The sequence below is a fragment of the Luteolibacter yonseiensis genome (assembly GCF_016595465.1).
GTDB classification, from domain to species: Bacteria; Verrucomicrobiota; Verrucomicrobiia; order Verrucomicrobiales; family Akkermansiaceae; genus Luteolibacter; species Luteolibacter yonseiensis.
The window spans coordinates 230,687-288,357 of the sequence record NZ_JAENIK010000012.1 but is presented as its reverse complement, the minus strand read 5'-3'; the positions used below and the strand labels follow the sequence as shown (position 1 = coordinate 288,357).

The 57,671-nt window shown below is 60.6% G+C and carries 30 protein-coding genes and 1 tRNA gene (2 of these 31 running past the window's edge); 18 read left to right on the top strand and 13 right to left on the bottom strand.

Going from position 1 to position 57,671, the window contains the following annotated elements; all coding sequences use genetic code 11:
* The 3 genes from JIN84_RS16940 to JIN84_RS16930 all read left to right on the top strand — a co-directional run.
* A protein-coding gene (locus JIN84_RS16940) for a choice-of-anchor D domain-containing protein (protein WP_200352254.1) crosses the window boundary here: on the top strand, positions 1–5,314 show its 3' portion. Its footprint begins 749 nt before the window's first position; 5,314 of the gene's 6,063 nt are visible here — the last part of the coding sequence; its start codon lies beyond the left edge, outside the window; it ends in the stop codon at positions 5,312–5,314.
* Positions 5,315–5,463: 149 nt separating this feature from the next.
* The gene (locus tag JIN84_RS16935) at positions 5,464–7,233 is read left to right on the top strand and encodes a vWA domain-containing protein (RefSeq protein WP_200352253.1); all 1,770 of its coding nucleotides are present in this window, start codon (positions 5,464–5,466) and stop codon (positions 7,231–7,233) included.
* Between the two features lie 64 nt (positions 7,234–7,297).
* The gene (locus JIN84_RS16930) at positions 7,298–9,985 is read left to right on the top strand and encodes a vWA domain-containing protein (protein ID WP_200352252.1); all 2,688 of its coding nucleotides are present in this window, start codon (positions 7,298–7,300) and stop codon (positions 9,983–9,985) included.
* A gap of 325 nt (positions 9,986–10,310) precedes the next feature.
* Here JIN84_RS16930 and JIN84_RS16925 read toward each other — a convergent pair whose 3' ends face one another.
* The gene (locus JIN84_RS16925; RefSeq protein ID WP_200352251.1) at positions 10,311–12,614 is read right to left on the bottom strand and encodes a peptidylprolyl isomerase; all 2,304 of its coding nucleotides are present in this window, start codon (positions 12,612–12,614) and stop codon (positions 10,311–10,313) included.
* 295 nt (positions 12,615–12,909) lie between these two features.
* On the opposite strand from JIN84_RS16925, the gene smc reads away from it, so the two are divergent.
* From smc to JIN84_RS16890, 7 genes are all read left to right on the top strand, one after another.
* Entirely contained in the window at positions 12,910–16,692 is a 3,783-nt protein-coding gene (gene smc / locus JIN84_RS16920; protein WP_200352250.1) for a chromosome segregation protein SMC, read from the top strand.
* 263 nt (positions 16,693–16,955) lie between these two features.
* Complete coding sequence (locus JIN84_RS16915) at positions 16,956–18,296, top strand: hypothetical protein (protein ID WP_200352249.1); 1,341 nt, start codon at positions 16,956–16,958, stop codon at positions 18,294–18,296.
* 180 nt (positions 18,297–18,476) lie between these two features.
* A complete protein-coding gene (locus JIN84_RS16910; protein WP_200352248.1) occupies positions 18,477–23,012 on the top strand; it encodes a lamin tail domain-containing protein in 4,536 nt (1,511 codons plus the stop codon).
* A gap of 81 nt (positions 23,013–23,093) precedes the next feature.
* Positions 23,094–23,711 (top strand): peptidylprolyl isomerase, encoded by a 618-nt coding sequence (locus tag JIN84_RS16905; protein ID WP_200352247.1) that lies wholly within the window; start codon positions 23,094–23,096, stop codon positions 23,709–23,711.
* On the top strand, positions 23,711–24,424 hold the full coding sequence (gene plsY, locus JIN84_RS16900; RefSeq protein ID WP_200352246.1) for a glycerol-3-phosphate 1-O-acyltransferase PlsY: 714 nt from the start codon (positions 23,711–23,713) through the stop codon (positions 24,422–24,424). The genes JIN84_RS16905 and plsY overlap by 1 nt, the downstream gene beginning before the upstream one ends.
* The gene (locus JIN84_RS16895; protein ID WP_200352245.1) at positions 24,417–25,427 is read left to right on the top strand and encodes an NAD(P)H-dependent glycerol-3-phosphate dehydrogenase; all 1,011 of its coding nucleotides are present in this window, start codon (positions 24,417–24,419) and stop codon (positions 25,425–25,427) included. Before plsY ends, JIN84_RS16895 begins: the two co-directional genes overlap by 8 nt.
* Positions 25,428–25,430: 3 nt before the next feature.
* Complete coding sequence (locus JIN84_RS16890) at positions 25,431–26,087, top strand: DedA family protein (protein WP_200352244.1); 657 nt, start codon at positions 25,431–25,433, stop codon at positions 26,085–26,087.
* A gap of 69 nt (positions 26,088–26,156) precedes the next feature.
* Here JIN84_RS16890 and JIN84_RS16885 read toward each other — a convergent pair whose 3' ends face one another.
* Positions 26,157–27,032 (bottom strand): AraC family transcriptional regulator, encoded by an 876-nt coding sequence (locus JIN84_RS16885; RefSeq protein WP_200352243.1) that lies wholly within the window; start codon positions 27,030–27,032, stop codon positions 26,157–26,159.
* 177 nt (positions 27,033–27,209) lie between these two features.
* On the opposite strand from JIN84_RS16885, the gene JIN84_RS16880 reads away from it, so the two are divergent.
* Entirely contained in the window at positions 27,210–31,382 is a 4,173-nt protein-coding gene (locus tag JIN84_RS16880; protein WP_200352242.1) for a beta strand repeat-containing protein, read from the top strand.
* 202 nt (positions 31,383–31,584) lie between these two features.
* The gene (locus JIN84_RS16875) at positions 31,585–35,811 is read left to right on the top strand and encodes a lamin tail domain-containing protein (protein ID WP_200352241.1); all 4,227 of its coding nucleotides are present in this window, start codon (positions 31,585–31,587) and stop codon (positions 35,809–35,811) included.
* A gap of 90 nt (positions 35,812–35,901) precedes the next feature.
* Here the strand turns inward: JIN84_RS16875 and JIN84_RS16870 are convergent, their stop codons facing one another.
* Complete coding sequence (locus JIN84_RS16870; RefSeq protein ID WP_200352240.1) at positions 35,902–36,414, bottom strand: hypothetical protein; 513 nt, start codon at positions 36,412–36,414, stop codon at positions 35,902–35,904.
* Positions 36,415–36,674: 260 nt separating this feature from the next.
* On the opposite strand from JIN84_RS16870, the gene JIN84_RS16865 reads away from it, so the two are divergent.
* From JIN84_RS16865 to JIN84_RS16845, 5 genes are all read left to right on the top strand, one after another.
* On the top strand, positions 36,675–37,544 hold the full coding sequence (locus JIN84_RS16865) for a phosphoenolpyruvate hydrolase family protein (protein ID WP_200352239.1): 870 nt from the start codon (positions 36,675–36,677) through the stop codon (positions 37,542–37,544).
* A gap of 11 nt (positions 37,545–37,555) precedes the next feature.
* Positions 37,556–38,764, top strand: a complete 1,209-nt coding sequence (locus tag JIN84_RS16860; RefSeq protein WP_200352238.1) for a Tm-1-like ATP-binding domain-containing protein — start codon at positions 37,556–37,558, stop codon at positions 38,762–38,764.
* A gap of 36 nt (positions 38,765–38,800) precedes the next feature.
* Positions 38,801–39,436, top strand: coding sequence for a 3-keto-disaccharide hydrolase (locus tag JIN84_RS16855; RefSeq protein ID WP_200352237.1), 636 nt, complete (start codon positions 38,801–38,803; stop codon positions 39,434–39,436).
* 62 nt (positions 39,437–39,498) lie between these two features.
* Positions 39,499–43,230 (top strand): PVC-type heme-binding CxxCH protein, encoded by a 3,732-nt coding sequence (locus JIN84_RS16850; protein ID WP_200352236.1) that lies wholly within the window; start codon positions 39,499–39,501, stop codon positions 43,228–43,230.
* A 35-nt stretch (positions 43,231–43,265) separates the two neighbouring features.
* Complete coding sequence (locus JIN84_RS16845; RefSeq protein WP_200352235.1) at positions 43,266–44,030, top strand: ThuA domain-containing protein; 765 nt, start codon at positions 43,266–43,268, stop codon at positions 44,028–44,030.
* A gap of 141 nt (positions 44,031–44,171) precedes the next feature.
* On the opposite strand, the gene JIN84_RS16840 is transcribed toward JIN84_RS16845, so the two are convergent.
* The 4 genes from JIN84_RS16840 to JIN84_RS16825 form a co-directional block, all read right to left on the bottom strand.
* Positions 44,172–45,563, bottom strand: a complete 1,392-nt coding sequence (locus JIN84_RS16840; RefSeq protein WP_200352234.1) for a cytochrome-c peroxidase — start codon at positions 45,561–45,563, stop codon at positions 44,172–44,174.
* A 209-nt stretch (positions 45,564–45,772) separates the two neighbouring features.
* Positions 45,773–46,762 (bottom strand): malate dehydrogenase, encoded by a 990-nt coding sequence (locus JIN84_RS16835; protein WP_200352233.1) that lies wholly within the window; start codon positions 46,760–46,762, stop codon positions 45,773–45,775.
* Positions 46,763–46,924: 162 nt separating this feature from the next.
* Complete coding sequence (locus tag JIN84_RS16830; RefSeq protein WP_200352232.1) at positions 46,925–48,901, bottom strand: c-type cytochrome; 1,977 nt, start codon at positions 48,899–48,901, stop codon at positions 46,925–46,927.
* 110 nt (positions 48,902–49,011) lie between these two features.
* Positions 49,012–51,258 carry a DUF6797 domain-containing protein gene (locus JIN84_RS16825; RefSeq protein ID WP_200352231.1) on the bottom strand — a complete coding sequence of 749 codons (2,247 nt, stop codon included), beginning with the start codon at positions 51,256–51,258 and terminating at the stop codon, positions 49,012–49,014.
* Positions 51,259–51,393: 135 nt separating this feature from the next.
* Between JIN84_RS16825 and JIN84_RS16820 the strand changes: the two genes are divergently transcribed.
* Positions 51,394–51,864 (top strand): GNAT family N-acetyltransferase, encoded by a 471-nt coding sequence (locus JIN84_RS16820; protein WP_200352230.1) that lies wholly within the window; start codon positions 51,394–51,396, stop codon positions 51,862–51,864.
* 38 nt (positions 51,865–51,902) lie between these two features.
* On the opposite strand, the gene JIN84_RS16815 is transcribed toward JIN84_RS16820, so the two are convergent.
* The 6 genes from JIN84_RS16815 to JIN84_RS16790 form a co-directional block, all read right to left on the bottom strand.
* Complete coding sequence (locus tag JIN84_RS16815) at positions 51,903–52,727, bottom strand: LpxI family protein (protein ID WP_200352229.1); 825 nt, start codon at positions 52,725–52,727, stop codon at positions 51,903–51,905.
* Positions 52,728–52,775: 48 nt separating this feature from the next.
* Positions 52,776–52,855: transfer RNA gene (locus tag JIN84_RS16810), tRNA-Leu, on the bottom strand.
* A gap of 342 nt (positions 52,856–53,197) precedes the next feature.
* On the bottom strand, positions 53,198–53,428 hold the full coding sequence (locus JIN84_RS16805; RefSeq protein ID WP_200352228.1) for an addiction module protein: 231 nt from the start codon (positions 53,426–53,428) through the stop codon (positions 53,198–53,200).
* Positions 53,429–53,497: 69 nt separating this feature from the next.
* On the bottom strand, positions 53,498–54,427 hold the full coding sequence (locus tag JIN84_RS16800) for a DUF5077 domain-containing protein (RefSeq protein WP_200352227.1): 930 nt from the start codon (positions 54,425–54,427) through the stop codon (positions 53,498–53,500).
* 11 nt (positions 54,428–54,438) lie between these two features.
* Positions 54,439–56,865 (bottom strand): ATP-binding protein, encoded by a 2,427-nt coding sequence (locus JIN84_RS16795; protein ID WP_200352226.1) that lies wholly within the window; start codon positions 56,863–56,865, stop codon positions 54,439–54,441.
* A gap of 74 nt (positions 56,866–56,939) precedes the next feature.
* Positions 56,940–57,671, bottom strand: partial view of an ABC transporter ATP-binding protein/permease gene (locus JIN84_RS16790; RefSeq protein WP_200352225.1) — the 3' portion only. Its footprint extends 996 nt past the window's final position; 732 of the gene's 1,728 nt are visible here — the last part of the coding sequence; its start codon lies beyond the right edge, outside the window; the stop codon is at positions 56,940–56,942.

The window sequence follows — 57,671 nt, the reverse complement described above, 5'->3', positions numbered from 1 at the left end:
CGCTGCCGTCAACAGCATCGCGGTTCAGGCGGATGGAAAAATTCTGGTAGGAGGGGAATTCAATGTGATTGCCAATAATGTCCGCTCAGGCATCGCACGCCTGAATGCCAATGGAACGGTGGACACCGGTTTCAATCCCAATGCCAACAACAGGGTCTACAGCATGGCGTTGCAGGCGGACGGGAGAATCCTGATCGCGGGCCACTTCACCACGCTCAAGCCCGTCGGTTCGGCCACGGCCATCCCACGCAATTACATCGCCCGCCTCGAACCGAACGGCACGCTGGACATGGGGTTCGATCCCAAAGCCGACAACCATGTCAACTGTGTCGCCTTGCAAGCGGATGGAGGAATTCTTTTAGGCGGAAGCTTCACCACACTCCAGCCGAACGGAAGCGGCGCTCCGGTTCCCCAGGCCCGCTTTGCCAGACTTCAAAACGATCCGGCCACGCGGACTTTGACCGTGCCCACGGGTAACCAGGTTTTACTGACATCCGGCGGCAGCGCGCCGGAATTCGTCAGGGTCGGCTTCCAGTTGAGCACCGACGGTGGAGATACCTGGACCTTTCTCGGAGCGGGAGCATTTCTGGGAGCATCGGGAGGCTGGCGTCTCTATGACCTTGCGCTGCCAGCCGCCGGCATGATCCGCGCGCTCGGGGTTACGAGCGATGGGAACGGCAGCACGGGCGGGATCATCTCCTCCGTGGCAAGTTTCAACAATCCTCCGGCCCTTCCGAAAATCGCCGTTTTCACCGGCGGCAGTACCGCTTATGCGGATGAGAGGGCGAGCGGCGCTACCGCCCCTCAGTTCCCATCCACCGCCGTCGGCATTACCAGCGTCGCGCAGACTTTCACCATCAGGAATACCGGACTCGCACCACTCACGGGACTGGCGTTGTCCGTGACAGGAACCAATCCCGGGGATTTCACGCCCGGCATGCCGCAGGCCACGCTGGCACCGGGAGCGACAACCACATTCACCGTCGCATTCTCCCCCACCGTCATGGGAGTTCGCAGCGCGGTGGTGAATCTAGTAAGCAACGACACGGATAAAAGCCCTTTCATCATCAACCTCCAGGGCACTGCCACCGCCGCCACCAATGCGAATCTCTCCGCCCTGGGTCTCAGTGCCGGCGTGCTGACACCGGCCTTCGATCCGGCGGTCACAACCTACAGCACCAATCTTCCTTATGAAATCAAGAACCTGTCGGTCACACCGGTCAAAGCCGAGATCAACGCCGGCATCGCCGTCCAAATCCATGGCGGAGACTTCATTCCGGCATCTTCCGGCAGCCCCAGTGATCCTCTGCCGCTCAAAGCCGGCCTGAACGAAATCGTCATCAGAGTGACCGCGCAAAACGGCAGGACGGTCAAGACCTACAACGTGACGGTCTTCCGCACCGGTGCCGTGCAGGGCAGCCTTGATCCGTTGATGGCGGACAGCGGCGTCGTTATAACAACCGTGACGCAACCGGATGGAAAGATCATCCTCGCCGGCGACTTTGAAAGCGTGGCCGGCATACCGCGCGGACACATCGCCCGGCTGAACGTGGATGGCACGGTGGATACCAGCTTCAATCCCACCGCCGACAATGTTGTCCGCGGTGTGGCCTTGCAACCGGACGGCAAGATCCTCATCTGCGGTTGGTTCACCTCGCTCAAACCGGAGGGGGCGACCGCCTCTACCGCCCGCAATCGCCTGGCCAGGCTTAATGCCGATGGCTCCGTGGATGCCGGCTTCGATCCCAATCCGAACGAATCCGTGCATTGCATGGTCTTGCGGCCGGATGGCAGGTTGTTGATCGGCGGCGACTTCACCACGCTGCAACCGAACGGAGCGGCCACCGGCACCGTGCGCAACCGCATCGCACAGTTGAATGCGGACGGCACGCTGGATGCCGGTTTCGATCCGAATGTGAACGACTCCGTCTGCAGCGTCGTACGGCAGCCTGATGGAAAGGTGCTGCTGGGCGGTTACTTCACCACCATCCAGCCCAATGGAGCCGCCTCCGCCATATCCCGAAACAACATCGCTCGGGTCAATGAGGACGGCAGTCTGGACACAACGTTTGATCCCAATGCCAACTCGAGGATCCTCTGCATGCTGGTGCAGCCGGATGGAAAAATATTGCTCGGCGGTGATTTCGCCACCCTCCAACCGAATGGAGCGGCAACCGCCACCACGCGCAACCGCATCGCCCGATTGAATGCGGACGGCACGCTGGACACCGGATTCAACCCGAACGCGGACTATTACGTATCCAGCATGACCATGGAGGTGAATGGAAGGATCCTGATATGTGGCGGATTTTCCTGGCTCCAACCAAACGATGCCGGGTCCGCCACGAGACGCAATAAAATCGCACGTCTCAATCCGGATGGCACCTTGGACATCGACTTTGATCCGAACCCCGATTCGGACGTCCTCAACGTGGCGCAGCAGGCGGATGGCAAGGTATTGCTGGGCGGCGGTTTTTCCGCGCTCTACCCAAATGGCTCGGTCGAGGGATTTCCACGCAGAGGTTTTGCCCGGATCATCAACGATCCCGCCACACAGCAGCTGACGGTGCCGGACGCAACCCGCATCCGGTGGATGCGCGGCGGTTCGTCCCCCGAAGTGGAACAGGTCACCTTTGAAATATCCACGGACAACGGAACGAGCTACACGCTCCTGGGCGCCGGCACACGCATCAATGGCGGCTGGCAGCTGACGGATCTTTCTTTGCCCGGCGGCCTGATCCGTGCCCGTGGCCGCACCTCCTGCGGTTGGAGAAACGGCTCCGCCGGCATGATGCAGACGATCATCACTTACGGCGTTTCTCCCGAACCCGAGATCTCCGTTTCAGGAAACAGCGTGGCCATCACCAACGGCAGCGTCGTCCCTTCCACTGCGGACAACACCGACTTCGGCACGGTCACGGTCTCCGGCATCGGTTCCACCCGCAGCCTTTCATTCATGATTTCCAATACGGGCGCGGCCGGCCTCGCGGTGGGAAATGTCACCATCAGTGGTGCGGACGCGGCGGACTTCACCGTGCTTCACCAGCCTGCCCCGACGGTCGCGGGTGGTGACAGCACGTCGTTCACGATCCTCTTCGATCCGAGTGCGACAGGCCCGCGCGAGGCGGTGGTGAGCTTCACCAATGGCGACGGGGACGAGGGCTCATTCCAGTTCAACATCCATGGCACCGGCTTCATTTCTAACGATGCGGATCTGGTTTCGCTGCATCCCAGCGTCGGGATGCTTGATCCGGTCTTTTCTGCCGACACCTTGTCATACTCCACCAGTGTCGCGTTTGGCCAGACCAGCATCGCGGTGACGCCCGTTCAAAAGGAAACCAATGCCAGCATCCGGGTCCGGGTGAATGGGGAAAGCTACGTGACCGTGGCCTCCGGCATATCCAGTGACGATTTGAACCTCATAGTGGGCTCCAACACCATCGAGGTCCGCGTCACAGCGCAGGATGGAGTGACGGTGAAAACATACACCGTGACCGTCACGCGCCGCCCCATGGGCCCTGGTGACCTGGATTCCCTTGTCGCCAATCCCGGCGGCAGTTTGTACGATTTCGGCACCACCTCCATCTATGCCACGGCGATCCAGCCTGACGGCAGGATCATCATTGCTGGAAATTTCACATCGGTTCAAAGCGTGCCGCGCAACGGCATCGCACGGCTCCATGCGGACGGTTCCCTTGACAGGGGCTTCGACCCCGGTGCCGATGGTTATGTCTTCTGTCTTGCCGTTCAAGCCGATGGAAAGATCATTCTGGGAGGCAGGTTCACCACGCTGCGGCCGAATGGCGCGGCGAATCCCACCAACCGCGGCTACATCGCGCGTCTCAATGCGGATGGAACGCTGGACCAGGATTTCCATGCTGCCGCGAACGCTGACGTCCGGAGTCTGGCAATACAGGCAGATGAAAAAATAATCATGGGCGGGTACTTCACGACAGTCCATTCAAGCGGCTCCACGGGAGGCGTCCGCAACCGCATCGCACGGCTCAATCCCGACGGAACAGTCGACCCGGTTTTCAATCCCACTGCGAACGCCTACGTCTCCAGTGTCGTGGTCCAATCCGACGGCAAGGTCCTGCTGGGTGGCTACTTCACCACACTCCAACCGAACGGCTCGGCTGTCGCCACCACACGCAACCGCATCGCCAGGGTGAATGCCGACGGCACTTTGGATCAGAACTTCGATCCCGGTGTGAATTCCGTGGTCAACAGCGTGTTGGTTCAGCCGGACGGCAAGATCCTGCTGGGTGGCGACTTCGGAACGTTTCTCCCACCCGCCATGGCCCCGGCGGTGAGACGGAACGGGATGGCGCGCCTCCACTCGGATGGCACGCTGGACATGGATTTCGATCCCAACTTCCACGGAAGAGTCTATTGCATGGCGCTGCAGGCAGATCACGGCATTCTTGTCGGCGGTGGGTTCATCATGCTCACACCCAATGGGGCCGATATTTCCACCAACCGCTCGTTCATCGCACGACTTCAAGCCGACGGAAACGTCGATCCCGGATTCAATCCCGGAGCGGATGGAAACGTGTTCTGCGTGGCGCAGCAGACAGACGGGCAGGTGTTGTTCGGCGGAGGGTTCAACAAATTCCAACCGAATGCCGTGCAATTTCCCGTTTCCCGCGTGCGCATCGCCCGCATCATCAACTCTCCCGCGACACAAACCTTGGAAGTTCCGGATGCGACACAAGTAACGTGGACACGTGGCGGCAGTTCGCCGGAAGTCTCACATGTCACGTTGGAACTGAGCACGGACGGTGGTAAAAACTATACTCCTTTGGGCAAAGCGACCCGGGTGGGAACCACGGCGGATTGGCGGCTCACGGGCTTGAACCTTCCCACCGGCGGTTTGTTGCGGGCCCGCGGCCGGATGGAGGGCTTCGGCACGAGTCTGGTGGAAACCGTGACAGCTTTCGGAAACGCCAGCACTCCCCTCGCGGCCTGGCGGCAGAGCCAGTTCGGCTCCCCCGCGAACACGGGGAACGGAGCGGACAACGCCGACTCCGACCATGACGGGCTCGCCAATCTCATCGAATACGCCTTCGGTCTCGATCCCAAGGCACCCGATGCCCACCAGCTTCCGCAACCTCTGCTTGTGGGAGGAGACCTCACCGCCACCTTCACCCCGCCCGCCGGGACCGGAGGCATCACCTACGGCGCGCAGTGGAGTGAAAACCTGACGGACTGGCACCCTGCGGCTGACATGAACACCACCCCGCAACGGACCTTCTCCGTGCCGATGGCGGACAGGAAGAAACTCTACATGCGTTTGACCGTCACCGCGCCATGATCCGGTCCGACTCCCAACACATGCTCCCGGCGGGGCGCAGTCATCCACAAGACATCTATTGAAACATGAAATTCCACCAAGCCAGCGATTCTCCTCGTGAAGCGGTTCCGTGGCATCCAATTTCATCCCGCGTCTGAATCAGCCTGTTCATGCCCACTCTCGCCAATCCTCTCGGACTCCTCGCCCTGCTCGGCATCCCCGCCGTGCTGGCGATCCATTTTCTCCAGAGGAAGGCCATCGAACTGCCTGTTTCGACACTTTTTCTTCTGGAACGCACCCGGCGCGACGCGGCGAGCGGCAGACGGCTCGAGCGCATCATTCCTTCCGTGCCATTATGGATGCAGTTGTTGGCGATCCTCCTGCTCGCGTGGTTCCTCGCCGAACCCCGTTTGCAAAAGGAGGGCAGCGTCCAGCGGATCGCCGTGGTGCTGGACTCCTCCGCTTCCATGGGTGTTTTCAAAAAAGAAGGAATCGAACGGCTGTCCGCGGTGCTGCCGGGTTTCCAAGGTCCCGCCTCGGCCATCGAGTTCACGGTCATCGAGTCCGCTCCCGGCCGGCCCCGGGTTTATGCGGGAGAATCATTGGATGAACTGAAAACGGCATTGGAAAAGTGGCAGCCGCTGGATGGACTGACCGATCCCACCCAGGCCCTCCGCCTCGCCCGTTCGCTCGTGGCCCGCGAGGGAACGGTGATCTACCTGACAGACACACCCGCCGAATCGCTGCCGTTCGGCGCCCGGATTCTCGCGGTTGGAGAAGCCATCGCCAACGTCGGATTCACCGGAGTCAGCTTCTCCACGGAGGAAGGTTCTCTCGTTTGGAAAGCTTTGGTAAGGAACTATTCGAAAACCCCCGTGGATCGCACATGGTCGCTGCAAACTTCCAACGGCAGCACGGAACCGCGGTCCTTCCGCCTTGAAGGCGGGGCCTTGGTCACCCTTCAGAGCGCTTTTCCCGAGGGGGCCGGAAATGTAAGGCTCGTCTTGTCCCCCGACAGGTTCACTCTGGACGACACCCTGCCGCTGGTCGCCCCCCAGCCGAAAAAAATCGAACTCTTCACCGCGACCTCTCCGGCCTTCGCCGATCTGACTGCGAAACTCCTTGAGGCGCTGGACCATGCGGCATCGACGAACGATGCCGCCACGGCGGATCTTGCGATCACCTCATATGACCCGTTGGACCCGGTGCCACCAAAAGGGAATTCCATCGTATTCGTGGAAGACAGCACCCGTACCGGAGCCTACCTCAAGGGAGGCATCGTCGCGGAGGCGGGCCCGCTGCTCGACGGACTCAACTGGCAGTCGTTGCTCGTCCGCGAGACCATCCAGCTCGAAAGGCTGCCCAGCGATAGCGTGCTGCTGTGGCAGGAGAAGCGGCCGTTGATCTTCCTCAGGGAAAAACCCGCGACCGACAAGCAACCCGCAACCCGGCAGCTTTGTTTCAATTTCGATCTCCGTCTTTCCAATGCCGAAAACCAACCGGCGTTCATCGTCCTGCTGCACCGCTTCGCCGAGTCCATCCGTGCTGCCAAGGTTTCGCCATCAAGGCTGAACCTGGAAACCGGCCAACCCCTGCGGATCACCAGCCTTCCCGGTGTTCCCCTTGAAGCGACGGTCACCGATCCGGTGGGGAAAAAACTCCCGGTTCCCGCCTCACTCATGCACGCGCCCGCCACGCCAGGTTTCCTGACGATCCGTCAGAACGAAACCACCCTGCTCGACGCGGCGGTCTCCTTCGCGGATACACGTGAGGCGGACTTCTCCGCCTGTGGAAAATCCGGTGCCGTCACGGACGCCAGCCAGTCCGGCATCCGGCGCCACACCCAACCTGATCCCCTCTGGCGTGTCTGGATCATCCTTTTGATCACCGCGCTGCTGGTATCATGGAGATTCAACACCCGCAAAACCGCCACCGCATGACGACCCGACGGAATGCCGCCAACGCTTTCTCCGAATCCGAAAGCCGGGACACCCATCTCCACCCATGACCTTCACCGCTCCGGAATACTTCCTCCTCATCCCCGCGCTCGCTCTGGCGGGGTGGTTCTGGCGCGGACTGAAGCTGCACGCGCCGTTGCGGGCTGCCCTGATGGTCCTTGCGATCGTCGCATTGGCGGAGCCGGTGATCCGGCATCAGCAGAACTCGCTGGATCTTTACGTTCTCCTGGACCGTTCCGATTCGACCGAAGATCTCATCGATAAAGGGCTGCCGGAATGGGAGAAGCTGTTGGAATCGTCCAAACCCGGCCACCGCGACACCCTTCATTTCATCAACTACGCCACGGAGGTCGCGGAAATGGGTGCGGACGGTTCGTCATTCACCGGGTCGCGCAAGCTCACGCAAACAGGGCTTGCCCTGCAATCCATCGCCGCACAAACCGATGAAAAACGTCCTTCGCGCGTGCTGGTCTTCACAGACGGTTATTCCACGGAGCCGCTCCAGGAAGCTTCCGGACAGTTGCAGGCACGCGGAATCCCGTTGGATTTCCGTCTGATCCGTGAGGAAAAGGAGAACGATTTCCGGATCGCACGCATCGGGTTTCCGGAGCGGGTTCAGGTGGGAGAACCGTTTTTGATCTCCATCACTGTCCGGGGAGCGGCGGATGGAGTGGTTCCCCTGATTTTGAGACGGAACGGGCAGACGTTGACCGAGTCGTCGGTCACACTCGCCAACGGCATCGGCACGGTGGAATTCACCGACCGCATCGCCCGTGGCGGCGGCTTCGAATACCAGGCTGAGATCCGCCCCGAAAACGACGCCCATCCGGGAAACAACCGGGCCACGCGCTGGATCGAGATCACCGGCGGCCCGCGCATCCTGCTGGCGACACGCTATCAGGATGACCCGGTCGCCAAGGCTCTGACGGCGATGAACTTCACGGTTGAAACCGTGAGTGACCCGTCCGCGTTGAAACCCGGACTTCTGGCCGGAGCACGGGCCGTGATCCTGAACAACGTGCCGGCCCATGAGATTCCCTCAGATTTCATGAAATCGCTGGATTTCTTCGTGCGCGAACAGGGTGGCGGCCTGATGATGGCTGGCGGGGACCATTCCTTCGGCTCCGGAGGATACTTCCAGTCCCCCATCGATGCCCTGTTGCCGGTGTCCATGGAGCTGAAGTCCGAACATCGCAAACTGGCGGTGGCGCTGGCCGTCGTGATGGACCGCTCCGGCTCGATGAGTGTCGAGGTCGGTGGCGGCAGGACCAAGATGGATCTCGCCAACTCCGGAGCGGCAAATGCCATCGATCTGCTGGGACCGCTGGACCAGGTCGCCGTGTTCGCCGTCGACAGCGAGCCGACGACGACGATTCCTTTGACAACCGTTGGCAACAGGAAACCCGAACTGATGGCGAGAACCCGCAAGATCCGTTCGGCAGGAGGCGGCATCTTCGTTTACAACGGACTCAAGGCCGCATGGGACGAGTTGAAAAAATCACCGGCGGGCACACGGCACGTCATCCTGTTTTCCGACGCGCAGGATTCAGAGGAACCGGGCGACTACAAGAATCTCATCAAGGAAATGACGGACAACAGCGCGTCCCTCTCCGTCATCGGACTGGGTACGGACAAGGATGTGGATTCCGCCCTTCTCGTCGATGTCGCGAAACGCGGAAACGGCCGGATCTTCTTTTCAGACCAGCCGATGGACATCCCCCGGATCTTCGCACAGGAAACCGTCACCATCGCCAGGTCCGCTTTCATCAAGGAGCCTGTCGGTGCCCAGGCGACCGGACGCTGGTCGGAGATCTCTCCGAAAGCCATCGACTGGTTCAAACAGGCGGACGGCTACAACCTCTCTTACGCCCGTGAGGATGCGACGGTTTCGCTGGTCTCCACGGACGAATATCTCGCGCCGCTGGTAGCCCACACACGACGCGGACTGGGAAGGAGCGCGGCGGTTTCATTTCCCCTGGGAGGAGAATTTTCGGAAACTGCCAGAAACTGGCCTGGCTACGGGGACTTTCTGCAGACGATGGGACGTTTCCTGATGGGCGAGGACACTCCGCCGGGCATCGCCCTGCGGCATCGCCTGGATGGCACGAGACTCACCCTCGACCTGCTCTACGATACCTCGCTGTGGTCTCAAAAACTTTCCGCTATGCCTCCGAAGGTCCGGCTGCAGGACGACATCGGCGGCGCCACGCTCGATCTGCCATGGAGGAGGATCGCACCGGGTCATTTCTCTCTGACACGCGATCTGGACGAGGGCAGCATCGTGCGCGGGGCAGTACAGGTGGGGGGGAACGCATTGCAGTTCGGCCCGTTGAGTGTCGGCTCATCCGTCGAATGGTCGTTCGACCCCGAACGGCTGGCGGAGTTGCGCACGGTTTCCAATCAGACCGGCGGCCGCGAGCTGCTGGATATTTCAAAAGCCTGGCAGCGGCCTCCTTTTGTCGCAGAGACTTCGCTGCGCCTCCCATTGGGGATCGCACTGGTGCTGCTCACGCTGGCGGAGGCCCTGCTCACGAGGACAGGGTGGAAAATGCCCATGCTCGCACTGCCCCGGCGGGCACCGGCTGCAAAGATCGGGAAGATCGTGAAACAGAAACCCCTCCCTGTGAAGGAGGTGACTCCCTCCCCCGAGGTGGAATCCGAAACAAGCCCCGCAGTCCCGCCGGAAGAGTCGTCGAGAAGCGCGCGGTTCCAGCGCGCAAAGGAGAGAAAATGAACCCATCGGATAATTGCTCGGGCCATCGGTATGACCGTCGATGCGATTTCCATTAACCGGGAGGGGAGATGGATATGCGATAAGCCGTTGCTTTCAGATTCACCAGATCGGTCGCATGGAAAATTCCGCTCCGTCCTGCCGATGAACTCGCTGCTTTTAAGGGCCTGGCCGTGAAGCGCCATCATTCTGACCTCCGTCCCGACGGGATCCAGGTCCTGCGGAAATCCCGGGAGTGTTGAAAATGCTCTGCTTCTGGTGTGGTAACAAAAAACGGAGCCCTCAACATCCTTGAGGGCCCCGCGCTAGATAGAGGTGTGTGCGGCCTTTACGGCACCGTGACCGGGATATATTGGGAGACCGACAGGCCGTCGAGATCGGTGGCGGTCACCTGAATGGTCGTGCTTCCCTTGGAAACAGCGGTGATGACCACATTCGTGCCATCAAGGACAGCCGTGGCGATGGAGGAATCCTGCGGAAGAACGCTGTAGGTGAGAATCGGAGCATCCACCACCGATGTGATCTTCACCAGTTGGGCTGGATCAAGGACGGCCGGTGCGGTGGGAGCATCCACCGGCAGGTCTGTTAACGGAACCACGTTCGCTCCGACCGTGATGTTATAATCCGCGGTGGGCAGGTCGTTGATGTTGTCCACCACCGTCATCCCGCTTGAAGGGACCCGGCCGAAAACCGTGAAACCGCCGTTGTCGCTGTCAAGACCAAGGGAATCCACGACATTCACGAAGAATTGCGAGGTCGCGCTGTTGGGCTGTCCTCCGACTTTCGCCATTGCGATGGTGCCGCGGACGTTCGAGAGCCCTGGCTCGTTCACCACGGTGCCGAAGGTGGGAATGCTCTTGAAACCATCGGCGGTGGTGTGGGTATATCCTCCACCCTGGACGACGAAGTTTGCCGGTGACCGATGGATGAAGCTGTTTTCGTAGCTCTTGGCATCAACGTATTTGAAGAAGTTTTCAACGGTCTTCGGTGTGGAGTCCGGATAAAGGATCACATCGAAGACTCCTTTCGTTGTCGTCACCCGAACCGCTTCATGCGTGTCCAGATCCGCGAATCTGCCCGTCAGCGGAACGGTTTGTGGCTTCGTGAGGGGAACGCTGACGACAGTGATGTGGGGTGGCAGGATGATCGGTTTCGTCCCCACCGAAGTCAGGACCAGGCTCCGCGTCGATACCGTGCCGTCGCTGAAGGTCACCTTCAGAGTGACGGTATAAGTTCCCGCGGTGGTGAGTTTCCCCGAGATCGTCCGGCTCGTGGAATTGTAAACCAGACCGGCGGGCAGTCCCGTTACGGTCATATTGGTGATTCCGGTGGGGAACGATGTCTGGATCGAGTAGAGAAACTGGTTTCCCGTCAGGATCGGGGGATTCAATTCGCTGATGAAACCGTGCTTGGTGAGTCCCTGGGCCGTTCCCGTGAACGTGGAGTATTCCTCACCGACGTTGCTGCGGACCTTGAATTCATACGTTTTTCCAGAGACCAGCTTGTCGACCTTGTAGGTGAGAACCTTCCCGGTGCTGACGCTTTTGAAGTCGGTCGCGCCCACTTCACGGTATTGGATCTGATACCCTGTGGCCACCTTGGAGGCACTCTTCCACGTAAGGGTGACAGAAGTGTCCGTAGGCAGGCTCGATACCAGATCGGTCGGGGCAATGAGCGGATTGGCCTTGGCCGAGACGACCGGAGTGAAACCCGTGTAGGTCTTGGTCGATCCGACAAAGCGGAACGCCCTGAGCTGGAACTGGTAGGTCCCATTGGGGGTGGCACCCGGGACGCTGGGAATGGAAGTCGTATCCGAGGAATACGGATCGAGGGGAGTGAACTTCGTATCGTCAGGTCCTTTGTATTGAAGTTCGTAGCCCGCTTCCGCGGTCGTGTTATCCTTCCATTTGAAGGAGAACTCCCCTTCCGCGACCGGTTGGACAACCAGACCGGTGGGAGCTTGGAACGCCACGGTCGTGGCGGAGACCTGGTTGGTATAAGCGGTGTATTTCAATGGATTGCCTACAGCACCCCTGACCCGGAACGAATATTTTTTCGTCGGTTCCAGCTTCGGAACAGGCACGTTGAATTGTATTCCGGGATCGGCCGACATGGCCGTCCATTTTTTTGCGGATGTCTCCTTGTATTCGATCACATATCCCGCCTCGGCGGTGGAGTTGTCTTTCCAACCGAGATGGACGCTGCCGTCTTCGATGGATTTCACCACGAGATTCGTGGGAGCCCCGGTTGTTTTGGATTTGAGCGCCGTCGCGGAGACAATCGCGGTTGGCTTCGAGAATTTCTCCAGAGCCGTCGCGCCGTTATAGGCCCGGATTTGGAAACTCAGGGTCTTTCCGGCCAGTTCGTTGGTCACGAGCACGAGCGAAGTGGCGTTCGGCTTCACATACATCCGGTAACGTTTCGGAGTCGTCTTTCCGACTGCGGCAAGAATCTCCCAACCGAGCTCGTTCGTGGAATTGTCTTTCCAAGTGAGCTGGAACGAGTTGATTCCCAAGGCTTTCACCTTCAGATCGGTTGGCGCTGCGGGAGCTGGGACCTCCGTGGCAGCCATGCCAAAGGAGGAGCCGCACACGGTGAGAACGGATAGCAAGGAAAGAGAGCGTCTGGACATGACAAGTGTGATGAGGATTACAGAAAAAACACGGCTGGCAAAGTGTTTTGCCGATTCAGATGGTACGGGAGTTCGGAAACCCCACCGTTTCATCCGTCGGAAGTCGTTTCTTGGATCATCTGCATATTGCTTAAGTAATCCTTAATACTTCATACCACAACATGTGGTATTAATTCCTGATGCCAAACACCACCACTAGCGCACATTTGATTTCATCAGTTGCAGATACCGGATGAGACGGTAGCTTGTTCCGCCCACTTCCCTCTCGGGCCCAACCTCCAACCCACCGTCTGGAATGTATCTGAAAACTCTCGAAATCCACGGCTTCAAGTCGTTCGCGGACAAAACCGTGTTCGAATTCGCCAAAGGGGTGACCGGCATCGTCGGTCCGAATGGTTGCGGCAAGTCCAATGTCGTCGACGCGATCCGCTGGGTGCTGGGCGAAACCTCGGCGAAAGCCCTGCGCGGCGGAGAAATGGCGGATGTCATTTTCAACGGGACGGAAAAGCGCAAACCGCTCGGCATGGCCGAGGTCACCCTGACGATGGGAGATTGCGAGGAAGCCCTGAAAGTGGATTATAACGAAGTTTCGCTGACCCGCCGTGTTTTCCGCGATGGTCGGTCGGAATACCGGATCAATGGCACTCTCTGCCGTTTGAAGGACATCCACGACCTGCTGATGGACACCGGGATCGGCCGCACCGCCTACTCGATCATGGCGCAGGGGCAGATCGACCAGATTCTTTCGTCCAAGCCGGAAGAACGCCGTGCGGTGTTCGAGGAAGCCGCCGGAATCACCAAATTCAAGCGCGAGAAAAAGGAAGCGCTGCGGAAACTCGAGTTCACCGAAGCGAACCTGCTACGGGTTTCCGATGTTCTTGCGGAACAGGAACGCCGGATGAATTCACTCCGCCGCCAGGTGGCCAAAGCACGCCGTTATCAGGCGCTCGCAGCCGATACCCGCGTGCTCGACACCCACCTGAGCCACAGGAAATTTGTGGAACTCACCGCCCAGCGCGACGAGCTGGTGGTCTCCATCCGTGGCCTGGAAGTCCGCGATACCGAGCTGGAAATGCAGCTTCCCGCCAAGGAGGAAGCGGTGACCGAGGCCCGGACCGCCGCCCGCATTTTCGAGGGCGAGCTCGCAGAACTCCGCCAGCGCCTCAACGAGCACCGCAACGCGCTGAATTCCGCATCCGGACGCATCAATTTCAATGAGGAGCGCAAGGCGGAGCTGGAATCCCGCATCCGCCAGAATCACGAGGACATCGCTGAAACACGGGAGAAACTTGCCAAGCAGGAGTTCGAATTCATCGCTGCGAACGAATCGCTGGACCAGTTGAGCCGCATCATCGCTGAAAAAGAGATCCAGCTTTCCGAACAGGAAACCCGGACGAGGGGCACCCGCGACGAACGTGAACGCATCGAGGCCTCCCTCCGTGAAACCCGTGGCGAGGCCAACCGCACGCAGCAGGTCATCGCCACCCTGCAGGCCAAGATCGAAAGCGCGCTCGCCCAGTTGGAAGGCAACCGCGAACGCGCCCGCCAGCTTGCCGACGAAGAGCAACGCCAGACGCTGGCCATCGAGGAATCCCGCTCCGAGCAATCCCGGATTTCCAACGAAGTCCAGGACACCGCCTCGATGCTGGACGAGCTGACGGAAGCATTCCAAGCCGCCGAGCGCACCTACCAGCACACCCGTGGTGATCTGGACGCAGCCCGCGCCGCCGCGGTCGAATCCAACAAGGTCCTGGCCCAGCGATCCGCCCGCTTCGACGCGGTGCGCCAGCTTGTCGAAAGCGGCGAAGGATTCGAGAAAGGCACCCAGAACGTGCTCAAGGGTCTCGGCCAGCCGGACACGTTCAAGCCCGGCATCCACGGCGTGCTTGCCTCATTCATCGAGGTGGAGAACACCTGCGCCCGTGCTGTGGAATCCGCCCTTGGAAACCACCTCCAGGCCGTGCTCGTCCAGGATCAGGCGACGGCGGAGGCGATCATCGGCCGCCTGACGGAAAAGCAGCTCGGCGTCGCCGCCGTCATTCCGGAAACCTTCGTCGGTCAATCCACCGGCACGCAGATGGAGGCTCTCCCGGAAGGTGCGACCGCATGGGCGCTCGATCGGGTGAAGTCCGACAAGCGGATCTCCAAGGTCATCGAGACGTTGCTCGAAAAGGTCCTCATCGTTCCGAACCAAGCCACCGCCCTGCGTCTCCGCGCGGCCCATCCCGGCGTCACCTTCGTGACACTCGCAGGCGTCATCCTCACCGGTGCGGGCATGCTCCGTGGAGGTGCCGGCACGGAGGGCAGCACCTCCGTTCTCGAACTCCAGAACGAAGCCCGCACGCTGGCCGCCGAGGTGGAGGCGCTGGCCGCGGCGGATGAGGCCGCGAGAAACCGCGTGACGCAACTGGAGTCCAGCCTTGAGCAGCTTCGTGAGGAGGTCGAGGTTTCGCGCGAGCGTCTCCAACGCCAGAAGGTCGATCTCTCCACCCTGCAGGGCCAGCTCAGCCTCGCCACCCGCGAGGTGGAAAACCTCGAAACCAAACTGGAGAACGTCCGATGGGAACGGGGCGAGCTTGAGAACCGCGAACGTACCGCCGCCGAAGGACGGGAGCACATGGAGAGCGAGCTCGCATCCTCCAGAGACCGGCTGGAAGCGCTCGAAAACGAGTCGCGCCGCCTGCAGTCCGAGTCGGATTCCATTGTCCGCCGCGAGCAGGACATCATCGAGGAACTCAACCAACTGCGGACCGAGCTCGCCGTCGAGCGCCGTGCCAAACAGTCCGCCGAAGAACAGCAGAAGCCGATGGAGGCCCGGCTGTCGGAACTCCGCGACGTCGCCATCCGCCGCGAAACGGAGATCGAATCCTTCGACCAACGCATCGAGGCGGCCCAGGCCGAGAACGCCCGGCTTTTGGAAGAATGCGAATCCCACCGCGCCGAAGTCGAGGATCTTCAAGTGGAGATCAACTCCCGCTCGGAAGGCCGCACCGCCCTGCTGGAAGCGATCGAAACCGCCGAGACCGTGCTTGCCGCGATCCGCCGCGACCACTCGCGCGTGAATGAACAGAAGGGGCGCGAGGAAGTCGCCTGCACCAAGCTGGACCTCCGTATCGAGAGCCTCGCGACGACGATTCAAGAACGCCATCAGGTCGATCTCACGACCTTCGAACCGGACGCCCACGCGCTTCTCGCCAGCATCGCTTCCCAGAAATCCATGCAAGGTCGTGGAGGCCGCCAGTCGATCGTCGCCGGCGACGAATCCGAGGAACACGACGATGAGATGCCCACCGTCGTCATCGACGGCACCAGCGAGGATGCGGTGGAGATCCCTGGCGAAATGACCGGCGAGCCGGACTGGGATTTCGTCGAGTCCATCGTGGCCGACATCAAGCGCCGCCTGGACGCGATGGGCCCGGTCAACCTCGACGCCATCGAGGAATTCGAGGAACTTGAGGAACGCTACAATTTCCTCAAGGGCCAGCACGACGACCTCGTCAATTCCAAGACCGAGTTGCTTGAGGTCATCGACCGCATCAACACGGAAACCCAGCGTCTGTTCGCCGAGACCTTCGCCCAGGTCAAAATCAACTTCCGTGAGATGTTCAAGGAGCTCTTCGGCGAGAAGGGAGAGGCGGACCTCACGCTGCTGGATGAAAGCGATCCGCTGGAATCCGGCATCGAAGTCACCGCGAAGCCGCCCGGCAAGAAGCTCCAGTCCATCACACTGCTCTCCGGTGGCGAACGCTCGATGACCGCGGTCGCCCTGCTGTTCTCGATCTACATGATCAAGCCCAGCCCGTTCTGCGTGCTCGACGAGCTCGACGCGCCGCTCGACGAATCGAACATCAACCGCTTCGTCAAGGTGCTGGATCGTTTCATCGACAACTCGCAGTTCATCATCGTCACCCACTCGAAGCGGACGATGGCCCGCGCGGACGTGATGTATGGCGTGACCATGGAGGAATTCGGGGTTTCCAAGCCGGTCGGCATGCGTCTCACCGCGGACGACGGCAAGGGCAACAAGACCGAGGCGAAAAGCGCCGCGCAGAAAGCCGCCCTCAGGCTGGACGCGTGATGGCGACCGTTGGGTCCCACAGGTAAAACATTCTCCAGACTGGAGAGGGAAACCGGGGGTGGTGCGGATGATCCGGGTGGATCCCGCACCGCCCTCAATTTTTACAGTCGCGGCGCCTTCATCCTGACGACCGCCGTTTCGGCCACCAGTCCGGCGCAACCTGCCAAGGACAGGACATGCATGCCGTGTGACGCTTGGAATGAACCCGCTGCAACAGGAAAATTCCCATCGCATTCACGTGGGTTTACGGTATTTTCCCGAACATGACATCCGGCCCGGAGAATTCCAATCGAGACCACTGGCAGGCAAAGGCGAGAAAGGTGGCCCGGCAGGTGAATCTCGCATGGTGGTTGGAATCCCTTTCCGCGCCCCTGCTCGTCACGGCGCTCGCGGGTGCGGCGGTGTTGCTGGTGGTGAGGCGGGAGATCACCGGCACGGATCCATGGATCCTCGCGGCCTGCATCGCGGGTGCCGTGTGCCTGATCGGCTTGGCATGCTGGGCATGGGCGGCGGGAAAATTTGAAAAACCCGAGCAGTCGATGGTCCGGATGGAGGCCGCGATGCAGTTGCGGAACGCCCTCTCCGCCGCCCGGGCGGGTGTCGCTCCCTGGCCCGCTCCTTTGCAAAAAACCGATGCGGGTCTCACCTGGCAGTGGCCGAGACTGCTCGTCCCTCCGCTCGGCGCGCTGGCCTTGTTGGCCGCCGGATTGTTCATCCCCGTTTCCGCCCTCACCACGAATCCGCCATCCGCACCTGAACAACCCCAGGCATGGAAGCAGTTGGATTCCGAACTGGATCATCTGGCCAAGGAAGAGGTCGTCGATGAAAAGTATCTGGAAGACACCCGCAAGCGTTTGGACGAACTGAAGGCACAGGAAGAAGAGCAGTGGTTCAGCCATTCATCATTGGAGGCCACGGATTCATTGAAAAAATCCCACCGCGCCGAGTCCGGGCGTGTCGAACGCGAGCTGGACCGGGCTGACAAGGCGCTTGCGAATCTTGAAAAAAACGCGGGTGCCGCGAACCAGGCGGAGAAAAACCGGATGATGGAGGAGTTCGACCAAGCCCTCCAAGGGTTGCAGAATGGTGCGATGAAGCCGAACCCCGCTTTGCTGGAGCAGATGAAAAAACTCGATCTGAAGGGTATGGCGAATCTCTCGCCCGAACAAATCCAGCAACTCCGCGAGAATCTGAAGAAGCATTCGGAAGCCATGAAAAATGGTGGTCAGGGAGAGGGTGAGGATTGGTCCGACGAACTCCTCGCAGGAGATGGTGAGGGAGAGTGCGAAGGTGAAGGTAAGGAAGGCGAAGGACCGGGCAAAGGCGGCATCGATCGTGGTCCCGGACATTCACCCGGTGTTCTCGGAAATGAAAAAGAGGGGGTGGAAATCGGCGCGTTGACCGGCCTCGAAGCCAAGGACCTTTCCCGTTCGACGCCCGGCGATTTGTTGGAACTTCAGGACGGAGAGCACGAGGTGGACAAATCCGCAACGTCCGTCACCCAAGGAGGAAACACCGAGGCAACCGGCAAAGGTGGCGATCGCGTCTGGCGCGATGCGCTCGACCCCGCCGAGCAAAGAACCCTCAAACGGTTCTTCAAGTAGGGGGGCCGGAAATTCTCGCTGCCGCGGATAGGATCTGCCATTTTTCATCCACTCACCGACCCGTACGGGGGGTGTTGTCGGGGGCGTGACATGCGGTTATGGAGTTGGTTTGGCAATGACTTATGGAGGCATCGAGGTGCCCACTTCCCCGAAGTCCGGCCAAGCGCTCTTTGAAACCCCATGATTTCCCCTTTGTTCACCCGCTGTTGTCTGCTCGCGTTTGTTTCAGGCTTCTCATTTTCCGGTCCTGCGGCCGCCGCCAATCCGAAAGCTTGGTTCAAAGCGGACTCGATCAATGCCGCAGACGGCGCGGCGGTGGTCCTCTGGGCGGATTCCAGTCACAGCGGAAATCTGGCCCAAGCCGGATCGAACGCCCCCACACTCGCGACCTCCGGGATGAACGGATTCCCGGCGGTACGTTTCAGCGGGTCCCAACTGATGATGTTCCCCCGGCCTGTGCAGGATGATTTCACCATCATGATCCTGTTCAAGACACCGGGTGGTGCGGGAGGGTCCGACAGTTTCTACGCGGGCTCGGGACTGGTCAGCGGTGAGAGGCCCGGAGTGGTGAACGACTTCGGTATGAGCATCCGCAACAATGGCCGCATTCTGGCAGGCACCGGGAATCCTGACGTCACGTTGAGATCGGATTCCGGTCCCGCTGTAAATTATGGCAACAACGCTCCTCATGTCGCGACCTTCACCCGCAGACGCTCGACCGGCGCTCTCGAACTCGTTGTGGACCGGATGGTCCGAGGGACGGGCACGAGCGGCACGCAGTCGCTCAATGTTTACCCCCAGCTCTGCATCGGCGCTCACCCCGGCCCCGTCGGTCCCTATCTGAATGGAGACATCGCCGAGATCATCATTTTCGACACCGCGCTCACAAGTGGCGAGGTCGTCGCGAATGAGGATGCCCTGCGCGGAAAATACGCCCTCTCCAACGGCACAGCCCCCTCCGCACCTCAAAATCCCTCGGCGAATGGAGCGCGTTTGAAATGGAACGAAGCCATCGGCGCCAAATCCTACAAGGTCTATCGGGCGTCATCGGCGGCGGGTCCGTTCACCATGATCGCTCAGAATCTGACCGCGAGCGAGTATACCGACCCATCCCCCACCGGCGGCCAACCGAACTTCTACCAGATCGTCGCCACCAACAGCGTCGGTAACAGCGCGGCATCCGCGACCGTGGAGGGCATCCTCCCTCCCCTGCCCGCGAACGGTCCGGTCATCATCAATGAAATCCACTACAACGGCTTGGACAACTCGGTGCACAGCGACTTCGTCGAGCTGTATAATTTCAGCACCACCGCCGCGAACATCGGTGGTTGGACCTTGAGCGACGGAATCGAATACACCTTCCCGGCAGGCACGGTCATTCCCCCGGGCGGCTATGTGGTGGTCGCGGAGGATCCGGCGACCGTGCAGGTCCTCTGGGGTGTCACGGCACTTGGGCCCTATGCCAAATCGCTGAGTTCTGATGGGGAAGCACTGACCTTGAAAAACTCCGGCGGCACGGTCGTTGCGGAGGTCACCTACAGTTCGGGTTTTCCCTGGCCCTGCGCGGCCAACGGGGATGGGGCATCCATGGAACTCGTCAATCCCTCGCTTGATGCGAAGAAGGGAAGTTCATGGCGCTCCTCCGTGGCTCCCACCGCCGAACTCACCGGAGAGGTCGCGTCACCGGGTGCCCAGAACCATCAGTTCAGCCTGAATGCCGCACCGAACATCGAGCAGGTATCCCACCTGCCGTTGCAACCTGCCGCGAACACCCCGATCACCGTCACCGCACGCCTGTCGGATTCCAACGGCGTGGCAGGCGCGCAACTGTCCTACCAGATCGTTGCTCCGGGAAATTTCATCCCGGCCTATCTGCCGATCCCCATTGTCAGTCACAACATCGACACCAGCCAGCCACGGCCCGCGAATCCCGCGTTCGAAGACCCCGCGAACTGGACCAACGTCATCATGCTCGACAACGGCACCAATGGCGACGCCGTCTCCGGTGATGGCGTTTACACCGCCGTGATCCCCGGACAGGCGCACCGTTCGCTGGTCCGCTATCGCGTCACCGCCACGGATTCCCTCGGGGCATCCGCCCGGGCTCCTTTCGCGGATGATGAGTCGAAGAACTTCGCGGCCTTTGTTTACAACGGCGTGCCGGATTACCAAGGCATCCCCGCCTCCACTTTGAAAACACTGCCCGTCTACCAGTTCCTGACAAGGAAGGCGGACTATGACCAATGCGTGGCCTACAACTCCGCCGACCAGCTCACGGGAAACACCCCCGGCTGGACCTATGAAAACTGGGAAGCCACGATGGTTTTCGACGGCGTCGTTTACGACCACATCAAGTTCCGCCTGCATGGCGGCAACGGGCGCTACAAGTTCACCAGCAAGCGCGGGCTCCGCTTCTTCTTCAACAAGGGCTACGATTTCCAGAACCGTGACAACGACGGAGAACTCTCGCCGACCAAGTGGAACAGCATCACCGCTGAGAACTGCTGGGAAAACAGGGAGACACTCACCTATTGTCTCAACGAGGTCGTGAACTTCTACCTCTGGAGAAAACTCGGCATTCCCGCGCCGCGCTCGAACTGGGGTCACTTCCGCACCATCACCACCGCCGCAGAGCAATCGGACGCCTATCACGGGGATTTCTGGGGACTCATCATGATCCACGAGGACTATGATAGCAATTTCATCGACTCGCACGAGCTGGAGAAAGGCAACATCTACAAGCTCACCCGCGATGCCACCGATGGAGCTTCCCAGCAACGCTACCAAGCCGCCGACGCGGTGAGCGACGGCTCGGACCATCAGAACATCTTCGCAAATCTCACCCAGGACAAGGATGCCGCGTTCGTGAACCGCTATGTGAATTTCAAGAAATGGTCCACCTACCACGCCCTCTGCCAGGCCGTGCGCCACTATGACTACTGGCCGACGGGCGACAACAACGCCGCCTATTACTTCCAACCGGATCACACCGACCAGACCGACCGCCTTGGAAAACTCTGGATCATGCCGAATGATGTGGATGCCACCTGGGGGCCGACATGGAACGAAGGCAAGGATGTGGTCTATTCCGCGGTCTTCGACGGAGCCACCCCGCTCACCAGCCTTTACCCGACCTATTTCAACTCCATCCGCGAGGTGAGGGACCTGCTGTGGCAGCCGGATCAGATCAATCCGCTGCTGGACCAGTTCGCCGCCGTCATCGCGCCGTTCATTCCCGCCGACACCATCCGCTGGAAGGGCGGTCCGAACGAAGCCGGGAACTACAACGGAATCGGCGGAGCCGGAAACGTCTCACTCGCGGCCCTCGTCGCCGACATGAAGAAATTCGCGTGGACCGGTGGCGAGTGGCCCGGAGACAACTCCCCCGTCATCAGCCGCGCCGCTTTCATGGACAACCTCCAACTGGGCGTTTCTAACAGCGAAGGATCCGCGATGCCGGTCACTCCCACCTTGAACTACCAAGGGCCGGCCGGTTATCCCACGAACACCCTCACCTTCGGCACCACCGCCTTCGCGGATCCCCAGGGAACCGCGGACTTCGCCGCCATCCAATGGCGGGTCGCCGAGATCACCGATCCCACCGCTCCGGCCTATGATCCGACCAAGAAGGTAAAGCTCGAATGGGAGGCTGCTTTCGAATCCGCACCTCTCCCCGCCTTCTCCAGCACCTACACTTTTCCAGGCAATGTCTGTAAAACCGGCCGCGCCTACCGCGCCCGGGTGCGCCATCAGGACAAGACCGGCCGTTGGAGCCATTGGTCGGCACCCGTGAAATTCATCGCCGGAGAAAACACCGGCGATCTGCCGATCGTGATCAGCGAGTTTCTCTACAAGCCTTCCAATGCCACTCCCTCGGAAGTGGCCGCGGGATTCAACGATGGGAAAATGTTCGAATACCTGGAAGTCCGTAATGTCGGTCAGAGCAATGTGGATCTCAGCGGATGTTACTTCGACAAGGGAATCACCTTCACCTTCCCGCCGGACAGCGTTCTCGCCCCGGGAGCATCCACACTCGTCGTCGCGAATCCCGCCGCCTTCGCATTCCGCTTCGGCGGTGGACGCCCCATCGCGGGGATGAACACCGGCAGCCTGGCGAATGAAGGCGAACGGCTCCTGCTGCTGGCCGCGAACACGGCCGCCCCGCTCATCGACTTCACCTACAAGCTCTCCGGAGGCAGTTGGCCAGCCGAAGCGGACACCGACGGAGTGAGCCTGGTACTCGTCGATCCGGAATCCCGGCCCGATCCGAAGCTCGCCGTAAACTGGCGGGCCAGCCGACGCGCGGGAGGCGCTCCCGGCTTCGCGGATGACACGGATTTCAATCGTTGGAAAACCGACAATTCCGTCACCGGAGGTCCGGAGGACGATGACGATTCGGACGGAATCCCCAACTCTCTGGAATACGCCCTCCTTACCAACCCGCACTCGCCGAACGCATTCCCCTCGGGCCGGCTCCAGCCGCTGACGGTTTCCGATCAGCAGGCCGATTACCTGACCATCACCTTCCGGCGGCTGGTCGATGCCGGGGATATCGATTATCATGTGGTCTACTCCGAAAATCTCGGAAACTGGGGCGAAACACCCGTCCGCACGAGCATCACCGACCACTTCGACGGCTCCGTCACCGAAACCTGGCGCGCCCCTGTCTCAGTCGGAAACGGCGGATTCCTCCGCATCAGCATCACACCGAGGTAGTTGCGGCGGATTCCCGCGTTGCGGCAGGAATGTCGCAACTCCGCTTGCACTCCGCACCACCATCACTTAATGGTTGCGCCGATGAAACGTCGTCTCGCCATTATCTCGCTTGTCCTGTTTCCCATCCTCGGATCCTGCCAGCCGCCCAAGAAGGAAGAGGAAAAAGCCGCCCCGGCACCGGTGCCCGCCGCCGAGGCAAAATCGCCCAAGGTCCGGCTGAAAACCACCAAGGGTGACATCGTCCTGCAACTGAACGCGGAGAAAGCTCCCGTCACGGTCGAAAACTTCCTCGGTTACGTGAAGAAAAAGCAGTATGACGGCACCGTTTTCCACCGCGTCATCGACGGATTCATGATCCAGGGCGGCGGCTTCACCCAAAGCGGAAACGCCCTGACGGAGAAGGAAACCGGCAAGGGCATCGTCAACGAAGGCAAGAACGGCCTCAAGAACGACCGCGGCACCATCGCCATGGCACGCACCAGTGACCCGAACAGCGCCACCGCCCAGTTTTTCATCAACGTGGTGGATAACGACATGCTGAACTACCCGAGCAACGGAGGCTACGCCGTCTTCGGGAAAGTGGTGGAAGGCATGGACGTGGTGGACAAGATCAAAGGTACCCAGACCCGTGCCGACGCACGTCTCGGTGGCGATGTCCCGGTTGAACCCATCACCATCACATCCGCCAGCGCCGAGTGATGCAACTTTGGCTCTGCCCCCTCATCGCCTTCCTGCTGGGGTCCATTCCCTTCGGTCTGCTCATCGCGAAGGCCAAGGGCATCAACATCCGCGAGCACGGTTCGGGGAACATTGGCGCCACCAATGTCCTTCGTGTCGTCGGAAAGAAATATGGCATCACCTGCCTGCTGCTGGACGCCCTCAAAGGATTCATTCCGGTCCTGATCGCGATCAACGTGATCCGCATCAGCAGCCATTCGCCCCTGATGACGTTTGATTTCCCGGAAGGCTGGATACTGCACATTCCGGCGGCGGAAGCGTTGAAAGGCCAGATCGCGCACATCCTCACCGCCCTCGCCGCCGTGCTCGGGCACAACTACTCGCCCTGGGTCGGTTTCCGCGGAGGAAAGGGAATCGCCACCTCCGCAGGGGTTTTCCTCGCGCTGATGCCCGCGGGCCTCGGCGTTCTCATCATCGTGTTCCTCATCGTCTTCATCACCACCCGTTACGTCTCGCTGGCCAGCATCGTCGCGGCCGCCGCGCTGCCGATGGTGACCCTGTGGGGTTCCTGGCACCACGGACGAATCCAGGACGGGACATGGAACAAGCCGTTGTTCGTTTTCACCGTCGTCATCGGACTGCTCGCCATCTGGAAACACCGTTCGAACATCCAGCGGCTTCGCGAGGGCACCGAGAACCGCTTCACCCGCAAGGCGAAATCAACCCATGTCTGAAGCCCCCATCTCGTCCGCCGCCATCCTCGGATCCGGTTCGTTCGGCATGGCGATGGCCAAGCTGCTCGCGCCCAAGCTGGATCCTATCCTTCTGGTCGGCCGCGATGATGCGACTATCACGGCAATCAACGACACGCGCAGGAATCCCCATTACCTCAATGGGGTGGAGCTTTCAGCGAATGTCCGTGCGACCACGCGGTTGGAAGAGGCGCTTCATTTTCCCCTGCTGATCTTCGCGGTTCCGAGTTCCGCAACCCGCGAGATGGCCAGGCGGTTGGCCGATGCAGGACTGCCACGCGAAACCATCCTCCTTTCCTGTGCGAAGGGCATCGAGAAAAACACGGGCGACCGGCTGAGCGAGGTGATACGCGAGGTTTTGCCGGACAACCCCATCGCGGTTCTGTCGGGGCCGAACCACGCCGAAGAAATCGCGACCGACATGGCGACCTGCGCGGTCATCGGATCGGACGACCACTCGCTCGCCGTGAGATTGCAGGAAATCTTCACTTTCCCCCATTTCCGCTCCTACACCTCGGACGACCTCGCCGGGATCGAATACGGAGGAGCGGTGAAAAACATCTACGCCATCGCCGCGGGAATCGCCCACGGCCTTGGTCTCGGGGACAATGCCGTGGCGGCGCTGGTCACCCGCGCCCTTGCCGAGATGACGCGGCTCGGCGTCGCGCTCGGTGGCAGGATGGAAACATTTTCCGGTCTCTCAGGCGTGGGCGATCTTATCGTCACCTGCTTCTCCCAGCACTCACGGAACCACCGCGTGGGCTTCGCCTTGGGAAAAGGCCAGACCTTGGAAGAAGCCGTTTCCTCGCTCGGCATGGTGGCGGAGGGGGTTCCAAACACCCTTTCCATCTACGAGGCGGCACGCTCCGCCGACGTCCGCACCCCCATCATCGACGCCATGTATGGCATCCTCTATGCTGGCAAGTCCGCTCCGCTCGCCATGCAGGAACTCCTCACCCGCGACCCCCGTCCGGAACACAGCTAGATCATGAAAGAAATCATCGACCTTTTCCTGCACCTCCCGGTTCACCTCGAGGCCTTCATCAACGCGCACGGCACGCTTGTCTACGGACTGCTGTTCCTCATCATCTTCTGCGAAACGGGGCTGGTGATCACCCCTTTTCTTCCGGGCGACTCGTTGCTCTTCGCCATCGGTGCCATCGCCGCGACTCCGGGATCGGCGCTCAACATCTGGTATGCCGCGATCATCCTTCTCGTCGCCGCCATTCTTGGTGACACGGTGAATTACTGGATCGGCCGCAAGTTCGGCGGCTGGACGATGCGCACGTTTCCCCGCATCGTGAAACCTTCGCACATCGCGAAAACCAACGAGTTTTTCGTCCGTTACGGCGGCAAGACGATCATCATCGCACGCTTCGTTCCCATCGTCCGCACGTTCGCTCCATTCGTCGCGGGCTCGGGCGAGATGGACTACAAGCGCTTCATGTTCTTCAATGTCATCGGCGCGTTGCTGTGGGTCGGACTGATCCTCCCCGCCGGCTGGATTTTCGGAAACATTCCGATCATCAAGGACAACTTCGAACTGGTGGTCCTCGGTATCATCGCGGTTTCCATACTGCCGATGGTCATTGAAATCGCGAAGGCTAAGTTCAGGAAGGCACCTGAGGAAGAAAAGGCCGAGTGACAGCTGCCCGCACTCCGGGTGCCGCCGTATGAATCCCTTGTCGGGATCGCGGCAAGGATGCCGGAATTCCTAGTGCCGGAATTCCGAAGGCCGCCAGCCGATCCATTTGTTGAAGGTGTTTGAAAACGTGAACGCGCTTTCGAACCCCACCGCCCGGGCGATGACCTCCACCTTGTCATCCGTGATGGAGAGCAGGTGACGCGCGCGCTGGAGGCGCAGGTGGGTGAGATGCTGCATCGGGCTACGGCCGAGCTCCTTGCGGCAGAGGCGGCGCAGGTGTTCGCCGCTCAGGCAGGCGACCGAGGCGAGTTCATCCAGCGTCCACGCGTGGGCGAGATCGGTTTCCACCCTTTGCCAGACGCGCCAGAGCCTGTCATCCGAAGTGTGTGGCTGGGCGAAACGCAGCACATAGTGATGCACGAGTTCGCTCCAATGGTGCAGCGCGGAGGCGGAGTGTCCTGTGGAGCTTTCCGCATGCAGCCCCATGATGGCGGCTTGCAGCGGCGCGGTGTCGAAAGTTCCGGTGACGGGAGAAATCGACGAGACGATGGGCCTGGTCTCCCTGGCTTCGCGGTAGCGCACCCATGCGAAGTTCCATGGCTTTCCGGGCAGGCACTTGAGCGCGTTCAGGACGAACGGGGGCAGCAGGCACGCCTGTCCCGCCCGGATGCGCTTCCATTGGCCGTCCGTGAGGATCACTCCCTCGCCCTCCAGACAGGCAAGCATGAAGGTCCCGCTCTGGTTGGTCCGCAGGATTTCAAAAGGTGGGGCCGCCTTCATGATCCCGCAGTGGGAAATGTGATGTTGTGCCAGCAACGGACATACCGGCCCATCCTGCATCCATCCGCGAAGATCGGAAATGTCGGCCCGCACCACCTGGTAACGCGTGGTTTTCCCCAGGATCTCGATATCTTGCGAGGCTGCGGCAGGTGGGACACTTTTCATGTGAAGACTCCCCGAGGCTAGGTCTCTGCCGGCGGGGCGTCCAGTCATAGCTGGCGGCGCCATCCGATTATCATCTGATAAAATCGATGCTGGACATCCCGACGTAAAATTCGGGATCATGCCGGAATAGGTAGGAAAACCCATTTTTTGCCTGTTTGTAAAAACCCCAAAAATCCTATGAACAACCATCGTCTGGCTGCCCCCATCAGCTACTGCATGCTCCTGTGCCTTCAAGCCGTGCAAGGTGTGGAGATCCCCAAACTATTCAACAACACCGCGCTGAACCTGCCGGGTGCCTGGACCGGCAACGTGGTCCCGGGTCCCTCGGATGTGGCCGTGTGGAACGACCAGGGACCACCTCCGGTGAACGCCACCGGCAATCTCTCCCCGCTCGGCGGCGACCTGTCGATCAGCGGCATCAAGGTGACAAACGTGACAGGCACCCGCAACGCCGCGACCACCTATACGGGATACAACAACGCAAGCTCCACCAACACCCTTACCATCGGCGCGGGGGGAATCGACTCCTCCACCGCCACGCAGACGTTCTACGGTTCATCCAAGATCACCCTGGGCGCGGACCAGACATGGAATGTCGCGAATGCGAACACCAACGGCAATCCGGCCAGCTTCAACAACAACGAGGATATCGTTTTCCAAGCGCTCGCCGCGGCCGCGCCATTCAATCTCGGCGGCAGGACCCTGACCACCACCGGTGCCGGTCAGATCACGATCAGCTCCGGCTACACCGTATCAAACGGCACCCTCACCGTCGGGAACAACTTGTTTGTCATCCAGGGCGGATCAAGCCGGCTCACCACCCTCGGTTCGAATCTCAATCTCGTCGTCAACTCGGGATCGCTCCGTCTCCAGTCGAACAGCGGCAACGCGACAAGCTCGCTGGACTCGGCGGCACCCGCGACCGTCAACGCCGGAACCTTCGAACTTTACAGCAACAACCCCACGCTCTCGCTGGCACAGACCGGAAACGTCTCGCTCAACCAGGGATCCATCCTGTCATTCAATCTGGTGTCGGGAGGACCGATCTCCATATCCGGAGCAGTCGCCATCAACGGAGCCACCACCATCCGCACGCTGTCGGGGGGGAATCCGGCCAACGGAGCCCTGGTCTCGGGCAACCTGAGCGGTGCGGGGGCCGTCACCTATCAGAATACCGCGAACAACAGCACCACACCCAACCTGAACGGCAACCTCAACCTGACCGGAAACAACAGCGGCTACACCGGCGTCTTCAGCATCAACGGTGCCAGTGGAAACCGGAAGCTCCGCATTTCCGGAGCCAACTCGGGAAGTGCGGCGGCCACCTGGGATGTCGCCGCCAACAACATCCTGCAGATCCACGGGGTCTCTCCGCAACTCGGCACGATCACCGGTGCCGGATCGATCACGAACTCCAGCACCACGGCACCCGCCACGCTCAATGTCGGCGCGGGTTCCTTCAGCGGGGTCATCAGTGATGGAACCGATCAGAAAACGGCTCTCAACAAGATCGGAACAGGAAAACTCACCCTCTCCGGCGCGAATACCTATTCCGGCACCACGACGGTCGCGGCGGGGCATTTGGAGCTGTCTTCAAGCCAGCTGCCTTTGTCTCCCGCCGACTTCACCGTCGCGGATGCGGCCACCCTCACGGTGAGGTCCCACGACCCGAGTTATTTCCTGCAGGCGCACGCCCTTACGGTGGGAACCACCGCTGGTGCCACTTTGGAAATCGCGCTCGGCGCCAACAGCAATCCCGAATCCCCCGTCATTGTGGCGGAAAACCTGCTTGTCAACGGGCCTGTCGGACCCGCGGGCCCCAACACGCTCGCCGTTTCCGGCAGCAATCTCTCGACAGGCGCTTTCCCGCTCATCGAGTACACCACACTCGGCGGCACCAAGGGATTCGACGGCCTTTCATTGAAGCTTCCCCCGCGCACCACCGGCAGTCTGACCCACACCACGGGGGCCATCGGAACCATCGGCGTCAACATCGCGTCGACCGAACAGATCAAATGGATGGGAAACATCTCCACCGACTGGGATATCGATCCGGATGGTACCGGGACCGTTGGTACGCCGAACTGGAAAACCACCGTCACGAACGCCTCCACCCGTTACCTCCAGGGGACGGGCGGAACCGACGTCGTCACCTTCGATGACACGGCTTCCGGCACCGGAGTGGTGAACGTCACCACCACGGTTTCACCGGTCGCCATCACTGTCAATAATACCGACAAGGCCTACGCGTTCGGCGGCCCTGGAAAAATAACGGGAGCCACCGGCATCACGAAAAACGGCACCAACACGCTGACCATCTCCACCCCGGCCAACGACTATCAAGGCGGGACCGTGATCAATGCGGGCACCCTCCGCCTCGGAGACGGAGTCACCGTGGGAGGCGGGAGCATCACCGGCAGCATCGTGAACTCGGGAACATTGGTCCTGAACCGCCCCGATGACCACGTTCTCACCAATACCATCACCGGCGAGGGAACATTGGAAAAGGCCGCCAACAACACCGTGACCATCGGATCGGTCAATACGGGATCTCCCCACGTCCTGACCGCTGGCAAACTCCTGTTCAACAACGGTGGCAGCCTCTTCGGAGTCATTTCCGGAGCCGGACAGCTCCAGGCCGGAGGCGGCACACTTTCGCTCGGCGGCACCGAGCCGAATTCCAACACCGGACTCGTGACGGTAAGCGCCGGAGCCCTTCGTCTTGAGAAAACCGCGGGAATCAACGCCGTGGGCGGCGATATCACCACCTCTGGCACCGGCACCCTGGCGATCATCAGCAGCGATCAGATTCCCGATACCGCGACCATCAACGTGCTCGGCAGTTCCACCGATTCCCTCGTCAACTCGATCGGCAACGAAACCTTCGCCAACGCCAATTTGAACGGAACCTCCGCGGACACACAGATGGTGCTGCGGAATCTGATCAACATCACCGGCACCGCCACCGTCACCCAAGGCATCCTGGGAGCCGGCAGCGGGGCCACGGTCGGGATCAACTCGATCGTGCTGACCTCCCCCACCGCCTTCGTCCGGATCGCTGGAAACACCGCGAATTCCACGATGAACGTGGGAGCCGGAGGCATCACGGCCAGCGCGGGTGAGATCCAGGTGAAATATAACGGGAGCAACTTCGATTCCATCCTCAACCTCACCGGCGGCGTGACCACCACCGGAAACCTGAACTTCACCAACGGCGCCTACACCGGAGCTTCTCTCAATGTCATCAACCTGATGGAAGCCGCCCACACCTTCGACATCGGTGCGGCGACCACCACCACGGTCGCCCCCGATCTCGGCGGCACCGGCAGCCTGGTGAAATCCGGAACCGGAACCCTGACCCTGAACGCGAGTTGCGTCGCCGCACACACAGGGGGGACGTCGGTGAACCAGGGTACCCTCCTCGTCAACGGCTCGCTTCAAGGCACCGGCACTGTGGCCGCCGCCGGAACCATCGGTGGCACCGGCACCCTTGCGGGTACCGTCACGGTCGATGGAACGGTCGCACCAGGTGTTACCGCCGGCAAGCTGACCACCGCCGCCATCACTCTCGCTCCGGGATCCGCCTTGGCGGTGGACGTCGCCAGTTGGACGGGCACCACTCCGGGCACGGACTGGGACCAGCTCGCCGCCGACACCCTGACACTCTCCGCCACCAGTGGAAACAAACTCACCGTCCGGGTGAAAGGAACCCCCACCGGCTTCACCGAAACCGCAAAGACACTGGCCATCGCGACCTCGATCAATGCTCTCAACGGATTCGACCCCTCCGCCGTCCAGGTCGATGCCACAGGCTTCAGCGGAGCCGGCACATGGACGGTGCAGAAAACCGGCAACACACTCGAACTGGTCTACGCGCCATCCGCCGCCAGCCCATACTCTGCCTGGGCGGCCCTCAAGGGCCTGACCGTGGCGAACAACGCTCCCGGTCTTGATCCCGACAATGATGGAGCGGCGAACTTCCTCGAGTTCGCCCTCAACGGGAACCCGCTCTCCGGCACATCCGGTGGCAAGGTGTCCGGGAAGGTTGCAACTGTCGGAACGGACCAAGCCCTCACCTTGACCATCCCGGTGCGTTCGGTCGCGGCGTTCGGCGGGGGTACGGAAAAATTCCTGACTGTGGATGGCGTGACCTACCGGGTCCAAGGCAGCGACGCATTGAACAACTGGGATCTGATCGTGACCGAAGTCACCGGCACGGATGCCGAAACCATCCAATCCACCCTGCCTCAACTGGATTCCGGCTGGTTCTACCGCACCTTCCGCAGTCCGGGTCCGGTAATCGGTGATCCTGCTGACTTCCTGAGAGTCAAGGTGGAATCGACAAACTGATCCCCTCAACCGACCTGCGAATTCGATTTCTCCCGGCCGAAAAAGTTTCCCGGCCGGGAGAAATACTTGTTCGTTTTCGTTATTTGGGCTATTGCGGGCACGCAGCCCCTGCAAGCAGGCGCTGTGAATCCCCATGATTCCTTCAAATCATGGGACTTGGGAGAATCACATTCACCCTCCAGCCATTCCATTCCCCCGGCCCATGCCTATCTCCCACCCCTCCCGCCTCCTGAGCATGATCGTTCTCCGCCACCCGTTTACCGTCGCATGCTTCCTTGCCAGTCTGCCCGCGACCGCCGCTCCCGTCATTTCCAATATCTCGCCTGCCGCCGGAGCATCGGTCAGCAGCCTGACATCCGTTCAAATCACTTTCAGTGAATCAGTTGGAGGAGTGGATGCCACCGACATCATTGTCAACGGGGCGATCGCCCAATCTTTCAGCGGAACCGGCGCCGGCCCATACACATTCACTTTCAACCAACCCCAGCCCGGTCAGGTGAATATCGAGTTCGCCGGAGACACTGGAATCGCCGGTCTTTCCGGCTCGGGAACCTTGGAGACACCGCCATCATGGAGCTATATCCTCGCGGACGCCCAGGCTCCGCTCCAGCAGACGCAACTACCCACCGCCGGTTCGACGCTGGGTGCGCTGACGGAAGCGGAGGTGACCTTCAGCGAGGTTGTGACAGGAGTGGATGCCGCGGATCTCAGGATCAACAACGTCGCGGCGACCTCGGTCACTGGTTTTGGTGCTGGTCCATATGTTTTCACCTTCTCCCAACCCACGGCTGGCACGGTGAATTTCACCTGGAATTCCGGGCATGAAATCAAGGATCTCGCCGAAAATCCATTCGCTGCGGCAGGTTGGAATGTGACCCTCAGCGCATCGGGTGCGGGCAATCTGATCATCAACGAATTCACTGCCGTAAACGCTTCGAATTACCTGGACGCCGACGGAGACAACGAGGCGTGGATCGAAATCCACAATCCCGGTCCGTCCGCGGTGAACCTGAACGGTTGGGCGCTCACCGACGATCCGGATGTTCCATCCAAATGGGTTTTCCCGAACCGCTCGCTCGCCTCCGGCGCTTATCTGGTCGTCTTCGCTTCGGAAAAAAACCGTCGCCCCGTGTCCGGAGCCCTGCATACGAATTTCAAACTCGGCGTGAACGGCGGTGATCTCGCGTTGGTCAAACCGGACCGCCCGGTCTCCTTCGCCAGCAATTTCTCCGAATATCCCGCCCAGCGCGCCGGTTACAGCTTCGGACTTTCTTCCGGCCTGGGGCGCTATTTCACGCCGCCCACCCCGGGCGCGGCGAACTCGGCCACCGTTCTGTCCTCCACCGCCGTCCCTCCCGCCTTCGGCATCCAACGCGGCTTCTTCTCCGCTCCCTTCGCATTGACACTCAGCACGTCCACCGTGGATGCGACCATCCGCTATACGACGGATGGCAGCGAACCCACCGCCACAACGGGGACGGTTTACTCAGGGCCCATCAATGTCAGCGCCACCACCGTCCTCCGGGCCGCGACCTTCGCTACCGGATTCGTTCCCAGCGCTCCGGTCACCAACACCTATATTTTCCAAGATCAGATCATCAATCAATCGGAGACCCCTCCCGGACTGCCGAATAACTGGGGCAGCCACGGCAACTTCCCCAGCGGTATCGTCACGGCGGATTACGGCATGGATCTCGATCCGCTTCGTGTGACCCCCACCAATTCCGCAAGCGCTCTTGATCCGGTCAAGGTGCAACGGTTCAACGACGGCTTGCGCGAGCTTCCCTCGGTCTCCATCGCCACCGCGAACAGCAACATGTTCGCCTCCACCGGCATGTATCATTCCACCAACGTCACCAACAAGGAGTTTCCCTACAAGGGATGCTCGGTGGAGATGATCCTGCCGGACGGAACCACCGCCTTCGCCACCACCTCCGGACTCGGCATCAGCGGCAATTCCAGCCGCCAGCCACAAAACAATCCGAAGCACAGCTTCAAGCTGAAGTTCAAGCCCGAGTTCGGTCCGGGCAAGCTCGAGTACAAGCTCTTCCCTGAAACCGCCGTCGCGGAATATGACGACATCGTCCTCCGCGCCGAATACAACACCAGCTGGCGCCATACCCAGGCGGCCCAACGCACCCGCTCCACCGCGATCCGCGACCAATGGATGAAGGACTCCATGCTGGAAATGGGAAACCTCGCCAGCCACAGCCGTCTCGCACACGTCTTCATCAACGGCATCTACTTCGGCGTTTACGATCTCACCGAGGATCCGTCTTCGGCGCTGGGTGAAAATGTCCTCGGCGGACAAAAGGAAGATTACGACGTGATCGACCAGGGCAGTGTCGCGGAAGGCACGGGCAACGTTTACTGGGCGATGACCGGGCTTCCCGCAGCCACCTCGAACTCCACCTACGAACTCTTCAAGGGCTATCTGGACATGACATCCTTCATCGACTATACCGCCCTTCACTTCTTCGCCGCCCACCAGGACTGGGGCTTGAACAAGAACTGGGTCGCCATCCGGCAACGTGCCGGCGGCACCTTCACCACCGAAGGCAAATTCCGCTACATCCCCTGGGATCTTGAAAATGTTCTGCTCACCAACAACGGCAACAGGGTCCCCGCAGCCGGCGGCTCCGACGACGTCCCGGGCAATCTCCACACCAAACTCGACGACAACCCGCAATACCGCCTTGATTTCGCCGATCGCATCCACCGCCACATGATCGCTCCGGGAGGAGCTCTGACGCAGTCGAAAAACGTCCTGCGCTGGCAGAAATGGCAGGCCATCCTCGACAAACCGATCGTCGCCGAGAGCAGCCGCTGGGGAGACTATCGTCGGGATGTGCACAGTTTCTCGGAAAGTCCTTACGAACTTTACACACGGGAGTCGCAATGGCTTGCCGAAAACACCCGCATGACGGGTGATTATTTCCCCAAACGCCTGGCCATCTTCATGGGCCAGCTCCGCACCGCCGGGCTCTACCCCACCCTCAATGCTCCGGAAATTCGCAATTCGGGCGTCGCCGTGGGAACAAGGCAGGTGGCCTCGGGTTATCAGGTCAGTCTCGCCCACCCGACCGCGGCAAGCGGAACCACCAGCGCCGGGACGATCTACTATACCACCGACGGCACCGATCCACGCGTGATCTACAGTGGCGCGGTAAGCACCACCGCCCTGCCTTACAGCACTCCGCTGGTTGTTTCCTCCACCACCACGATCAAGGCCCGGGCCTTGGACGGCTCCACCTGGAGCGCCTTGAACGAAGCCACCTTCACCACGGAGACCGGTCCTCCGGCCGTCAGGATCACCGAGCTGATGTATCATCCCTCCACCACGGAGAGCCATGAATTCATCGAAATCTACAATGCAAGCCCGCGCACCGTGGATCTGAATGGTTGGTATTTCGCCGGAGTGACCTACGTGTTCCCTCCTGGTTCCAAGATCGCTCCCGGCAGCTACATGGTGATCGCCAGCAATGACACTCCCGCGGACTGGCGCAACAAATACACGGGCGTCATTCCAGGCGCCTACTATGCCGGCACCCTCTCAAACAGCGGCGAAATCATCTCGCTCCTCGACGCCGCAGGCAATGTGGTCTCCTCTGTCAACTACAAGGACAAGGCGCCATGGCCTGTCACGCCCGATGGGGAAGGTTATTCGCTGGAAGTCATCGATCCGGCGGGAGATCTCAATGAGCCGACGAACTGGAAGCCCAGTATCGCGCTCAATGGTTCTCCCGGAATCCCGAATTCGGCCCCTCCGGCTCCTGTCATCAATGACCAGCCGCAGAACCAGACGGTTGCCCAAGGTGGAAACATCACCCTCTCCGTCGGCGCCTCCGGGTATGGCCTCAGCTACCAATGGTTCTTCGGCGAAACGGAAATTCCCGAAGCCAGATCGTCGAGCTACCAGATCTTCCCGGCACTTCCCACCAATGATGGAATCTATCACTGCGTGGTCACCAACCTGGGCGGCTCCGCGATCTCGGCATCGGTCGAAGTGGTTGTGACCCAGACCTACGCGCAATGGATCGCCTATACGACTCTGACCGGACCGGATGCCGGTATCAACGCGGATCCCGATCATGACGGCATCGTGAACCTTTACGAATTCTATCACCACCTGAATCCCACCGTGGCCGATGGCGGCCTCTCCCGTCTGGCTCTTTTCGGCTTGGACGCGCACCCTCTTCCAGGAAACTCCACCATCCGCTTCGCCTACCGTGCCAACCGTCGTGCGGTTCCGGGAGGGATTGGGTTCGAGCGAAGCACCACATTGAAAAACCCTTGGTCCACCGCACTTCCTTCTCCATTGGAAACCATTTCCACCGACCCTGCCACCGGGGACCCGCGGATACGCGCGGTCTTCCCGCTCGCACCTGCCGAAAAGTCAGAATTTTTCAGAATGCGGGTGGAACCTTAGGAACTCCGGCCCCGGAGCCCGGTCCCACGGTGGATGGTCAGGTTTTCATAATCGGAAGATCCGGCGCTGCCGTATCCGTGCGACAAGATGTCAGAACTGGTGGCTCGCCAGTTTGACCGTCTGTGCTTCTTCTGCGACAGACGGACGAATGGTCGGGATCCGGATGGCGTCGAGCACCCTGCACTTGTCGTCAACGACGACGAGTTGGTTTCCTGCGACACAGTAGCGCACTCCCTCGGGCTGGACAGGGAACATCCTCGTCAGTTCGTCGGGGGCGTCCAACAAACAGGCACGTTCGTTCTCCCGCACCACTTCTCCGGTCCTGATGTGGATCTTGTCCATGGGAAGTTCCATCGGATTTCTCGTCGCAACACAGCTTGGCGGAAGCCCGTAAGGTTCCGTCCTGTAGGTGTCGAAGTATTGCACAGCCTTGGTACGGGCGTGCGAGTTGAACAGCACGGCACGGAGCGCCGTGGGCCGGTTTACCGTTTCGGAAGGTTTTGCATCGACAGTCGTGACACTGTCACCGCCGGAATTTCCGGCAATCATCGAGAGCAGGCAAACGACACTGAGCACACAGCAGAAGTTGAGGATCGCGTTCATGAGGGTCTGGAGTGGGAAGGCTGGCGATCCCATCGCACTACGCGTGCCAGTTCCCCAAAGCGCCGCAAGGCGTTCCCAACCAATCGTCGTCCCTCGTGATCCCACCCCTCCACAGGATGCAAAATGCGAATATGCACGGTATTCCGGCGCATCTTGCAATGCAGGATCCCGCCCTCCATGTGGATGCCTGATAGCCGGAAGTGGATGAAACTCATGTATCCGCACTAGACGGCGCGAACCTTGGCAGTAATACCTCTGCCATGCCAAACAAATGGACAGGAAAAGGAAATCCGTACACCCGTGCTGAAGTCATCGCCCGCTTGAATGACACACTCGACAAGGGTCAGGCGATCATCGCCGCAGGTGCCGGAGCAGGAATCAGCGCGAAATTCATCGAGAAGGGTGGCGCGGACCTCATCATCATCTATAACAGCGGCCGCTTCCGCATGATGGGCCACGGTTCGACCGCGGGCATGATGGCCTACGGCGACGCGAACGCGATCGCAATGGAGATCGGCGAATACGAAGTGCTGCCGGTCGTTGAAGAAATCCCGGTGATCTGCGGTGTCCACGCCACCGACCCACGCCGCCGCATGTGGCACTGGCTGGGCAAGGTGAAGGACATGGGCTTTTCCGGCGTGAACAACTTCCCCACCCACACCATCGTCGACGGCCACTTCCGCGGAGTGCTTGAAGAAACCGGCATGAGCGTGGAGAAGGAATTCGACATGGTCAACCTCGCTGGAAAGATGGACATGTTCTCCATCGTTTACGTCGGCTCTCCTGAAGAAGCCGTGAAAATGGCACAGAACGGAGCGGACGCCATCATCGCCCACGTCGGCACCACCGTCGGTGGTTCCATTGGTGTGACGAACGCCGTGGTGAGCTGGGAAGACACCATCAAGCGCACGCAGGACATCATCGATGCGGCGAAAACCGTCAACAAGGACATCTTCTTCCTCTGTCACGGCGGACCGATCAATACTCCCGAGGACGCCGAGCGCGTCATCAAGGCGACCGACTGCGTGGGCTTCGTCGGCGCATCAAGTCTGGAGCGGATGGGCGTGGAAGCATCCCTCACCAGCCTGACGCAGGAGTTCAAGCGTATCTCCGTCACACGGAAAAACTAATCCCTTCAAGCATGGCCACCATTGCCGTCATCGGCACCCTTGATTCCAAGGGTGAGGAGCACGCGTTCGTCGCGGAGTTGATCCGCGCGCGCGGGCACCGTCCCTTGCTCATCGACGTCGGCAGTGGTGATCCTCCTGCGGTCACACCGGACTTCACCCGCGAGCAGGTCGCCTCCTTCGCGGGTGTGGATCTCGCAGCGCTGATGGTCCGCAAGGACCGGGGTGAATGCGTGGTGGCCATGAGCCGGGCGGCTCCGGTGTTTCTGTCAAAACTGGCGGCCGCGGGCGACATCGACGGAGTGATCTCCCTCGGTGGCGGCGGCGGCACCGCCATCTCCACCGCGGCGATGCGGGCGCTGCCCCTCGGTTTTCCGAAATTGATGGTGTCCACCCTCGCCGCGGGAAACACCGCCCACTACCTCGGCACGAAAGACATCGTCATGATGCCCAGCATCGCCGATGTGGCGGGATTGAACCGGCTTTCACGCATCATCTTCTCACGCGCCGCCGGCGCGATCTGCGGCATGGTGGAAGCGAAAATCGAAATCGCGGACGCCCGTCCGCTTGTTGTCGCGAGCATGTTCGGAAACACCACCGCATGCATCACCGAAGCCAAGCGCATCATCGAGGAAGCGGGCTACGAAGTGCTCGTCTTCGCCGCCACCGGTGCCGGTGGCAAATCGATGGAAGCCCTCATCGAGAGCGGCATGGTCGCGGGTGTTCTCGATCTCACCACCACCGAGTGGGCGGACGAACTGCTCGGCGGATCGCTCACCGCGGGCCCCGAGCGCATGGACGCCGTGGCCCACGCGAAGATCCCCGTCGTCGTCGGTCCCGGCTGCCTCGACATGGTCAACTTCGGCGAACGCGCCTCGGTTCCCGAGAAATACGAAGGACGCAATTTCTACATCCACAATCCACAGGTCACCCTCATGCGGACCACTCCCGAGGAATGCGCCCGGCTCGGCAGGATCATCGCGGACAAGGTGAACCAATACACCGCGCCCGCGGCCATCATGATTCCGAAAAAAGCCATCAGCGTCATCAGCGCGGAAGGCCGGCCGTTTCATGATCCCGCCGCGGATGAAGCGCTGTTCGATGCCATCCGCACGAATGCGGGCATCCCTGTCGAAGAGTTCGACGAGGAGATCAACAGCCCCGTGTTCGCCCGCGCTTGTGCGGAGAAATTATTGGCCCTGATGCCCCCCCGAATGGGTTGAAACATCCCTGGTCCATCTTCGGTAAAAAACCGCCCTATGCTCCGAAACCTCGTCATTCTGGCGGCAATCACTTCCGGTGCGGCATCCCATTCAGGTGCCGCTCCCGTCGCCCTGTTCGACGGAAAAACCCTCGCGGGTTGGGAAATCCGCAAGGGCGAGGAGAAGTGGTGGAAGGTCGGGGATGGCATGATCGTCGGCGGCTCGCTCACCGAACAGGTTCCCTTCAACACCTTCATTGCTTCAGTGAAACACTATGAAAATTTCGAACTCAGCTACCGGCTCCGTCTGGTGAAGGGCGAGGGCTTCATGAATTCCGGAATGCAGGTCCGCAGCCAGCGCTCCGAAAAGGACTCGGAAATGATCGGCTACCAGGTGGATGCCGGAGCCGGCTACTGGGGTGATCTTTATGATGAATCCCGTCGCAACACCGCATTGATCAAAGGCACTCCCGGCGCAGCCAAGGACTGGGAGTGGAACCAGTACCGGGTGCGTTGTGAAGGCCCCCGCATCCGGACGTGGATCAATGACGTTCTCGTGGCCGACTATTCCGAAAAAGATCCCCGGATCCCCCTGTCCGGAAGACTCGGTCTCCAAGCCCACGGCGGCGGCAGGCTGCTGGTCCAGATGAAGGACATATCCATCACCGAACTTGGTGGCACTGCGGCACAGTAATCCACGACATTCCACCAGATCTCAAAAATTCCCGACCTGAACCCATTTACAACAACCGATAGATGAAACCATTCCTCACCATCGCCATCGTCATCGCGGCAGGCCCGTGGCTTTCCGCCGCTCCGCTGCGTGTGCTCATCACAGGAAACAACCCCGCCCTCACCGGCCAGTGTGCCACGGCGCTGAAAGCGGGCGGCGCGCAGGTCACCACCGGGGAACCGAGTGAGACCAAACTCGCCACCGCCGACGTGGTCATTCTCCAGAGCGACAAATTCGAACAACTCAGCACCAGCGACCAGACCGCGCTCTCCGCGTTCGCAAAACGCGGCGGCGGCATCGTCGCCATCAACGGCGGCGTCGCGGCCGGTCCTTCGGCATGGGGCAAGGAAGTTCTGGGCGGTGCCTGGGATCCTGCCGACAGCCGCAAGTTCAAGGAGCTGATGATGCTTTATGTGGTGAGCAATTCCCATGCGATCGTGAAGGACAGCTCTCCATTCGACATCACGGACGAGACTTACTACGATCTCGATATTTCGGACAAAGCCTACGTCATCGCCTCCGCCTTCACTCCCTACGGGAAAAATCCCAAACGCGGCGAAGGACCCCGCGTGCCTGACAAGGACGTCCGTTCCAACATCTACGATCTCCAGCCTCAGATGTGGACCTATGAGGGTGAGGACAAACACCGCGCATCCGTCATCCTCCAGGGAGCGCCCGAGACACTGGCCCACGCCAGCGTGCGGACGTTCATCCTGCGCTCCGTCGCATGGGCGGGCAAGCTGGAGAACGTGGACACCTTCTCGGTGAAGGCGGACCTTGCAACCCTGCGTTATCCGGCAGGCGGACCGTTGCGTGCGGCGGACGCCATCAAGAAGTTCCAGATGCAGCCCGGTTTCGTCGCCAGTGTCGTGGCGGAGGAGCCTCTCGTCAACAAGCCCATCGCCATCCAATGGGACGGTAGAGGCCGCATGTGGGTGGCCGAGACTCCCGAATACCCCAACGGCAAACGTCCTCTCAACGCTCCCGCATGGAAAGAAACCGGCGTCCGCGAACCCGGCAACTACGATCGTCCCGGCCGCGACAGCATCAGCATCCTGGAAGATACCAACGGCGACGGCGAGATGGACAAGAAGAACATCTTCCACACCGGCCTGGAACTCGTCACGGGCTTCACTCTTTCCGGAAAAGGTGTCATCGCCGTGGCGCAGCCTCACATCGTCTATCTGGAAGACACCGACGGCGACGGCAAGGCGGACAAGGAAACACCGCTCTTCGAAGGCTTCGCTCCGGGAGACACCCACTTCGTCGCCAACCACTTCGTCGAGGCTCCCGATGGCTGGGTTTACGTGAGCACCGGCAGCGGCGCGGATGCGAAGAGCGTGAAGACCGGCAAGGTCACCAAGATTTCTCCAGGTGTGTTCCGCTTCAGGACGGACGGCAGCGTCATCGAGCAGGTCGCTTCGCAAGGCGGAAACTCCTTCGGCGGTGAAGTCACCAGCGACATGGAAATCTACCACGGCAAGGCAACCAGCGGAAATCCCATCGAGCATGTCGTCATGCCGGAGTGGGTTCTCGCCAAGTCCAGCACGAAGGCCGGGGCCTTCTCTTCCGTGAATCCCGGACGTCAGGTCGCCCGCAAGGATCTGCCGGAGCGTGCGAACATCCGCCAGATCGACCAGGTGGGTCGTTTCACGGCAGCCTGCTCCACCGCGGTCTATGAAGGGGGTGCGTGGCCGAAGGAATACAATGGCATGATTTTCACCACCGAGCCCATCCTGGACATCATCCATTGCGAAACCATCAAACAGGATGGCCCCGTGATGAAAGGACCGGAGAAAATGGATATCCAGGCCGAGTGGCTTCGCTCGACCGACTACTGGTTCTGCCCCGTCGATGTTTCCTTCGGACCGGATGGTGCGATGTATGTGCTGGATTTCAACACTCCCGTCGTCACCCACAATGACACCCGTGGCCCCGAGCACAGCAAATCAAACGCCTCCATCCGCCCGGACCGCGACCAATATTTCGGCCGCATCTTCCGCATCCAGCATAAGGATGCCCCGAAATTCCCGATCCCGGATCTGGACAGCGCGAACGCCGCCGCGCTCGTGGCCGCATTCAAGCACCCGAACAAGGTGGTGCGTTTCAATGCCATCCGCATCCTGTTGGAAAAAGGTGACACGCTCGGCAAGCAGGCTGTGCCCGCCCTCACCACCATGGCTGCCGGCGAGCCGGTCGCCTCATCCCGCATCCTCGCGCTGTGGGCGCTGAACCGTCTCGGCCAGCTCAAGGACACCACCCTTGCAAGCGCCATGGGTTCCCCGGACTCCCACATCCGGAAGAACGCCTATCTCATCGCCGAATCCGCCGGCATCCCTATTTCCGGATCACAAGCGAAAGCCGGGATCGACGACGATGACGCCCGCGTCCGTCTTGCCACCTTGCGCGCCCTCGGTGCCTCCACCATGACGCCGGAAGCAAGCGCCGTTCTTCTCGCGAGCAATTCCAAGTTCGGGGATGACTGGTCCAAGGCCGCGGCGGCAGCCGCCGGAGCCAAGGCGCCAACCTCACAGTTGGAGTCGGTGCTCGCCGACGCCACGGGTGCCGGACAGACCGAGGAATCCATCCGTACCATGGCCGCCGCCCTGGTTTCCGGCGAAAACACCGCACAGATTCCCGGCGTCGTCAAAGCGGCTGCGGCGTCCAAAAACGCTCCGTTCGTCATCGCGGTCCTGCAGGAGTTTGGAAAATCCCAAAACGCCCCACGCGGCGCGGCCGGTGCGATCAATGCATTGCGCGTGCTCCTGACGTCCTCCAACAAGCGGGTCGCAATCTCCGCGCTGCCTGTGGCCGCCGTATGGGACAAGTCCGGAACGCTTGCCAAGGAATCCACCAAGGTCGCGGGGGAACTGCTCAACGCGGCACGCGATCCGAATGTCCCGGAAACCACGCGTGCTGAAGCGGTGCGCACCCTGCTTCCGGCCCGTTCGTTGAACAAGTTCATCCTGCCGAACGTCGCCGCGCTTCTGGCGAAACCACAGCCGGAATCACTCACCAAGGATCTCCTCACCTCCCTCGCCGCCACCGGAGAGCCGGAAGCGGGGAAAGCGATCATCGACGCCTATCCGACTCTGAAGGATGACCAGAAGGAAATCGCCTTCAACGCGCTCGCCGGCCGTCCCGAGTGGGCGAAGCAACTGCTTGCAGCCATCGAGTCGAAGAAAATCGCCGCTGAAAGCTTCACGCCCGCGCTGGTATCCCGCCTCACCGCCCACCCGGACGCGGCCGTCTCAGCGAGCGCGAAGGCCCTCTTCGGCGGCGGCACTTCCTCCGGCAAGGATGAGCTCGTTTCGAAACTGCTGCCGGACATCGAAAAACCCGGCAACATCGAGAACGGCAAGACCCTGTTCACCGCGATGTGCGCCGTGTGCCACAAGATCGAGGGCGCGGGCAATGTCTTCGGCCCGAACCTCGACGGCATCGGAGCCCACCCCGTGCGCGAGCTTCTCACCCACATCGTGAATCCCAGCCTGGTGGTCGATGACGAACACCGCACCTGGAACATCACCATGAAGGACGGCACGCTGCACTCCGCCCTCATCGCCAGCGAGAACGAAGCCCGCGTCCAGATCCGCATGCCCGGTGGCGTGACCCAGGACCTCAAGACTTCGGAGATCGCCTCCCGCGTGAAGGGCGCCAACTCGCTCATGCCCGAAGGTCTCGAGGCGATCGGCACGGACAATCTCCGGGACATTATCGGCTACATCCGCAGCGTCGCGCCAAAGTCCGAGTGAATCTTCCCGGCATCCATCTGTTATCAAATAAAACCATGAAACCATACCTCACCAAAATCACCCGCGCGGTCCTCTGCGCCGCCGCCCTCTGCCAACCCTTGCTCGCGCAGGCACCGGACAGCACCGAGCCGATGGGCCAGAAGTTCGCCGAACCCAAGGCTGCGAAGGCGCTGCGTGTCCTGCTCGTCGGTTCCGGCAGCTCGCATGACTTCCCGAAGTATTTCCTCGGCACGGACGCCGTCACCCTGAAGGCGGTTCCCACCTTTGACGTGGCGGCCACTCCCAACCTCGAAGAAGCCCTCGCACTTCTTGAAAAGGCCGATGTCCTTGTCTTCAGCGGCAACCACGACCAATACGGCAAAGATGAATTCCAGGACGCGCTCAACAAGTTCGCCGACGCCCGCAAGGGCATCGTCCTGCTTCACGCCGCCACCTGGGATCACTCGGGCTGGAAGGGATACAACGAGCGCTTCGTCGGAGGCAAGACCCCCAGCCACGGCAAGGGCGATTTCGAAGTGACCGTGAAGGACACCAAGAGCCCGGTCACCAAGGGTGTGCCCGCCACCTTCAAGATCTACGATGAGAACTATCGTTTCGAAATCGGGAACAAAACCAAGGTGGACGTCTGCTGCTACAACGCCCCGGACGGTGGCAAGGATCCGCTTCCAAGCGTGTGGACGGTGAAGGACAAGAAAACCCGCATCGTCTGCATCACCCTCGGCCACGACGACAAGGCGCACGACAATGCCGCCTACAAAACGCTGCTGGTGAACTCGGTGAACTGGGTCGCCGGTCGCTGAACCATTCCGAAGACTATCGTCCCAACCGCCGTGGCTGGAATGCCACGGCGGTTTTTTATATATGGGTTCAGACGATGGAGGATCCTACTTCCTTACTGTAACAGGAATGACCTCCCGTTACCGACCCCCGACCAAACCGTATCACTGGCCGTATTTGAAAGGGTCCTGGAATTTTGGATCGGTCGTTACGGTCCTGTCCGTGAGTGTCTTGAGAAATGCGACCAGCGCGGCCTTCTGCGCCGTCGAAAGATTCAGCCTGCGCGGAACCACCGGCTGGGGTGGTTGCCCCGGACCGGGAGGAGGCCCTTCACGCAAAGGACCTGAAAGATTGGGATGGGCCACCACTCCCGTGCTATAGAACTCCACCACCTGCTCCAGCGTGGCGAACCTGCCATCATGCATGTAGGGGGCCGTCAGTTCGATGTTCCGGAGCGAAGGAACCTTGAACAATCCCTCATCCTGCGGAAGACCCGTGACATCACCGATCCCTTTGTCCACATAGGGGTTTTCCAAACCGTTGTTGAAAACATTGTTCGGCACGAAATTGTCGGTGCCGTGGCAGCTCGCGCACGAGGGAGCTCCGCCGCCCGGGCCGTTGAAAATCTGCCTCCCCTGCTGTTCCTGCGCGGTGAAGTTCGAAAAATTCAGCGGCACCCCGAGGTCATATTTTGAACGATAGGATACGATCGATCGCACGAACTGGGCAAGCGCCCTCGAGATCCGTTCGGATGTCACCTGCTGGCTGCCGAATGCCCGGTTGAACAAATCCTGGTAGAACGGCTCCGCCGCGAGGCGCGCGTTGAGGGCCGGAAGCGTCATTCCCATTTCCACGCTGTTCTGGATGGGTTGCAACACCTGGTCCTCCAGCGTCGCCGACCGCTCATCCCAAAAGAAGCGCGCCCGGGGATAGTAGCGGGCGCTGGTAAGGCCCATGGAATTACGGGGAGTGTGGCCACCTTCGAAACCCACGCTGAGGCGGGCGGGATCGGAGAAGCCGTGGGCAGCCTGATGGCACGATGAACAGGAGACGGTTTGGTTGAGAGACAACCGCTTGTCATAAAAAAGCACCCTGCCAAGTTCGGCACCGGGATCGGTCGTCGGATTGGTAACCGGCGTGTTGTTCTGCCCGGTGATGATCGGGACGGTCAGGTGGGACGGCAGCGGGATGATGGAAAAATTGGCGGCCGCCGCTCCGAGGCCGAGTGCGGATGCCACGGTGCTGGTGACATTCTGTTGATCCGCATCGTAGCCCGCCCGGTAAAAATAACTCCGGCCGTCCGGCTCGATCGGGAACAGATAGCCGTAGCGTCCGTTGGGAACCTTCGTGGTCGTCACGGGGAACCAGTGGATCAGGTCGGTCGAACGTTCGACCTGCCAGGTGTGGTTCCCCGGATCCGTCAACTCCATGCTGACCACTCCTGCTGTCGAAGCGGGGCGAAGTTTGAAGCTTGAGGAAGCCGGTATCTGGGCGGCTATGGTCGCACAGGTGGCGAGGATTCCAACGGCGATGTAGGAGGGTTTTTGTCGCTGCATGAAATCACAAAACACCGCTTGGTTTCGTGACCTCAATCAACTTTACACCCGCTTAACACCCGGGATCGTATTTTACCAAATCTTAGCAAAAGCAACCCTGAAGAGCCGCACGACAGCCTGATATGACACAGGCGTTCACCCCGTTTTTTGAAAACCACCGCCTTGGAGCGCGGCGGGTGCATGCCACGGCATCGCCCGCCGCCCCATCCTCACGCGGGGATCAAATCCTTGACCGCCTCGCGCTCCTCCAGCAGTTCGGCGATGGTGAGATCGATCCTGCCCTGGCTGAAGTCGTTCACCGGGACACCTTGCACGACCTCCCACGTGCCGTCCCCGCGGGTGCGGATCGGCATGGAGGCCATGATGCCCTTTTCAATACCATAGGAGCCATCCGAACAGACGGCGACGGAATGCCAGTCTCCTTCCGGTGTCGGGGTGATCAGGCTCTTCACCGTGTCGAGGGCGGCGTTCGCGGCGGAGGCGGCGGAGGAAAGTCCGCGGGCCTTGATGACGGCGGCACCGCGCTGCTGGACGGTGGTGATGAACTCCCCTTCCAACCACTCACGGTCCGTGATGACCTCGGTCACGGGACGACCGTCGATCCTCGCGTTGGTGAAATCCGGGTATTGGGTGGCGGAGTGGTTTCCCCAGATGCAGAGGTTCGTGACCTTGGATTGGTGGACGCCGGCCTTCCGGGCGAGCTGGCTTTTCGCACGGTTCTCATCGAGCCGGGTCATGGCGAAGAAACGGTCCGCAGGCACTCCGGCGGCGTTGTTCATGGCGATCAGCGCGTTCGTGTTGCACGGGTTTCCAACGACCAGCACGCGCACGTCCTTGGCGGCGTTCCTCGCGATCGCCTGGCCTTGACCGGTGAAAATCTTGCCATTGATACCGAGCAGGTCGGCGCGCTCCATCCCCGCCTTGCGAGGCACTGAACCGACGAGCAGACACCAGTTCGCATCCTTGAAACCTTCGTCCAGATCGGCGGTGCCGATGACTTCGTTGAGCAGTGGAAACGCGCAGTCATCCAGTTCCATCATCACCCCGTTGAGAGCGGGCAACCCCGGCTCGATCTCGATGAGCCGGAGGTTCACCGGCTGGTCAGGGCCGAACACGAAACCAGAAGCAATGCGGAAAAGGAGAGCGTAGCCGATCTGGCCAGCGGCACCGGTGATGGAAACGGTAATGGGAGTTTTCATAGAATACTCCGCCAAGCTATGAAGCCACGATCGATTGGTCAACAGGGGAAAAAACATATGGCCATGGGCGGCCACGCCGACATGAAAAAAGGGATGCCGGAGCACCCCTTTTTCATCATGATTCACCGCCCATCTGCCGGCGGACAGGCTGGAACGCCAAGGTCACTTCTGGTGCAGGTAGTTCCAGATGGCTTCGAACTGTTTCTTCGCGTCGCCATCAAGCACGTCGGTCCGTTGCGACTTGTTGTCCTGTGAATAGCGCGGCATTTTCGTACCCGGGATGACGGCCTGCGGATTGTCCATCCAGCGGTGGTAGTAATCCTCGCGGATGCGGTTCGGGAAGAGTTTGAAATTCACACCCTCCACCTCGAAGGCGGCGGTTGGTTTCATATCGCCGATTCCGTGGCAGGTCGTGCAGCCGAAACCGGTGGCGCTGACAAGATCCTTGCCGATTGCGGCCAACGCGGGATCCACCTTCACCTCGGCGGGCTTGTCTGGCGCGTGGCCATGAAGCTTGGAAAATCCGTTGGCCAGGCCTGTGGCCTGGTTCTTGAAAGCGGGCATGCGCATCGCAAGCCACGGCCGGGGCCTTGGCTCGGTGGTGCCTGCGATCATCGATTCGATGGCGGAGGTGTAGAGCATTTCCCCGGTGAACGTGAGCTGCGGACGGGTCTGGTCCACCCGCTCGTGCAACGACTTGATATGGGCCGCGAGTCCGGCCGTCTCGCCGTGAAAGCCGTTAAGCAGCGGTTGTTTCGAATCGATGGCGTGGCAGGCCGTGCAACGGAGGGTCTCAATCTGGCGGGTGGTGTATTCCGCCGCAGTGTCACGGTTGAGTGAATCCGCGCCAGTCTTGGAAAACGCGACGAGTGCGGCGCGATCCTTGTCGCTCAAGTTCAAGTGGGGCGATTTGCCCAGCTTGTCAGCCGGGGCGGCACAACCACCTGCGGCCCAATCCTTCTTGAACAGACCGTCCAAGGGGATCGGGAATTTCGTGGGGTCCATCGGCTCACCCGCGTGGCAGGTGCCGCATTGGAGGGATTCCGCCAGTTTCGCACCACGGTCGGCATCCCCCTTCGGAAACTCCTTGTCGAACTTGGTTTCCTTGCCTTTGGAAGCTTCGGTCAGAAACGCGGCGATGCTGTTCGCCTCCGCATCGGAGAGGTTGAAATTCGGCATCTTGATGGCCGGATGATAGGTGTCCGGAGACTTCAGGAATGCGACGAGCGCGCCGGGAAGGTATTTCGACGCGACGTTGTTCAGAGGGACACGGCTCGGGTCCGTCACGCCCTTGTCAGGTGCGTTATGGCAGGCCACGCAGCCCAGCTCGTGGAAATGGGCTCCACCTTCCTCGGCAAGTTTCGCGTCTGGCGCGGGACCGGAGGAAGCGGTTTTCAGTTTCACCAAATGGGCTGCCAGATCACTTGCCTGCTGACGGCCCTCTTCCGTGGAAGCGTCCACCAGGGACGGCATATGGGTGGTCGGTTTGAGCGTTTTCGGATCAGCGATCCAACGGCGCAGCCATTCCTCCGAGGTCCGATCCCCAATCCCCCCGAGAATCGGTGGAATCAACTGGGTCTCCGGCATCGTGGTAGGACCGGAATGGCATTTGAAACAATTCTGCGCGGCGAAGACCTCGCGACCGTGACGCTGGAGCTCGCCCAAGGTCGTGGCTTCCGTCGCCTCCGCCTTGAAAGCGGACGCCGGGATGGTCTGGCGTGGAAAGGATGCCTCTTCCCAGAAGATCCGGAATGTGGCGGTGCCATCGGGCTTGCTGGAATAGGAGATCTCCATTTCGTGTTCACCCGGGTTCAGACGGGTGGACTCCGAGCCTTTGCCGCCCAGGTCCCCTTCTTTGGTGAGCACGTCCTTTCCGGCGATTTTCAACGCAGCCTTGCCCTCTCCCTCGAAGGAAAACACCAGACGCATGCGCTTCGGCACCACGATCTTTCCTTTCCAGACCGCTTGGAACGGGCCGGGAGTAAGGAACGGGGTTGCCGGTTCTCCGGCCTCGATGGCGAGTGCGGGAAATCGGTCCAGCCGGGAATCGGTCGCGACATCCCGTGTGAAGGTGGCGACGAGTTCGGCTTGCGCGGCGGAGGCGGCTAACAGGAGGAAGGCGGTGGCGTTGCGGAGCATGGGGAGCGGTATGAATAGAAATGTGGCGGGACCTATTCTTCAAACGGTTTCTCACGAAATCCGCTCCTGTGAATCTGCCCCGCCACGTAAGGCGTTCAAATCAAATCGGATCAATCCTTGTAAACGGTGCCATACATGGCGCCCTTGATGACTCCACCCTCGGTATTCTCGAGGTCGTAGGTCACTTTCAGGGTCATGCAAGGCTTCATGCCGGCCAGTTCCAGTTCGACGGTCTGGCCGTCCGGAAGCAGGCGTGCGGAGTCGATTTTCACCGTATCATGCACGTTGTGATCCTTGGATTCGCGGGTGAGGGCCTGCTCCTCCGCAGCCTTGTCAGGACGGTCCACGGAGAATTCACCGGATCCGTATTGCGGACCACGGACGTAATTCCAACGCTCGGAGCCGTAGCTGGTCGGGTCTTCGGCAAGCTCCTTGTCGAGCTTGGACGGGAACTTGAGGCGGATACCCTTCGGCGTGTATTCCATCTTCTCAGGAACCGGCACGACCACGTCGGCATTGTGACGGACGCGTTGGAACGCGCACTCGGTGGCGGCGTTCGTCTGCCAGCCGCGGAAGCCGAGCAGGTAGAGCGAGCCGTCCTTCTGGAAGCGGGCGCGCATGGCGGATGACTGGAGCGTGATCGGGAGTTTCACGACGCCGCCCTGGAGCGAGCCGTTCTTACGCGGTACGGGAAGCACTTCGTAAACCGTGGACTGACCGTAGGAAAGGTGGAGCATAGTTCCCGCCGCGACGCCGAAATTGGCACCTTCCGGCACCCAGACCTGCGAAGCACCCGAGTTGTCCACGGACATCGGCAGGTAGCAAAGCGGCTCGGTATAAGGAGCGCTTTTCAGGAACTGGCGCGACGCCTCGGTCCCGAAGAACACCGGCTTGCCAGGCTTGGTGTAGTTGATCTTGCAGGCAGGTTGGTTCGTGCCCTCGTTCTCACCCGTGGTGAGTTCGCCATTCGGTCCGACACCGAGGCCGCCCGGAGCGCGGAGGCCGGTCGCCACGATTTCGGATTTTTTCCCATCCGGGCTGATTTTCACGATCGTGCCGTTGTTCGGCAGGATGCGGTCGAAACCACGGCCACCACCTTTGACGGGGGATGCCTTGGAGAAATAGAAGTTCCCGGCCTTGTCTGTCTGGAGCTCGAAGGCGAACTCGTGGAAGTTCGGCGAGATGATGACGTCACGGTTGAAGACCTTGAAATAGTCGGTCTCACCATCGCCATTGAGATCGACGAGCTCGGTGATCTGGTCACGACCGTTGACGAAGATTTTGCCGTCAACGACTTTCACTCCGAGCGTTTCAAAAAGACCGGAAGCGATGCGCTGCCACTTGAAGTTGCTCCAGTCGCCCTTGAGTCCCTTGACCACCCACACATCGCCGTTCCACGAGCTCAGCGCGGCGGAATCCTCGTCGATGAAATCGAATCCGCCGAAACGGAGGTTGGACTTCCATGGATTGTCGTTCGGCAGGGTGACGACATCCGTCACATAGGGAGACTCCTTGTCGGAGGACACGGTGCCCTTCGTCTCGACGATCTCGGGATAGAGAGGTGCCCCGCCGGTGATGAGCTTCTTGATGTCAGGAGCGGCGGCCGCCTTTGGCTCGGTGCCACGGGCCAGGGCGATCTGGAAAACGCCGGCGGCGCCTTTCGGAATCTTCGCCAGAAGATGGCCGGGAGTCTTCAGTTCATAGTTCAGGGTGATGCCACCGGTGGTGGTCACGCCAAGACCGTCGGCGGACTTCGCCTTGTCCTTGGAAACCGTGAAATTGCCCTTTTCATCCGCAACGGTGAGAATGAGGTCCTTCGTGCGGGCGGCGACGAGGAAGGTCCGGGTGATGGTCCCGTTTTCACCGGAAACGACTTCGAGGATGTCAGTGCCGTTCACCGCGTATTGCAGGACGATGGTGCTGCCCGAGCGATAGTAGCCCTTGTAGGTCGCGTCCTTGAGATTTCCGAAACCCGGGATCTCGCGCTTGTCTTCGAAGGAACCGCCGGAATCCGCCCAACCGGGAGCGGAAGGAGTATTGAAAATCGCGTTCTCGTCAGCAAGCGAGATCAGCGGACCGTGCTGGCCCGTCCATGGGGTGCCCCCCCATTTGAATTTGCCTTGGTAAGCGGTCACGAGACGCAGCGTCTCGGTGTCGAAGAGAGCCCGGTGATTGTCGCCGAGGTCCAGCAGGATGCCCTTGAGAGCGGCAACACGCTTGGTTCCTTGGAAAGTATCCTCGAAGGTATTCGACCACGCGGGGCCGATTTTCATTTCTTCATACCATTCGGCGGCACGGGCGACCTGTACGACAGTGGCGGTGGCGGCTAAACACGCAAGTTGGGTTACAAATGACATCGGCGGGAGATTACGAAGAGTGCCGGAGAGGTCTAGCAAAGAATCTTCCCATTTCCCGCCAGAGCATACCATTTTTTGACCGGTCGGCCGAAATCCTGCTTCCCGAATGGGATTCCAACCCCTTTACTTCCAGACATGATCGACATGCTCGTGCGCCTTTACGACCTCCCGGAGTCCTCTGAGACCTATCGCACGGTTTCAGAAAAAGGTGTCACATTGCGCCGGGCCAGGGCCTTCGAGCGGCATACCGTTTCCGAATTTGTGAAGGAAAATTTCTCTCCCAAATGGGTTAGCGAGGTGGAGGTCGCCATGACACGCCAGCCGATCTCCTGTTTCATCGCCACACGGGACAAGAAAATCCTCGGCTTCGCCTGCCATGACACGACCCTGCGCGGATTTTTCGGACCTACCGGAGTTTCGGAAGATGCCCGTGGTCTGGGGCTCGGGAAAGCCCTGCTTTTCAAGTCTCTCGAAGCCCTCCGCGACATCGGCTACGCCTACGCCATCATCGGCGGGGTCGGTCCGAGGGAGTTCTACGCGAAAAACTGTGGAGCCATCGAGATCCCCGGCAGTGATCCGGGAACCTATACGGATCTGCTGCCGTAAGGAACGCGAAGACCCGCCTTGCCGGCGCCGGCCTGAGGTCAACCCTCCTTCACCGCATGCACGCCGATCCCGTGCTTCGCGCAAAGCTCGGCGACGCGTTCTTTTTCCAGCAGAAGCGTCCTGCCGGCTTCGATCGCGATCGAGCGCACCCCTGCCGCCGCGCAGGTCTCGATGGTTTGCGGGCCGATGACCGGGACGTCGAACCGGAAGTCCTGGTTTGGCTTGGAAACCTTCACCAGCATCACGTCCTTGCCATTTCCCAATTCGCCACCGCGCCTGATGCAGGCATTCGTCCCCTCGAACGCTTCCGCGGCAAGCACGGTGCCGTGACGGACCACCACGCTCTGGCCGATGTCCAGCGCGCTGGTTTGTTTCGCGATGCGGAAGCCGAACTCCGCATCCGCCAGCTGACGCTTTTTGAAAACCGGCCCGCACACCGGACCAGGGCCCGGCAGGTGATCATCCAGAAATGTCGTCGCTGACAGGAGAGTGATCCCATCCTTTGCCAGTTCGTCGCCGATCGCACCGAAAAGCGTCTCCGCATTCCGCTCTTTCACGCGGGCCAGCATCATCAGGATACGCAGGTCCGGCCGGAGGTCGAAGAGGTTTTTCGGGGAAATCTGTCCCATCATCACCGCTTCCTTCGCGCCCTGGCGGACGAAGAACTTGATGAGTTTCGAAAGTTGCCCGACGCGCACCCACTCCGTCGCATCCGCCAGTTTTTCCAGCTCGGGCTTCGTCTCGCCATGAAACGCCACCACCACCAGCTTGATCCCCGGCGACTTCCTGCGGGCCTCCGCGATGAAGGTCTCCGGGTAAACGCCGTTTCCAGCGATGATTCCGATGGTGCGGGGATGGGTCATGCGATCGTGTGTCGGGGAAAACCGGCTGTCGCAATGGATCATGAAAAGTAGCGGCTGTGGGACTCGAACCCACACTCGTTAGAACTCGATTTTGAGTCGAGCGCGTCTACCAATTCCGCCAAGCCGCCTTGGTGCGGCGGGAGATTGGCCGGACATTTTGCTCAGGGCAAGAGGATTTCTGGGATTATTCCGAAAGACGGTAACGCCGGTAATCCGGGTGGCGGCTCTGATGATTGATCGCGAGAATGCGGATTTCATCCGTTCCTGTCCGGTAAAGGACTGAATAGGGAAAACGCTTCAACACCAGCCGTCTCACATCGTTTTCAACGACGCGGAACTGCTCGGGGCAGCTTGGATCAAACTTACTCCATCATCAGAAGCGTCCAAAAACTGCCGACCGAGTCCTTGAACCCGATCTTCATAAAACCGGGCCGCATCGATAAGCTCCAGTTCGGCATCCGGATGGTAAATCAGGCGCATCCGATGGCTCTACGAGCGGCGTCCATCACTTGTTCGTGAGTGCGCCCTTCGACACCGCCACGCTCCATCTCGGCGTCCCGCCACATCGCCACCCGAATCGCCTCCGCGTCACTGAGGTCCGTGGATTGTTGGTCGATACTTTGCCAGAGCGCTTGTGCGAGAGACACCCGTTCGGCAAGTGGAAGCGAGATTGCTTCCTCGGCTAGTTCCCGCGTGGACATATCGGAAAATTAGCGACCTGGGAAGCATCTGTCAAACGGCGATGGCAAACGAAAACCTCTCCCCCGCCCTCACTCTTGCTTCACCGGGGTGAGCACGATCAGCCTCACATCCATCACGGCGGCGCCCGGTTTTTTCAACGCCCGCAGTTCGAGTTTCTGCGGTCCGGTTTTTTCAAATCTCACGCGTCCCACCACGCGTTCCTTGAAATTCTGGAAATGCCCGGTTTCCTCCACGACGAAACCGGCGGTCTGACCTGCGGTGGTGATCGAGACCTCGCTTCCGCCACTGCCCGGGCCACATCCCTGCCAGAGATGGATGTCGAATGTTCCCGGCCGGGTGACATTGAATTCCCACTCCGCCCAGTCCGCCGGATCCACCCAGAAGCCGAGCGTGTTTTTCTTCTCGGGTTCCTCATAACGGAGCTTTTCTCCGTGTGTGGTCGCCCCACTGGAATGCAGGATGATGCGGCCGTCCGTGATCTGGGCGGGAATGATGTAGTCACGTGACACGTGATCTCCTTTCACCATCTCTTCATGGCAGGCCGCGCACTTCGGCAGCCTTCCCCGCTCCGCGATCCTGCCCGCCGTGGCATCCACCGTGAAGAATTCCCAATCGCCCGTCTCCGGGAAATAGCCTTGTTCGCGTTTCCACATCCCGGTGAAAAGCTGCGTCTCTCCAGTCTCCGAAAACTTCTCCTTCACCAGCAGGCTGCCCTCGGGAAATCTGCCCCACGGATCGAAAACCGGAAGCACCGCCGGGGCATTCGCATAGGTGTGGAACTTCGCCTTCAGGTGGGGATTCTCGACAGGAATTTCTCCTGGCTTCAGCAGGACGGCATCGATGTTGCAACGCGAGATGACTTGGGCGGCCATGTCCACCCGGGTGGGAGTGATGCGCTGAAGCGTGCTCCTGCCCTTGATGTAGGCGAGCAACTCCGCGTCCGTCGGAGCCGCGGCGATGGCGGCGGATGACACGGAGAGATACAGGAGCCAGCTCATGCGGTGGTTCCTCACCATGCCTTCTCCCCTCTCGCGTCGAATGGCAGCCATAGCAGTGCGACGGTTTGTACTTTCACATCCGATTTGGCCGGCTTGATGGATTCCGTTTCCAGCGGAATGTTCGCCGCATCGTAGGATTCGGTGAGCTTGGAAACGCCAGCCTCCAGCTCGGCCTGGATGGTTTCGATTTCACCTGCGACTCCTTCCACCTTCGCTTCGGCATTGGCGACGTCCTGACGCTGTTTGTAAGCACCGGTCGCCTTGCCGATTGCTGACGATCCACGGGTGAGGGTACCCAGGCCCGCCTTGCGTCCGAAGACCGCACCAAGGATACCGCCGAGCACCGAAACACCGGCCTGGACCGTGGCGGAGCTGGATTCGGCTTTTTCCTTCGCGAGCTGGCCTTCCGCGGTGCGAAGGCGGCCTTCGAGGGTGGAGACCTTTTTCGCCGCAGTGTCTCGGAGTTTTTGAATCGCCGCGTCCCTCGCCTCACGAGCCTGATGGATGATGCGCGTGCGGAAATCCGCTTCGCTCTCGCCAAGCTTCGACCACTCCTTCAGCCCGGGGCTGGTGAAGACATCCGCGCGCTCATTGCGGTAGAGCCACTCGGTGAAGTCTTTTTCCACCTGCTTGTAGTTCGCGGCATTCATGGCGAATCCGGGTAGTTCTCCGAAGCCCGCCCCTCCCACGGGTTCGCTGTTGGATTCTTCCAGCTTCAGCGGTGGTGGCAGTATTTTCTCCCAATCAATGCCCGTGGCGGTGATAGGGTTCACCAGTTTTACCGTGCGGCTGCCGTCGAGATCCGCCTTTGCCGAAGAGAAGTGCACCACGCCGACGCGCAACAGGTGCGGCTGGTAAGTGATGTCCTCCCCCGCCCCGGCCGGTGCCACGAATATCTCGCTGATGCCCGCACCCACGTTCGGGCGTGATGCGGCGGAAGGTGCGGCATTCATGCCCGGCATGCCCATCGGGTTTTCAGCAGCGGCCGGTGCGGCGGCCTTTGTGAAATCCCCGCGCTTGGGGTCCATCAGCGTCTTGATCTGGCCACGGGTGAGCGGACCCGTCAGGTAGCTCATCACCCAGCGCACGTGGAAGACCACCGGGGAGTCCTCGTGCACGTTGTTCATCAGGAAGATGCGGTTGCCGAGACCGGAAATGAGTTTCTCCATCGTGCCCCGGTCGAACTGCGCGTTCTGCGATCCGGCGGCTCCTTCCAGCCCGTCGAGCACGCGGAGCTTGTCACGTTCGGTTTGAAGCCGGCCGAGGAACCAGGTGCCGATGTTGGAGAGCGCCTTGTAGTCCAGATCCACGGGGTTCTGCGTGGCGAGCAGGCAGCCGAGGCCGAACGCGCGGCCTTGCTTCAGGATGGTCATCAACGGTCGCTTGGACGGCGGATTGGCACTGGGTGGCAGATAGCCGTAGATCTCATCCATGTAGAGGATGGCGCGCAGCGAGGTGGTGCCGTTCTGCGTCCGCATCCAGCCGAGCATCTGGTTCAGCAGCAAACTCACGAAAAACATCCGCTCCGTATCGCCCAGATGGGCGATGGAGAAAATCGAGATACGTGGTTTGCCTGCGGAAGTGTGCAGCATGCCCGCGATGTCGAGTGGCGGGCCGTCGAGCCAGGTGGCGAAACCCGGCGAAGCCAGCAGATTGTTGAATTTCAGAGCGAGAGCCTGCCGGGGTTTCTCCGGCATGAAGGATTCCAGATCGATCACCCCCACCTTGTCAAAAGAGGGCTTCTGGATGTGGCGGATCAACGTTTCCAATGTCACGTTCTGCCCGTCCGCCCACGCCTTCTGGAAAATGGCGGCGACGAGCACGGCCTCCGGGCTCTGGATCGCATCGGAATCCACACCGACGAGCGAGAGCAGAGAGGACACCGTGCTCTCCACCCGCTCGTCCAACAGTTCCGCGTCATCCATGATTTCAAATGGCGGCACTTCCAACGAGCTCAGGATGCTCACCGGGATGCCCGCCTTGCTGCCGGGAGTGAAAATGTTGATGTCCACCTTGTCGCGGAACGTCGCGATGCGCGAAGGTTCCTGCCCCCAATCCGCCAGTCCCTTTTTCCACGTCTCCGCCGTCCGGGCGGCGAACTCATCTGGTGAAACTCCCTTTTTCGCGGCGTCTTCCTCGTTGATCCAAGGGCGGAAACTCGTCGCATCGAGATCGGGGAAAGTGAGCAGCAGGTTTGAAATATCCCCCTTGGGGTCGATGATGATCGCGGGGATATTGTCCATCGCCGCCTCTTCCAGCAGCGCGAGACAAAGCCCCGTCTTCCCGGAACCGGTCATGCCGAGCACCACGCCGTGGGTGACCAGATCCTTCGAATCGTAAAGGATCAGATCGTCCTCGATCTGCTTCGTTCCGGCATCGTAGCCCCGGCCGAGGTAAAACTGGCCCAGTTTTTCATAATCGCCGCTGGAAATGGTCATGATGCGACCATGCTGGAACACCTTTCAAAAAACTCCAGCAGGAAGATTGCCGGAACCGGTCGGTGGTGCGGATGCTAACAACTCAGGTCATTGAGATCCCCGTTCGCATCCGCCACCGCTTCGCTGGTCACATCCCACGAACCATCCGCCTTGATCTCCAGAACAGAATCATAACGCAACCGGGACTCGCCGTTTTTCGAGAGGACCACGGAGCCGATGCCCTGCTCGGACAACTTCTCCAGGATGCTGGAAATCTGGTTTTTCGTGAGCGCGCTGCCGGGGCGGTCCAGGAAGACGAATGCGGGTTTCGCGAGGAAAATCCGGGAGACGGACAGCAGGTGTTGCTCGCCGATGGAAAGCAGGTCGTCCCAATCCTGATCGGTGTCGAGGCCATGCGCCCGGGCGATGATTTCCTCCAGATCCAGCTTCGCGAGCACGCTGTGGATCAACTCATCCGGAACCACGTTCTCCGCACCGGTCCGCAGCAGCACCTCGCGCAGCGTGCCGGGTGGCAGGTAAGGGCGTTCGGGAAGGAACAGGATATTGTCGAGTCCGGGACGGATGATATGACCGCCGCCATTGTCCCACACGCTGGCCGTGGCCCGGAAGAGCGCGACCTTCTGCGCGTCGTCATGCGCCTTGACCAGCCAGCGCGACCCGCGGGTGATCTCCAGATTCAATCCGGCCAGCAGCACCCTGCCGCGATCCGCGGTGAGAAGCGTGACGTTCTCGTAAATCATCCGGTCGACCGTCTCATCGACCGCGATGGAACAAGGAGTGACCTCATGCGCTTTCTCGATGGCGTC

Bases quoted from the DNA above. Each gene is read 5' to 3' on its own strand.
- JIN84_RS16935 (WP_200352253.1), top strand. From the start codon at position 5,464: ATGCCCACTCTCGCCAATCCTCTCGGACTCCTCGCCCTGCTCGGCATC.
- JIN84_RS16930 (WP_200352252.1), top strand. From the start codon at position 7,298: ATGACCTTCACCGCTCCGGAATACTTCCTCCTCATCCCCGCGCTCGCT.
- JIN84_RS16925 (WP_200352251.1), bottom strand. From the start codon at position 12,614: ATGTCCAGACGCTCTCTTTCCTTGCTATCCGTTCTCACCGTGTGCGGC.
- smc (WP_200352250.1), top strand. From the start codon at position 12,910: ATGTATCTGAAAACTCTCGAAATCCACGGCTTCAAGTCGTTCGCGGAC.
- JIN84_RS16915 (WP_200352249.1), top strand. From the start codon at position 16,956: ATGACATCCGGCCCGGAGAATTCCAATCGAGACCACTGGCAGGCAAAG.
- JIN84_RS16910 (WP_200352248.1), top strand. From the start codon at position 18,477: ATGATTTCCCCTTTGTTCACCCGCTGTTGTCTGCTCGCGTTTGTTTCA.
- JIN84_RS16905 (WP_200352247.1), top strand. From the start codon at position 23,094: ATGAAACGTCGTCTCGCCATTATCTCGCTTGTCCTGTTTCCCATCCTC.
- plsY (WP_200352246.1), top strand. From the start codon at position 23,711: ATGCAACTTTGGCTCTGCCCCCTCATCGCCTTCCTGCTGGGGTCCATT.
- JIN84_RS16895 (WP_200352245.1), top strand. From the start codon at position 24,417: ATGTCTGAAGCCCCCATCTCGTCCGCCGCCATCCTCGGATCCGGTTCG.
- JIN84_RS16890 (WP_200352244.1), top strand. From the start codon at position 25,431: ATGAAAGAAATCATCGACCTTTTCCTGCACCTCCCGGTTCACCTCGAG.
- JIN84_RS16885 (WP_200352243.1), bottom strand. From the start codon at position 27,032: ATGAAAAGTGTCCCACCTGCCGCAGCCTCGCAAGATATCGAGATCCTG.
- JIN84_RS16880 (WP_200352242.1), top strand. From the start codon at position 27,210: ATGAACAACCATCGTCTGGCTGCCCCCATCAGCTACTGCATGCTCCTG.
- JIN84_RS16875 (WP_200352241.1), top strand. From the start codon at position 31,585: ATGCCTATCTCCCACCCCTCCCGCCTCCTGAGCATGATCGTTCTCCGC.
- JIN84_RS16870 (WP_200352240.1), bottom strand. From the start codon at position 36,414: ATGAACGCGATCCTCAACTTCTGCTGTGTGCTCAGTGTCGTTTGCCTG.
- JIN84_RS16865 (WP_200352239.1), top strand. From the start codon at position 36,675: ATGCCAAACAAATGGACAGGAAAAGGAAATCCGTACACCCGTGCTGAA.
- JIN84_RS16860 (WP_200352238.1), top strand. From the start codon at position 37,556: ATGGCCACCATTGCCGTCATCGGCACCCTTGATTCCAAGGGTGAGGAG.
- JIN84_RS16855 (WP_200352237.1), top strand. From the start codon at position 38,801: ATGCTCCGAAACCTCGTCATTCTGGCGGCAATCACTTCCGGTGCGGCA.
- JIN84_RS16850 (WP_200352236.1), top strand. From the start codon at position 39,499: ATGAAACCATTCCTCACCATCGCCATCGTCATCGCGGCAGGCCCGTGG.
- JIN84_RS16845 (WP_200352235.1), top strand. From the start codon at position 43,266: ATGAAACCATACCTCACCAAAATCACCCGCGCGGTCCTCTGCGCCGCC.
- JIN84_RS16840 (WP_200352234.1), bottom strand. From the start codon at position 45,563: ATGCAGCGACAAAAACCCTCCTACATCGCCGTTGGAATCCTCGCCACC.
- JIN84_RS16835 (WP_200352233.1), bottom strand. From the start codon at position 46,762: ATGAAAACTCCCATTACCGTTTCCATCACCGGTGCCGCTGGCCAGATC.
- JIN84_RS16830 (WP_200352232.1), bottom strand. From the start codon at position 48,901: ATGCTCCGCAACGCCACCGCCTTCCTCCTGTTAGCCGCCTCCGCCGCG.
- JIN84_RS16825 (WP_200352231.1), bottom strand. From the start codon at position 51,258: ATGTCATTTGTAACCCAACTTGCGTGTTTAGCCGCCACCGCCACTGTC.
- JIN84_RS16820 (WP_200352230.1), top strand. From the start codon at position 51,394: ATGATCGACATGCTCGTGCGCCTTTACGACCTCCCGGAGTCCTCTGAG.
- JIN84_RS16815 (WP_200352229.1), bottom strand. From the start codon at position 52,727: ATGACCCATCCCCGCACCATCGGAATCATCGCTGGAAACGGCGTTTAC.
- JIN84_RS16805 (WP_200352228.1), bottom strand. From the start codon at position 53,428: ATGTCCACGCGGGAACTAGCCGAGGAAGCAATCTCGCTTCCACTTGCC.
- JIN84_RS16800 (WP_200352227.1), bottom strand. From the start codon at position 54,427: ATGAGCTGGCTCCTGTATCTCTCCGTGTCATCCGCCGCCATCGCCGCG.
- JIN84_RS16795 (WP_200352226.1), bottom strand. From the start codon at position 56,865: ATGACCATTTCCAGCGGCGATTATGAAAAACTGGGCCAGTTTTACCTC.